A 56,116-nucleotide genomic window follows, 5' to 3' on the forward strand; every position below is an offset into this window, starting at 1 on the left:
CTCGTCAGGGACGTCAGCCGGGTGGTCGGACAGCACAACGAAGTCGGCAAGTTTCCCAGTTTCCAGCGTTCCCCGCCGGTCTTCGTCGCCTGCCGTCCAGGCGGCGTCGACCGTGTAAGCGCGCAGGGCGGTCTCGGCGTCGACGCGTTCCAAGGGGCCAATCGTCGCTCCGCCGGAGGTGCGTCGGGTCACCATCGACTGCATACCGAGCAGGGGCGCCCCGGATGCGACCGGCCGATCGGAACTGCCGGGAACCCGGACGCCGAGGTCAAGGAAGGACTTGTGGCGGTACACCCAAGGTTCGCGTTCGGTGCCGACGGCGTCGGCCATCGTGTCGCCCACCTCGTAGAGGAAGTGGGGCTGCGGAACCGGTGTGACGTTCAGGGACGCGAACCGCGCAAGCTGGTCGGGCCGCACTATGCCGGCGTGCTCGATCCGGTGCCTCGCGCCGGGTCGTGGGAGCAATTCCAGCGCGGCGGCAAAAGCATCCAGCGCCACGTCGACGGCCGAATCCCCGATTGCGTGGGCCGCGACATCCCATCCCGAACAGTGAGCATCCACAATCCGCCGAGTGAGCTCCTCAAGGGAGAGTTGGAAGCTGCCTGTGCCGTGGTCATGATCGCAGAACGGTTCGGTCACGGCAGCGGTGCGGCCGATGAGGGATCCGTCAATGAAAATCTTCATGGCACCGAGCCTGATGTGATCGTCACCGAATCCGGAAGCAATGCCGAGGTCCAGTCCGAAGGTGATTCCGTCTGACGGATGGGACTGCACCGGGTGCAGGGCGTCGCTGGCCGCCATCAACTGGACCCGGGTCAACAGGCGGCCGCGGCGTCGGGCCTCCACATAGGCAGCAAGTTCAACGGGAGTGCGGCCGATCCAGCCCGAGCCGATGCCCGCCTCCACGACGTGCGTCAGGCCTTCGGAGGCGTAGACCTCGCTCGCGGCGCCGATCGCCTTCGCCAGATCGTTCACCGGGTAGGGGACCACCAGTGCGGTGACCAGCTTCTGGGCCTGCTCCTCGAGCAGCCCCGTGGGTCCGTCTGAATCCTCAACGATCGTGCCACCTTCAGGAGTATTGGCTGATCCGTCCAGGACACCGGCTTGTTCAAGCACCCCGGTGTTGACGGTGCACATGTGGCCGGACCGGTGCTTGAGCCACACCGGGCGGCCGGGCGCTGCCCGGTCCAGGTCCTTGCGGTGGGGATGCCCGTCCATGACGGTGTCGTCATAACCCGATCCCACTACCCACGCACCCTCGGGAAGGTTGAGGGCAAAGCCGGAGACGGCGTCGTACAGTTCGTCCAAAGTCCGGCAGCCGGACAGGTCCAGCTCGGCCAGTGACTGCCCAAACCACGCCATGTGATTGTGTGAATCACCAAAGCCGGGAACGACGACGGCGCCGGCGCAGTCGAGCGTGCGCCGCGCCGGAAGTGCCAGGACGTCGTCATCGAACCCTACGATTCGCCCATGGAGCACTCCCATGGAGTGCGCTCTGGGAGCGGCATCCGCCATGGTGAAAATGCTGGCGTTGACAAGTTTCAGATCGAGCATGGTCTTTGAAGGATGTCTTTCGGATAGAAGGCGCGGCCGCGCGCAACGGCTCCTTCCATGGTGGCCTGCATCACGTCGTCAAACAATGGGTGAACACAGTGTGCTGCGCACCTACAATGGGCATATGCCCAACAATGCGGTTTCAGGTGGAGCCGGTGACCTTCAGAACCCGGTCTCCCGGCCTGTCATAGCGGACGTTGTAGCTGATTGCCTCGCCGATATAGACCGCATTGCTGACGAGTACCTGCAGGAAGTGCGGACGATTGACGGCTATGGCGGCGCAGCCGTTGTGGATCAGGATCTGCGGGAAACAGCTGTAGCGTCGATGGAACTGCTACTGCGCCTGATCGGTGACCTTCCCGTTCCCGAACGGCTGGCCGCGATGTCCGAAGCACTTGGACACCGCCGTGCACACCAGGGCGTGCCCCTCGAATCGCTCCTGCGCGCAGTGCGCATGGACTTCCGCGTGCTCTGGACCGTGATGTTGGAGAAGGTTCCGGAAGGATCCCTGCCGGAACTCACGAAGGACGCGGTGCGGGTTTGGGAAGCGGTGGAGTTCCACACCATCCGGGCGCATGCGGGCTACCTCAACGAGCTGGCCAGCATGGCGCAGGAAAAGGAGACGCAGCGGGCGTTCCTGTTGTCGCGGCTCGTCGGCTCGGACGGAAAGGACCCGCAGGTGCTGGGGCAGGCTGCCCGCGCACTCGGTGTGAAGCCGGAGAGCAGTTTCGTTGTTGCCGTTGCGGCTGTGGACGCTCAAAAGGCGTTCCGGGCCGAAGCGGTCCGCGCCGGCGTCGAGCAGTATCTGCACGAGCGCGACGGCGTGCTCATCCTCATTCTTGAGGACGTTCCCGCGCGGGCAGGACGGAAACCAGAGGGGACGCGTCCCTGGCTTGCCCTGCTCGACTGCTTCGTGGCGCCCCCGGCCCACTCATTGGCGGAGGTGCCGCTCATGCTCAGGATTGCGCTGGACTCGTTGCCGGTAGTGACTGCCGGCCGACCTGGCCGGCACACGGTGCGGGACACGTGGGGGCAGGTCGCCGCCACCCGGCTGGGGGAGTATGGAACCGTGTTGGCCAACACCGTGCTGGGGCCGCTTGCCGCGATTTCCTCCCATGAGAGGGACCGGCTCATCGAGACTGTCCAGGCGTACCTTCGCTCCGGGTCGGTGTCTGAAACGGCGGGCGAGCTGTACTGCCACCGGAATACGGTGCTCAACCGGATCGCCCGGTTCGAACAATTGACCGGCTTCGATCCGACCAATCCGCAGGACGCCGCTACCGTGCTCGCCGCTTTCCAGGTCCAGTTCCCGCCGGGAGCATAACGCGCTCAGGCCGTTGATGCTGGCCGCCGAAACCTTAGACCTGCTCGAGGAAGTCCTGCAGGATCCGCTGCCCGCTGCGCAGTGACTCCACGGGCACGCGCTCATCCACGCCGTGCACTCCGTCAGAGGTGCGGCCCTCCGGATCCGCGCCCTGCGGCGAGAACCCGTAGCAATCGATCCCCAGCGGCGCGAACGCCTTGGCATCGGTTCCACCGCCCATGCAACGGGGAACAACGACGGCGGCGGGATCGTGACGCAGCAGCGCCGCCTTCATCGCGTCGAACCAGTGCGAATCGACCGGCGCCTGGACCGGTGGCTGGTGGGACAGAAACGTCCGGGTCACCCGCCCGCCGAGCAGCCCGTCGATCACGGCGAGGGTCTCCTCTTCGGTGCCCGGCAGGCACCGGACGTCCAGGTCGGCGGACGCCGTCCCGGGGATGACGTTGACCTTGTAGCCGGCGTCGAGCACGGTGGGTGTGGCGGAGCAGCGGATGGTGGTGCGCGCCACGGTGCCGGCATCGCCCAGACGGTCCACCGCAGCTTCCACACCTGCGTCGGTGGTGAGGTCTGCGGGAAAGCCGAGAGCCGCCGTCGTCTGCTCCAGATACGCACGAACGGTGGGGGTAAGCACAATCGGCCAGGCATATTCGCTCACCCGGTGGAGCGCCCCGATGAGGTGGGTGACCGCGTTATCCGGGTTGGGACGTGAGCCGTGGCCGGACGTTCCGGTGGCCGTCAGCCGCATGTGGAGTGTGCCGCGTTCCGCTGCCGCCACGGGATATAGGCGCACCTCTGAACCGTCCTCTGCGGTGAGGAACTGTGCAACGCCGCCCGATTCCCCGATGGCGGCTTCGACGCCGTCAAACAGTTCCGGATGCTCGGCGGCAAGCCACAGTGCACCGTAGTCACCCTTGTCCTCCTCATCCGCAACGAAGGCAACGACGACGTCGCGGCGCGGCCTCACGCCGTCTTCCGCCCAGCGCAGCAGCGTGGAAAGGGTCATGGCCACCATGTCCTTCATGTCGCTGGCGCCGCGGCCCCAGACGTAGCCGTCCCGAATTTCCCCGGCGAACGGGTCCAGGCTCCACTGCGCCGGTTCAGCCGGAACAACGTCGAGGTGGGCGTGGATCAGCAGCGCTGGAAGTGTGCGGTCGAGCCCCGGCACTCGCACCACTGTCGACGCGCGTTCAGGCGTGGGGCCGAGGATAACGGGCTCATACCCCGCGGACGTGAGCAGGCCGGCTAGGTATTCGGCCGCTTCCCGCTCTCCCTCGCTCTTTCCCTCACCCCAATTGGTGGTGTCGAAACGGATCAATTCAGCGCACAGTTCAACGGGGTCCACGACACGAGTGTAAGTGATTTGCGACACACAAAACAGTTGCGTAACTTAACTACATGGCGTTCTTCCGCCGGCATCAACGAAAGAGACATGATGACCAGTAACCGCACTTCCACTCGCCCCGGGGCGCGCAGGATCCCGCTCTTCCGCAAAATCGGAGCCTTACTGACCACGGCTGCCATTGGGCTGGTGCCCGGTGGCCTGGCACTTTCAGGCGCCTCCGCCGCTGAAACAGAAGCAGAGTCCGGCACAACCCTCAAGCTGCCCCTCACCGGGGACATTGACTCGCTGAACCCTTTCATCGCCATCCTCGCGACCAGCACCAACATCCTTGGACTGCAGTACGAGGGCCTGGTGGGCTACAGCGCCGAGAACAACGAGGTCATCCCTGAGATGGCGGAATCCTGGGAGACCTCCGAGGACGGCATCACCTGGACCTACACCTTCGCGGAGGACCGCGTCTGGTCCGACGGTGAACCGCTGACCGCCAACGACGCCGCATGGACCTTCCAGGCGATCCAGGAGAACGACACCCTCAAGCAGGCCAATGGTTCACTGCTTGAAAACGTGGTCTCCGTCGAGGCAGTCGATGACTACACCCTGGTGCTGACCCTGAACGAGGCGCAGGCACCCAACCCGGGTTCCGTCCTTCCGGTTGTCCCGGAACACATCTGGTCCGAAGTCGAGGATCCAGCGACCTTCGAGAACTCATCCGACGCCGTGGGCAGCGGACCGTTCACCGTAGTGGACTACAACCCGACCTCCGGCGTGACGATGAAGGCGAACCCCAACTACTGGCAGGGCGAGGCCAAGATCGACGGCGTCACTTACGTTCCCTACCGTAACGGCGACGCCGCCGTGCAGGCGCTGCTCACCGGCGAGATCGACATGATCAATGGGCTGACCCCGGCGCAGTTCCAGGCACTGGAATCGGAAGAGAACATCACCACCAATTCCGGTGCGGGCCGCCGCTACCAGGCAATGAACATCAACTCCGGCACCAAGGACATTGATGGAAATGACATGGGTAACGGCAATCCGGCGTTGCAGGATGTGGAACTTCGTAAAGCCATTGTGATGGCCATCGATTCCAACACCCTGCTGGAACGGGTCCTTGAAGGACTGGGAACACCGGCAACCGGTGAAATCCCAGCCGTCTACCCGCTGTACCACTGGGATACGGAGGAACTTCCCTACGCCTTCAACCCTGAGGAAGCCAACCGGATCCTCGATGAAGCAGGCTACGAGATGGGCGACGACGGCGTGCGCCTTGACCTCGAAGGCAACCCGCTGGAGCTGCGCCTCATGGGCCGCAACTCGGACCCCACGCACCAGCAGATGGCCGACTTCATCATCCCGTGGCTCGCGGACATCGGTATCTCAGTTACCAGCGAGATGAAGGCACCCGCACAGGTCAACGACGATTCGGTGCTCGGAAATTACGACATGTACTTCACCGGTTGGGGCATCGGCCCGGACCCGGACTTCCAGATGTCCATCAACCAGTGCTCGTCCCGCCCGAATGCCGATGGCACCGGCGCAACGAGCGAATCCAACTGGTGCTCGCCGGAGTTCGACGAAATCTACGCAGCCCAGCACACCGAACTGGACCAAGAACGCCGAAGCGAACTTGTAGTCGAAGCACAGAAACTCATCTACGACGCCGCGGTGAACAACGTGCTCTACTACGCCGACGCCCTGGAAGCCTACCGCTCGGACCGCTTCGAGCCGTTCGTCACCCAGCCCGCTGAGGGCGGAGTAATCCTCGGACAGAACGGGCCGTGGGGAATCTACAGTGCAACCCCCGTCGCTTCGATCGAAGCTGAGGGCGCGGCCTCCACCACCAACCCCGCGGCGATCATCCTGCCGATTGCGGGTGTGCTGCTCATCGGCGGACTGCTGGCGTTCTTCCTGGTCAAGCGCAGGCGCGCCACCGCAGACGAGCGGGAGTAACACCTGTCATGTCGGATGCGTTGAGCACCCAGGATCTGGTCCCGGGGGACAACAGTACGGATGAGCCGCCACGGGCATCCTCATGGTGGAAGTACGTCGCCATGAAAGCCGGCGGGGCCTTGATCTCGCTGATCATGGTGGTACTGCTGGGCTTCTTCGCATTCCGCATCCTGCCCGGCGATCCCGTCCGCTCCCTCGCGGACGGGCGCCGGGTCAGTGTTGAGCAAATGGACATCCTGCGTGAGCAGCTTGGCTTGAATGACCCGCTCCTCGCACAGTTCTGGCGGTATCTGACGGAACTGTTCCAGGGGCAGTTGGGCTACTCCTATACCTACAACGAGCCGGTGGTGAATCTCATCGCCACCCGGATCGGTCCCACGGTGCTCCTGACGGGGACCGCCGCGATCATCTCCGTGGTTCTTGGCCTCTGGCTGGGACAGCGGGCTGCCTGGCGCCGGGGGAGTCTCTTCGACCGGACGCAGACCGGACTTGCGCTGGTCTTCTGGTCGGTGCCGACATTCTGGCTGGGACTGCTTCTCCTCCTGTTCTTCGGTGGAGGACTGCAGTGGTTCCCCACCGGAGGCCTGGTCACCGCAGGCACCACAGAAACCGGCCTGCCGCTGATCTGGGACATCATCCGGCACATGACCCTTCCGGTCATCACCATGGTGGCGGTGGTGTACGCCCAGTACCTGATGGTGATGCGGGCGTCGCTGCTGGAGGAAATGACCTCGGATTACCTGATGACGGCGCGTGCCAAGGGCCTGCGTGAGGACGAAGTCCGCACCAAACACGCAGTGCCCAACGCGCTCCTGCCCACAGTCACCCTGATCTTCCTCACTCTCGGCGGGCTGGTTGGCGGCGCAGTCACCGTGGAGACCGTGTTCTCCTGGCCCGGGCTCGGCTATCTCACCTTCCAGGCACTCTCAGCCCCTGACTTCCCGCTGCTGCAAGGAACCTTTGTGGTCTTTTCCTCGATCGTGATCCTGATGAATTTCTTCGCGGACCTGCTCTACCGCGTCCTTGACCCCAGGCTGCGTGCCGCATGAGCGCCCCCGCAGCCCAGGGCAAACGCATCAACGTCGCTGCCGCGCGCCGTCGTCAGCGTGCAGTGGAGGTCTGGAAGGAATTTGCTTCAAACCGTGCGGGCCTCACCGGACTGATCATCCTGGTCTTTGTGATTGCGCTGGCCGCCCTGATCCCGCTGTTTGCTCCGCCCAGCGTTCTCGATGTCACGCAGGTGACCTCACCGCAGAACGATCCCCCCAGCCTCGAGAATCCGCTGGGCACCGATCCGGCCGGGCGGTCAGTACTTGCCCTCCTGATCTGGGGAGCCCGGATCTCCCTGGTGGTGGGCTTCGCCGCAACACTTGTCTCCATGGTGATCGGCACGGTGGTGGGCATGGCCGCGGGTCACTTCACCGGAGTCACCCAAGCGGTCCTGATGCGCATCATCGACTTCTTCCTCGTGGTCCCGGGACTGGTGCTGGCGATCGTGCTCTCCAGCGTGATCGGCCCGGGCGTGGCGACCATCGTCGTCGCAATCGGCGTGACCTCGTGGGCCGGCACGGCCAGGCTGGTGCGTTCGCAGACACTCACAGTGGAGTCCCGCCCCTATATTGAACGGGCCTGGGCACTGGGTGCCGGCGACGGCCATGTCATCACCAAGCACGTGCTGCCCGCCGTCATGCCACTGGTGCTTGCCAACACCACGCTGACCGTAGGCTCGGCCATCATCGCCGAATCCACGCTGTCCTTCCTGGGTCTGGGCGATCCCAGCAGCATCTCCTGGGGCGCCATGCTCAAATCTGCCCTGGACACCGGAGCAGCCACCGGAGGGTACTGGTGGTACGTGATGCCGCCCGGCATTGCGATTGTTGTGGTGGTGCTCTGCTTCACCCTGGTGGGCCGCGCGCTCGAGTCCGTCATCAATCCCACCCTGCGAGGACGTTAATGCTGCGGCTTGAATTCCAGGATGTCAGGATCACCTACACCACGCAGACCGCAAGCGGCCGGGGTGAAATCGCAGCGGTCGACGGCGTCAGCCTGGTGGTGGAGCCAGGCTCCACTGTGGGCCTCGCCGGTGAATCCGGCTGCGGCAAATCCACCCTCGCGGTTTCCGTCCTTCGACTGCTGCCTGCCAACGCAAAGGTCGAGGGAAAGATCCTGCTCGGCGATGAGAGCGTTTCCGACCTGACCTGGGGACGGCTGCGGTCAGTGCGCTGGACGGAGGCCTCCATCGTGTTCCAGGGTGCCATGCACTCGTTGAACCCGGTGCGCAAGGTCCGCGACCAGATCGCCGAAGCGCTGATCATCCACGCGAAGGGAGCGGACGCGAAGTACAAGCAGGAATCCGCCCGGATTACGCGGGTCAATGAGCTCCTGGAGCAGGTCGGGCTGCCGCGGGCAAAGGGGCTGTCCTATCCGCATGAGCTTTCCGGCGGGCAGAAGCAACGCATCATGATTGCCATGGCGCTGGCCTGCGAGCCGGACCTGATCATTGCGGACGAGCCGACCACGGCCCTGGACGTCGTCGTACAGGCGCAGGTCCTTGATCTGCTCACCGCGCTGGTCCGCGACCGTGGCTTGTCGCTGATCATGATCAGCCATGACCTCTCGGTCCTGGCGGCCACCTGTGAGCGCATTGTTGTGATGCAGGACGGCAGGATCGTGGAGCAGGGCCCGTCGCTGGAGATTATGCGCATTCCCCAGCATCCGCACACCCAGGCGCTGGCTTCCGCGTTTCCCGTGATCGGCGATCTTTCTTCACGGCTGAAGCTCCCTACCTACACCGCCTCGAACGCCCCGCACGCGGAACCGGCCGAGCGCCAGGCTGCGGCCCATCAAGGCCGTCCTGCCTTGGAAGCCCGCAACCTGTCGGTGATGTTCAACAGGCGCGGTTCCGGTGCGGTCAAGGCAGTGGATTCGGTCAACCTGACGTGCAATACCGGTGAGATCGTGGCGCTGGTGGGGCAATCCGGTTCCGGCAAGACCACTCTGGCCAGGACACTGCTTGGCCTTCAGAAACCCACGGGCGGAGAAGTCCTCTTCGAAGGTACGCCGCTGTCCCATCAGCGCAAAGCCCTCAAGGCTTACCGCAGGGCGGTGCAGTTTGTACTCCAGGATCCAACGGCTGCCCTGAATCCCAAGCATTCGGTGTATGAGGCAGTCGCTGAAGGGCCACGATTGCACAAGCTCGACGGCGACGAGCGGGACATTGTTGCCGCGGCTTTGGCCAAAGCGGAGCTCAATCCGCCGGAGAAGTACTTCACGGCTATTCCGCAGGAGCTCTCCGGAGGCCAGCGCCAGCGGGTTGTGATTGCCGGCGCGCTCGCCCTTGACCCGGAGTTCCTGGTTGCGGACGAACCGGTAGCGAGCCTGGACGCCTCTGTCCGTGCCGGCGTCTTGGCCCTGCTGCTGAAGCTGAAGTGCGAGCTCGGTCTCGGAGCGCTCGTCATTACCCATGACCTGGGCCTCGCGTGGAACATTGCCGACCGTGTGGTGGTGATGTACCAGGGGCGCATCGTGGAGGAAGGGCCGGTGGAGGACGTGCTGCTCAATCCCCAGCACGAGTACACGCGGCGGTTGCTCAGCGTGGTCCCAACCCGTGAATCACCTGTCGCGACCAGCAGCGTCCCGCTGAAGGAACAGCCACTCGAGGACGAGGTTCAGGACGGCGTGCGTTGAGGGAGAACCCGTTGAGGGAGACTGGAGCCCACCCGGAGCTTGGACCGCTGAAGGCGGGGGACCGCGTGGGCCTGGTGGCGCCGTCGGGCCCTGCCCCCGCTGACCGGTTGGACCGGGCAGTGTCCCTGCTCAGCGGCTGGGGGCTGGAACCGGTGCTCGGAGACCATGTCCGGGACGCACATCCCCGCGCGCCGTATCTGTCGGGGGAAGACCGGCACCGTGCCGAAGACCTGCAGAACATGTGGTGCGACGATCACATCGACGCGGTCTTCTGCATCCGAGGCGGATACGGCTCAGTCCGGATCCTGGACCTCCTGGATGCCGGCAAACTGCGCGCAGCCAGGCTGAAACCACTCATTGGTTCCTCCGACGCAACGGCGCTGCACGAGTACTGGGCCGACAACCTCCAGCTCGCCACCTGGTTCACCCCGATGGTCGCCACAGACGCCCTGCTGAATGACCCGGTGGCACAGGCACAACTACAGGAAGCGCTGTTCACCCCGTACGCCGGACGCAGCTATATCGCGAGCACCGCCGAATCACTGGTGGAAGGCAAGGCAACCGGCAGACTCACCGGCGGGAACCTCAGTCTCCTGGCGATGACACTTGGAGCTAAACCCGTCCCGGATAACACCGGCCGGATCGCGTTGCTCGAAGATATCACCGAGGATATCTACCGCATGGACGCACTCCTGCATACACTGCTGCGTGCGAGCTGGTTCGAGGGTTTGACGGGGATCGCCCTCGGCTCGTGGCTCAAGTGCGGTGAGCTTCACGAGGTCAAGGCGCTTGTCAAGGAGCTGCTGGTGCCGCTCGGGATCCCGCTCGTGTGGGAGCTCGGCTTCGGTCATGGACCCGGTGCCCACAGCATTCCGCTCGGTGTCCATGCAACCCTTACCGCGGATGGGAATCCACACCTTGTCCTCACCTGAGATTGGCGCCGACTTTCAACGCATCCTCGAAACCGCCGTGCGCAGCCGGGTAACGCCGTCGGCCGTTCTCGCGTACAGCGTGCGGGGCACGCAGGCGGGCCCGGCCGCGCTCGGCGATGCGGTGGCGTACGACGACGACGGCGCGCCCCTGACCGCAGGCCAGCGGGTGCCCGCCACGACCGACACCGTCTATGACCTCGCCTCGGTCACCAAGATCTTCACCGCGGTGACCGCGTTGCGCCTGGTCGACGACGGCGTCCTGGCCCTCGACGAGCCGGTCCGACAAGTGCTTCCAGGCTTCACGGGGGAGGGCAAGGCGCTGGTCACCCTCCGCCGCCTGCTCACCCATACCTCGGGCCTCCCGGGGGTGTGGGACGGCTGGAAGCGAATGCCCTCCGCTGGCCGCGACGAGTTACTGGAGGACCTGCTGGCCACACCGCTGGCAGCGCCCGCGGGCACCGCCTTCAACTATTCCTGCGTGGGTTTCAACACCGTGCTGGCGCTCGCCGAAACGGCTGCCGGAACGTCGTGGGCGGACCTGGTGGACAGGCTCGTTCTTCAGCGGCTCCGCGCACTGGATGCGAGAACCGCGACACTGACCTACTCCCCGGACGCGGCCGCCTGCGCCGCGACCGAGTGCCAGCCGGAACTCGGCAGGGGAGCCGTGCGAGGCGTGGTCCATGACGAAAGCGCCTGCGCCCTCGGTGGGAGCGCCGGAAACGCCGGTCTCTTCGGCACTGCCGAGGGACTGCTCGCGTTCGGGGAAATACTGCGCACCGATACGGCGTCGCTGCTCTCAGATCCGCTGGCACAGGAATTCTGGTTGGACCAGCTCCCGGGGGTACTTGGGGACAACCTTGAGCAGGGTGGCCCCGGGTACGGCCATGGACTCGGGCTGAGGATTGGTCAGCTGGACTGGATGGGAAGTTCCGGCACCAACGCGCGCGCACATAACGGCTTCACCGGTACCTCGCTTCTGGTGGACCGCGACGCGTCAGTGACTGTGGTGCTGCTGACCAACCGGGTCCATCCCAGCCGGACTCTGTCCGAAATGGCTCCGCTGCGCTCCGCCGTCGCCGACGCCGTATATGCCGCGGCAGCAGTGGGGGCGCGCGGATGAGCGTCATATCCGACTACAGCGACGGCGTCCCGCACATCTCATTTCACCTCACCACCCTCAGCGGAGGGACGTTGGCCGAACGGGACGCAGGCACGGTTGTCTATGCGGCAAGCACCATCAAGCTCGCGGTACTCGTAGCTGCGTTGCGGGAGGTCGACGCCGGGAGGCTCTTCCTGGACCAGCCGGTCACCGTCCGGATCAGCTTCCGCAGCGCCGCGCCCGGTGCAGGTACCTTCACCTGCGAACCCGGCGAAATAGACGAGGGACTCCCAACCGTCGGCAGTGAGATGCCTCTGCGGGAGGTCCTCAGACGCATGATTACCGTGTCCTCCAATGAAGCCACCAATCTGGTTGTGGATCTGATCGGTTTGCCGTCAGTCAACAATGCGCTTGAGGTATGCGGGGCGGCTTCCTCGAAGATGGAACGGCTTTTCGGTGACCTTGCCGGACTCGACGGTGGTCTGACCCAGGAGACCACCGCGACGGACCTGGCCAACATGGTGTGCGCGATTGTCTCCGGGCGGGCAGCCGGACCGGAAAGTACCCGGCTGATGCTGGAGTTCCTCCGCGCCCAGGAGTACGGAATTCTCGGTCCGGTCCTCCCGGCCGGTACGGACTGGGGCAGCAAATCGGGCTGGGTGACGGGCATCCGCCATGATGTGGCGTTCGTCCTGCCGTACGGCTCAGACGAGGGCTACGTCCTCGCCGTTTGCACCCGCGCTTATGGGGAAGAGAGCGCGACGGCGGCAATCACCGCACTATCCACGATGGCCTGGGACCTGTGGGCAGCGAGATGACCGCAAGCCATCAACAGGCCCGAACCATCAGTTTTGACCTGGACGGAACACTGATTCAAGGCCCGTTTGCCGGAGTGCTGCGGGAGGCGTGTAGCACGATCGCCGGACCCTCCGCGGACGAGCTGTACCTGGATGTGCTGCGCCGCCACGAAGAGCTCCTGCTGGTGGACGAATATGCTGCATACGGCTGGTCCTCGATGGTTGCAGCCGTGGCGCGCACGCTTGGGTTCGAGAGGAACGAGCAGGCCATCACAGCGCGCATTGTCCAGCGGCTCGAGGAAGTGCCGGAACGTACCCGCCTGCTCCACCCCGGGACTGCCGCGGTGCTTGACAGTCTGCGGGCGGCGGGCTGGCGGGTGCTCATCCTCACCAACGGGCGCAGGGCTTTCCAGGAACCGGTCATTGCCGGTGCGGGTCTGCTGCCGGTGATCGATGGCATCGTCACGTCCGACGACGCCGGTTCGGCCAAGCCGGGAAGAGCAGTGTTCAAATTCGCCAGGGGCACAGCGGACCTGCACATCCATGTGGGTGACAGGTTGGACCATGATGTTGCAGGGTCCGCTCGAAGCGGAGCCCTGAGCATGTTGCTGCGGAAGGACGCACCGGTTTCAGGAGTGGTTCAACGGTTCGACGACGCTAAGCGCGGTGCTTTGCTTGAGTACCTCTGGGTTCAGCATGCGGCCGAACGGCGCATCGACCCTCCAGCGCAACGGGGCGACCTTCCGCCGGAGCTGGTGCCGGACGCCGTCGCTCCTGACCTGGAGGCGGCAGCCCAGCTGGTGGGCGCACTTGCTACTCAGCGGACCGCTGTTTCCTGACCGACGGGTGCCGCGGAGATCCCCAATCCGGGCGCGTCGGGTAATTCGATCACGTTCGCTTCATACCTGGCGCCGCCGGCAACCGGCGATGAGTCCACCCACAGACCACCGTCCAGATCCTGTGGGACTGTGCCAGCCGCCGTCGAGGGCTCTGAGCTTCCGGTCAGCGACGCGGCGAAACTCGCTGCTGCGCTGATGCCCACGGTGCTCTCGATCATGCAGCCAACCAGCATGCCAAGGCCCGCGCTCGAGGCAAGCCGGGCCAGCTGAGTGGCTACGAAGACTCCTCCGGATTTGGCCAGCTTGATGTTCACCAGGTCCGCAGCCTGCAGGTCGATGAGTTTATGGAGGTCATCGACGGTCCACACTGACTCATCCGCCATAATCGGAATGCCCACGCGGCGGGTGACATAGGCGAGATCCTCCAGGGAATCGGCGCGCACCGGCTGCTCGATCACTTCGACGCCGAGGTCCGCGTCTTCCAGGGCGGTGATGATCCGCACCGCGTCTTCGGCGGTGAAGGCCTGGTTGGCGTCCACCCTCAGGCGGACCTTTGGGCCGGCGGCCTCGCGCACCGCGCGCATCCGCGTTACCGGGTCGCCATTGGCATCCAGTTTGACCTTGATGCAGTCGAAACCTTCGGCGACATGTTGGTTGGTTGCACGGGACAACGTCGCAGGATCGCCCACGGAGAGCGTCATATCGGTGGTAATCCGGGCAGAGCGGCCGCCAAGGTAGCGGTAGAGCGGCATCCCTGCCCGCTGCGCTGCCAGATCATGGAGCGCACAGTCCACCGCCATCCTCGCGGCTCCGGATTCGGAAGAAAGGCTAAGGAGCCTCAAGGCCTCCGCGTGGTCAGCCGTGTTTGAATGCGCCACAAGATCCTGAAGCGGGCCGTGCACAGATCTCATCACACCGGCAGTGGTTGCTTTGGTGACTGCGCTGATGGGGGCCTCGCCCCAGCCCACGCGGCCGTCGTCGTCGGTGGCTTGAACCAGAACCGTTTCCAGTACCGTGGCGCGTCTGACGGCGGTGACAAAAGGCCTGACCAGCGGCACCGTGGTGGGCTGGGCGCGAAGAGTAACCGCGGGAGTCGATGGTCGCGTCACAGCGGGTCACCTTTCTACGTAGAAAGACTACGATACCTATCAGTAAGTTGTAGCTTAATGACGCGACCGGCAGTGCTTGACCCAGATTCGCTCAGAGAGCCGCGACAGCCACGCTGCCGCACAGGACAACGCCGCCCGAGAAAGGGTTTCATGAGCATCCAGTCGAAGATCCATTCCCACCTGCCGACACTGGCCCCCGCCGCGCGGAGGGTTGCGGAAGTGATGTTGGCTGATCCCACGGTGGTCCTGCGAAACACCATTTCCCAGCTCGCCGAAAAATGCAGCACCTCCGAGCCATCGGTGGTGCGGTTCTGCCGGGCTCTTGGGTATGCGGGCTATAGCGAACTCCGCCTGGTGATGGCAACCGAGCTGGGACGGGAGCAAGCCGCTGTGGCAGATCAGCGCCGCTTCGGTTCGGACATCAGCCCGGAGGATTCCCTGCAGGACACCGTCGCGAAGATTGCGTACGCGGAGACGCTTGGTATCGATGAAACCCTCTCCAGCATTGACTTCGACGTGCTGGGGGAGGTGGTGCAGACCATCGGCTCCGCACGGCACATCCTCGTCTACGGACTGGGCGCGGGCGCTATTGTCGCCGATGACCTTCAACACAAACTGTTCCGGATCAAACGCACGGCCCAGGCCTTCAACCAGCATCATGACGCCCTCATGGGTGCCGCGCTCATGGACCCCACCGATGTGGCGATCGCCTTCTCCCACAGTGGTCAGACCGGCGAGACCCTTGCGTTCATCGAGCGGGCCAAGGAAGCCGGGGCACCCACCATCGCGGTGACCAACGTCGAGTCCTCGCCGCTCGCAAAGACCGCGGACCTCTGCTTGTTTACGATGGTGCGCGAGACCGCTTTCCGTTCAGGCGCCATGGCGTCGAGGATCGCCCAGCTTGCCATGGTTGACTGCGTCTTCGCCGGTGTGGCCCAGAGCAGCTACGAGAAGACTGTCAGTGCTTTGGAAGTGACCAGCGCAGCCGTCAGCTACGGCACTCGCACCCGGTGAATTCCCCTTACGGAACCGCTTACAGCACCCGAACCTGACCGCCGTTCACGTCCCACCTTGCGTCGAGGCGCACGTTCGCGAGCATCCGGCGGTCGTGGGTCACCAGCAGCAGCGCTCCCGTGTAATCCTCAAGGGCTTCCTCGAGCTGTTCGATAGCGGGGAGGTCGAGGTGGTTGGTCGGTTCGTCCAGCACCAGGAGGTTCACTCCGCGCGCCTGGAGGAGTGCCAGCCCCGCCCGGGTGCGCTCACCGGGGGAGAGCATGTCCACCCGCGCCGAGGTCTGGTCCGCCTTGAGCCCGAACTTGGCCAGCAGGGTGCGCACTTCGGCTTGTGCCAGCTCCGGCACGGCCGCTTCGAAAGCCGCCGCGAGGGGGACGTTTTCGGCAAGCTGCCCGCGTGCCTGGTCGATCTCGCCGATGGCGACGCTGGCGCCCAGGGAGGCGGCGCCGTCGTCGGGCTGTTGATGCCCCAGCAACAGGCGCAGCAGCGTGGACTTGCCGGCACCGTTGGGCCCGGTGATGCCGATCCGCTCGCCGGCATTGACCTGCACGGACACCGGCCCCAGCCTGAAGTCGCCCTGCCGGGCAACGGCGGCATTGAGCGTCGCAACCACGGCGCTGGAGCGCGGAGCGGAGCCGATGCTGAACTGCAGCTGCCACTCCTTGCGCGGCTCCGGGACCTCGTCCAGCCGGGCAATCCGGGACTCCATCTGCCGCACCTTCTGGGCCTGCTTCTCGGAGGACTCCATGCTGGCACGGCGGCGCAGCTTGTCACTGTCCGGGCTCTTCTTCATCGCATTCCGGACACCCTGGGAGCTCCACTCACGCTGCGTCCGGGCGCGTGAAACAAGGTCCTGTTTCTTCTCGGCAAACTCCTCGTATGCTTCGCGGGCATGCCGTTTCGCCACGGCGCGCTCTTCGAGGAAGGCGTCGTACCCGCCGTCGTACACCGCCACCTGGTTCTGTGCCAGGTCCAGTTCCACCACGGTGGTGACGCAGCGCGCCAGGAACTCGCGGTCGTGGGAAACCAGTACCGCGCCGCCGCGGAGGCTGCGCATGAACGCCTCGAGGCGGGACAGGCCGTCCAGGTCCAGATCGTTGGTGGGTTCGTCCAGGAGGACGACGTCGAACCGGCTCAGCAACAGCGCGGCCAGGGCAACCCGGGCAAGCTGCCCGCCGGAGAGTCCGGTGACCGGCGAATCGGCGGCGACGCCGGGCGCGACGTCGGCGAGGACCGCCGGGAGCCTGTCCTGAAGATCCGCGGCTCCCGCAGCGAGCCAGTGCTCGAGCGCCTCGGCGTAGCGGTCGTCAGCACCCTTGGCGGTTGTGCCAAGCTCTTCAGCCGCGCGCTCCATCGCAACGGTAGCCGCGGTGGCTCCAGTTCGGCGGGATATGTACTGCGCCACCGTTTCTCCGGGGGTACGTTCATGCTCCTGCGGGAGCCAGCCGACGAAGGCGTCCTTCGGCGAGCACATCACCGTTCCGGCCAGCGGCTCATCGACGCCGGCAAGAAGTTTCAGCAGCGTGGACTTGCCGGCACCGTTCGCTCCCACGACGCCGACGACGTCGCCCGCCGTTACAGTCAGGTCCAGATTGGAGAACAGGGTGCGGTGGGCGTGGCCGCCGGAAAGCGCCTTGGCCACGAGGGTTGCAGTCATGAATTCAGTCTAGAAGTCAACATGCCACCCTTGACCGGCCGCTCCTACCGGGGATTAGGTAGATACAACGATGTGCATTCACCGGCGGAAGGTAGACCCCTTGCTCACCAACACCGACGACGGCGTCCACGGCCCGGCAGAGATTGCCCATTACCTGCCGCCGCATTTTCTCGAGTCTTCGCTGCGCAAGGACGTGCTCGCCGGGTTGAGAGCGACACCGAAGTCGCTGCCGCCGAAATGGTTCTACGACGACCGCGGCAGCGCACTGTTTGAACGCATCACAGAGCTTCCCGAGTACTATCCCACGCGTGCAGAGCGGGAAATCCTTGAGCGGTATGCGGAAGACATGGCCGCGGAATTGCCGGCGGACACGTTGATTGAGCTGGGCTCGGGGTCCTCCAGCAAGACACCGCTGCTGATCTCGGCACTCCTGGAGCAGGGCCGCCTCCAGCGTTACGTCAGCGTGGACGTGAGCGACGCCGCGCTGCTGGGCGCCGGGGACCACCTCTCGGAGACCTTTCCGCATCTTCAGTTGAGCCCGGTGGCTGCGGACTTCGAGCACCAGCTTCATGTCCTGCCGCGGGACGGACAGCGCATGGTCGCTTTCCTGGGCGGCACGATCGGGAACCTCGATCCGGAGCACCGCGCAGGATTCCTGAAGGACATCCACGAATTGCTGGGTCCCGGCGGCGGTTCGCTCCTGCTCGGGACGGATTTGGTCAAACCGGCCAACATCCTGGTGCCCGCCTACGACGACGACGCCGGCGTGACCGCCGACTTCAACCGGAACGTACTACGGGTGTTGAACCGTGAACTGGGTGCGGACTTCGACGTCGAAGCCTTCGAACACGTCGCCGCCTGGGTTCCGGAGAACAGGTGGATCGAAATGCGGCTGCGGGCCACCCGGCCCATGCTCGTCACCCTGCCCGGGGTTGACCTGGAGGTGAACTTCTCCGACGGGGAGGAGCTGCGCACCGAGATCTCGGCAAAATTCACCCGGGACGGCATCGCGGATGAGCTCGAAGCTGCAGGCTTCCGCATCGCGGGGCAGTGGTGTGACTCCGAGGACCGGTACGCCGTGACCCTCGCGGAAGCGATCTAGCCGTGCAGACACCGTTGACCGAAGAGGACGCAGAAGTCTACGTAGCCGCAGTCTGTTTCAAGACAGGTCCTCCGGGGAAGGTAGGGGTCGAGGTGGAGCGCACGGTCCACCTCGATTCGGACCCCGCAGCGCAGGTCTCTGTTGCACAGGTGCGCGAGGCCGTGCGACTCGCGGCCACGCAGCTCCCCGGCGGCGGGGTGATCACCTTTGAACCCGGCGGCCAGCTCGAAATCAGCTCAGCGTGCGCGGAAGACCTTCCCGGCGTTATCGAGGCCACCCGCCGGGATCTCGCGTTCACCGCCGGCCTGCTGGAGGACGCGGGCCTCCGGTTCGGCGACCTCGCCCTGGACCCGCTCCGCAGCCCCCAACGAACGCTCGATCATCCCCGCTACGCCGCGATGGAGCAGCAGTTCAACCGGGCCGGTTCTGCAGGTCGGACCATGATGTGTTCCACCGCCTCCCTTCAGGTCTCCCTCGATGCCGGCTCACCCGGAACCGGCCCGCTCAGCGCCTACCACCGCTGGCGCCACCTGCATTCCCTGGCACCTCTGCTCACGGCCATGTTCGCGAATTCACCGTTCGTGAACGGCCGCCCGAGCGGCTGGCGCAGCGCCCGCCAGGCCGCCTGGCTCGCCATCGACAGCAGCCGGACGGCAGCGGCTTTCTCCGACGGCGAGCTCTCAGAGAACCCCCGGCAGGACTGGGCACGGTACGCGCTCGACGCGAAGGTTCTCTGCATAAGGCCCGACGACGACGGCGGCACCTGGCTCACACCCCGGGACCTCACGATGCGGGACTGGCTGCGCGGCGCGGGTCCGCGGGTGGTGACGCGTGAGGATCTCGATTACCACCTCACCACCCTGTTCCCGCCGGTCCGCCCGCGCGGGTTCCTCGAATTGCGGGTGATTGACTCCCAGGCCGGGGGTGACTGGGAGGTGGTGGCCGCCGTCGTCGTCGCACTGATGGAGGATCCCCAAGCCGCTGCCCTGTCAGCGGAGGCGTGCCGCGATCTTCCCCCGCTGCGCACGGCCGCCTGCGAGGGGTTGTCCAACCCCGATCTCGCCCAGGCGGCACGGGCCTGCGCCGACGCGGTCTGGGACGCACTGCCCCGGCTCGGCGCAGATCCGGAAACGAGGGCGCGCGTAGCCACATTCATTGAGCGCTACACAGCCCGCGGTCTCAGCCCGGCCGATGCCTGCCTTGCCGAATGGCGGCGCACCGGGCACATCCCGACGTTCGCACAAGGCCTGGAAGGAGCCTCTCCATGACCACCACAGCTGAACCCCTGGGCAGCGGGAATTTGCGGGCGGAACTGGCCGATCGGCTGGAGCGCGCCCGGAACCGGACGCTCGCGCTGACCGATTACGACGACGGCGAGCTGGTGAAGCAGCATTCGCCCCTGATGTCGCCGCTGGTTTGGGACCTCGCGCACGTGGGCAGCCAGGAGGAGTTGTGGCTGGTGCGTGATGTCGGCGGCCGGCCGCCGCTACGCTGCGAGATCGACGAGATGTATGACGCCTTCCAGCATTCCCGGAGTACGCGTCCCAGCCTTCCGCTGCTCTCGCCCACCGAGTCGCGGCAGTACATCGCGGAAGTGCGGGACAAGGCGCTGGACATCTTGGACCGCACGCCGCTGGAGGGCAAGCCGCTGCTGGAAAACGGGTTCGCATTCGGAATGATCGTCCAGCACGAGCAGCAGCATGCCGAGACGATGCTTGCCACCCACCAGCTCCGCGACGGCGAACGCATCCTCCCGGAGACTCCGCTTTTGGATGTCGGCCCGAGGCAGCAGCTGCCCGCGGAGGTGCTGGTGCCTGCCGGACCGTTCACCATGGGCACCTCGATCGAACCCTGGGCGCTCGATAATGAACGACCCGCGCACGCTGTGGACCTGGCCGCATACTGGATCGATACCGCGCCCGTGACCAACGGTGAGTACCAGCAGTTCATGGAGGCCGGCGGGTACGACAACGCCGCATGGTGGCACCCGGACGGTTGGCAGCACCGGAACGAGACCGGCCTGCACGCGCCGAAGTACTGGCACCGAACGGATGGCAACTGGGCCCGGAAGCGGTTCGGCGCCGTCGAGCCCGTTCCGGCAGACGAGCCCGTGCAGCACGTGTGTTGGTACGAAGCGGACGCCTACGCCCGCTGGGCGGGCCGGCGCCTGCCCAGCGAAGCCGAGTGGGAGAAGGCCGCGCGCTACGACCCCGGCAGTGGGCGTTCCCGCCGGTACCCGTGGGGCGATGAGGATCCGGCTCCGGAGCACGCGAACCTCGGGGGAGCTGCGCTGCGCCCGGCTCCGGCCTGTTCCTATCCCGACGGCGCGTCGGCTCTCGGCGTCCGCCAGCTCATCGGCGACGTGTGGGAGTGGGTCTCCAGCGACTTCGAGCCGTACCCCGGCTTCAACGTCTTCCCCTATGAGGAGTACAGTCAGGTCTTCTTCGGCCCCGACTACAAGGTGCTGCGCGGCGGCTCCTGGGCCACCGACCCGGCGGCCGCCCGGGCGACCTTCCGCAACTGGGACTACCCCATCCGCCGGCAGATCTTCGCGGGGTTCCGGACCGCACGCGACGCCTCCCTGTCAGAGTCGGCGTAGCGTGTGCCGCCACCTGGCGTTCCTGGGGCCGCCGACGTCGCTCGCCGCCCTCCTTCTCGCCCCCGAGCATGGGCTGCTCAGGCAGTCCTGGGCGCCGCGGGAACAACGGTTCGGAACAGTCAACGCCGACGGATTCGGTGTTGGCTGGTATGCGGCGGGCGACCCACGTCCCGCCCGCTACCGCCGTGCGGTGCCGATGTGGGCGGACCCTTCCTTCGCCGACGTCGCCAGGGTCACGACGACGACGGCGGCACTCGCGGCGGTGCGGTCGGCCACCGTGGGAACAACCCAGGACGTATCAGCCTCCGCACCGTACACGGACGGTAAGTGGCTCTTCAGCCACAACGGGAGGATTCACGGCTGGCCGTCGGCCGTCGAGCCGCTCGTCGACGCCATTCCCGCCTCGCGGCTCCTGACGATGGAGGCACATGTTGATTCGGCGTTGGTCTGGGCACTGGTGCTCGAGGCGCTCGCTGCCGGTGAGAGTCCCGACACGGCGCTCGCCGGAACCGTTCGCAAAGTGCTGGCCCACGCCGAGGCGCGGGTGAACCTGCTTCTGACGGATGGGCACACCATCACGGCGACTGCCGCGGGGGACACGCTCTACTGGCGCTCGGGCCCGGACGGGGTACTTGTGGCCAGCGAACCGTCCGACGACGGCCCGGGATGGAACAGCGTGCCGGACAATTCCGTGCTTACGGCGACTGCGGACGGTGTTGACGTCCGGCCGCTGTGAATCAAGCCAAGGAGTTGCAGAACTGCGCCTTGCAGGGGCGCTCTTATGTGCGAGAGGTGTCCCGTTTATGGTCCCTTCACCGGTCTGCCCATACGGGACGGTCTCAGGCGGCACTGAGTCCATGGTGCCTGTGGCCTTCGGTGCTGTGCGGCGGCGTTTTCAGGACGCTTCATGGCGTTCCTTGGTTGAGTTCGGTCGCTTGCCTGTGGGCGGGTCATGAGTCGCGAAGGAGTTCGAGGATCGCGAGTACGCGCCGGTTGTACGTCGTGCCATGGGGGAGGTCGAGCTTGGTGAAGATCGAGTTGATGTGTTTCTCAACGGCGCTTTGGGTGACGAAGAGCTCTTGGCGCATGGAGGCGTTGGTGTGCCCCTGGGCCATGAGCGTCAGGACTTCACGTTCGCGTTCGGTGAGGCGTGAGATGGGTGAGTCTGCTGGTCCGGCAAGGAGCAGTTGGCGGATGACCTCTTGGTCGAACGCGGTTCCGCCGTCACCAACACGTTCGATCGCTTCGAGGAAAGCGGCAATGTCGGAGACACGATCCTTGAGCAAGTAGCCCACTCCGCCGGCGCCGGTGACTAGCTCTGTGGCGTGACGGCGCTCGACGTACTGGGAGAGAACCATCACGGCGACCTGTGGCCAGGTTGATCGGATCGTTAGCGCTGCGCGTATGCCCTCGTCGATGAAGTCGGGCGGCATCCGGACATCAACGATCACCAGCTGTGGTTGCCGCTCCGACACGGCTTCGATCAGTTCGCTGGCAGACCCGACCGCGTCGATGATTTCGTGGCCCTCGGCGACGAGGAGCTGGGCGATACCCTCGCGTAGCAGAGCGGAATCTTCGGCAATGGTTATGAGCACGATATGTCCACCCTGATAGTCGTTGGGCCACCGACGGGACTGTCGAGGTCGAACGTGCCGGAGAGTGCCGTGACGCGGGAGGTGATGCCGATGATTCCTTGCCCGGCTGGGTCCGCACCGCCCACGCCATCATCGCGTACCGTCATCGTCAGCCGTCCTCCTTGCCGGCGCACGGTGATGTCGATGCTGCGCGCTGCGGCATGTTTGACCACGTTCGTCACGGCCTCGCTGGCGACGAAATATGCGGCCGATTCGACGGATCTGGGGCATCGCTCTGTCAGGTCGAAGTCAAGCTCAATGGGCAGGTGCGTTCGCTCCCGGAGCGCTTCCAGGGCAGGGCCCAGCCCATCGCGGGCGAGCATTGCCGGATAGACGCGCCAGGACACGTCTCGGAGATCGTCGAGGATGTGCCGTGTCTCCGCAAGAGCACGCCGATAGAGGGTCGTTTGTTCTTCCAAGTCAGCCTGGCGTTCGGCTCGACCGAGCAAAATTGACAGTGCGACCACGCGCTGTTGTACGCCATCGTGAATGTCGCGCTCGATCCGACGTCGTTCGTCATCTATCGCGTCGACGACATCTGCCAGGGTCACGGTGAGCTGGGATACCCGGTTCTCGAGTACATCGTTCCCTGGTCTAGTGAACGCATTCCACAGCTTCGGTTCCAGCTGGGCGACAGCGATGACCCCCTGAACCGCGAGGAATAGAAGGGTCAAACCGGGCAGCACGAAGAACGCGAGGGTGCCATAGGTGACCTGACCGGCAGACGCATCGAAGAGCGGCACCGCATCGCCTGTCGTTGCCCCCACCGTGAGACTGACAGCCACAACGACGCCCGCCACAAGGAGTGCCAGGACCGTCCCTCCCAAAAGTCCAAGCAGCGATCGGATCGCGAGGTATCCGACGGCACCCCACTGTCGTGGTTCGCTGCGAAGTCGCCCGCCAATCAACACAGCGATCCGCCATTGCTCGAGGCGGACGATGAATTTCGTCGCGTCTCGCGAGAAGACCCCACCGAGAACCGCCAGTACATCAACGGGGATGAATGCCACCCCGAGCGTTACTCCCGCCAGCCTCGACGGGATCCGGTTGAACCTGCCGCGGCGCAGCACAGCCATCGGCAAGGACCGGTCTCGACTCATCTGGTCATCTTTTCACGCCGAACGCGGCGCGCCCGGAAGACGACAAAGAGAACAACCGCAGCGACGACCGAGACGATGACAACCTTTTGCAGCGTGTCGGCATACGGCTCGACGGCCGACCAGTTCTCGCCGAGGTAGAAGCCCGAGAGCACGAAGATCGAGTTCCAGATCAGGCTTCCGGCTGTGGTCAGAAGCGTGAAACGAACGACGTTCATCCGCTCGATGCCCGCGGGAATAGAGATCAGGCTTCGGAAGAGCGGAATCATCCGACCGAAGAACACCGCCTTGTAACCATGCCGATCGAACCACGCCTCAGCCTTATCGACATCGGACAACCTCATCAGCGGTACTCGAGCGATGATCCGACGCAGTCGGTCGCGGCCCAGCCACGCCCCAAGCCCGTACAGAGCGAGCGCACCCACGACCGATCCCAAGGTTGTCCACACGAGGACTTCAACCAGGGTGAAGCTGCCCCGACTCGCAGTGAATCCGGCCAACGGCAGAATTACCTCACTCGGGAGGGGAGGGAAGAGGTTCTCGAGCGCGATAGCCAGGCCGGCGCCGGGCCCCCCGAGCGTTTCCATGAGATCGACAGCCCAGCCGGCGATCCCAGTGAGTTCAGATGCAGAGTCAGTTGCAGCGGTTAGGTCCATACAAGCAACGTTAGAAGCGCGCTTCCACCACGTCAGTAGAGCAAACCACCCAGTGCGCGACGGTCCACCGCAGCATCCGCAGTGTGGAAATCCCCACCCCTCCGAACGCAGCGCTGCCACGCCGGTCCCTCACCCGGGCACGATCGAGCCCGCCGGAAACGATCTTTCTCGGCCCGTTGCGGATTCCTACAAGAGACCGAGCGTCGGATTACCGCAAGCGTCGAAGGAGCGGTTCGAGCCCGTCGATAGTGAGGCGTGCTGGTTTGTCAGCGTCGGGCGATTCGGCATCCTCCGTTTCGAGTTCACCTATCTCAACTTCGACGAGTTCACATTCGGCGAGAACATGTGCGCATTCTTCGAGCTGCGCGAGGGTCATTCCGTCCGCAACGGTGTAGTCGGTGGGCACTGTGCCTGGTTCGAGGAAGTCGCAATCGATGTGCACGTAGACCGGTCGGCCTGCGATGATCCGGCGTAGTTCGTCAGCCATGTGGGGTCCGACTGGAACGAGGCCGATTCGGGCGGTATCGATGAGTTCTTGCTCCGGCTGGTCAATGTCACGTGCACCGATAAGGATTGCGTTTCGCCCGGCAAGTCCACGGCCAAGTCCCGAGTCCCAGAGCCCGAGCGGTCCAGACAGTGCCAACCCGCCGAGGTACCCGGTTGTGGTGTTCTCAGGAGTATTGAGGTCGGCGTGCGCATCGAACCAGAGCATGACGGCATCAGGTCTGTGCTTTTTGCGATTATCGGCAAGGTGGCCTGAACTACCGCACATCGACTAAGCACCGTGATTGGACGGTAGCCGTCAGGAGCATGTCGTAGTGAGTTGCCATTTCGCGCAGCGCCGGGGTTGCCACCGCGAGCTCCTGGTCCCAACCCGTTGGCGACGTCGGCTGCGGCTCACCCGCGAGAGTGATTTCAGCGTCAAGACGGTGACTGAGGACGTCTGCGAGGAACGGGGCGGCAAGCATGGCACGGTCGTGACGGCCAGAATCGAAGGTTTCACACGGTCAGGGGTCATCGAAGCGTTTACGATTCGATTGAGCGATGAGATCGACAGGGATGCGATCCGAGCCATCACCCTCGTCCGAAGTGACCCCAGTGCGGGCAGAACGTAGTACGTGAGATGAAGATTTTCCCGAAGTCGAGCATCTTCATTCCACGCTCGGAACTTGGAATCTTGTTGTTCAACTGCACGTCGACGATGGCCGAGTTTGATGCCGCACGGAGCGCATTCGAGCCATCACCGGAGTGCGAGACACGGAGACAAACCTGCTCATAAACTCGCTCACCGGCCAATAGGTCAACGAGGCGCTCCACGACACCGCGGTCGCCGACGTCGACGTGCTGCGAACCGAGCTGGCCGGAGCCCTCGGACAGCACGGGCAGAGAGGGCCCGAAACCAATCGGGCCGTAATTTGGTTTCGATACGACACACGTTTGTGGTCACGTTAAGGCGCGCTGCGACAAGCCTGCCGCAATCGATCGTTCTTGGTGGAGTGGCGGTTCCGCGCTCCAGGCGGCTGCCGATAGCGGGCACCATAACCCGTTATCGGCAGCCGTTTATGGTGGTGCCACCTGTGAGGACCAGAAGGACTCAGTGCGAAGCCCGCATCCTCGAAAGAGAGTGGTGACGGACGAGGGTGGCAATTCCGACAAAGAGTGCGAGGACCGCCGCGGCTGCAGGAACGACAAGGGCGCGTTGATAGTCACCAAGCATCGCTGCGCCGTCGGTTCCCGCGACCAGCACGATCGTTGCTGCGGAGACCCCCAGCGCTGCGCCGAACTGAAAGCCCGTATAGACCACGCCACCGGCGACGCCGTGCGCCGCCTCATCGACACCCTCGACCGCAGCAGCGGTGAGAGGGCCGTAGATGAGGGCGAAGGCCAGGCCGAGGAGTAGCAGCGATGCCAGCAGATCAAAGAAGGTGGTCTCACCATCCAGACCCAGGGTCAGCGTGAATGCGACTGCGACCGCCAGGAGCCCGGCGAGCATCACAGGCACGTTGCCGAAGCGGTCTACGAGCCAGGGGGTCAGCCACGGCGCGATCACGACTTCCACGCCCATCGCCGCGAAGGCGAGGCCGGTTTCGAAGGGGCCCCATCCGAGAAGCTGTTGCAGGTACAAGGTGAGAAGGAATTGCCAGGAGAAGAACGCACCGATGAAGAGCAGGCCGACCAGCGACGTCCACGGCAACAATCCCTTGCCGAGCACACCCGGCGGGATGAGCGGGTCAGTTACTCGACGTTCGACCACGCCGAACAGGATGAACAGTGCCACACCCGCGATGAGGGCGCTGACGCCCAGGGCGTTACCCGGTTCCTCTCCGACAGTCACGATGCCGAAGACGAGAGTGACCATTGCGGCGGTGAGTGTGATTGCCCCGAAGAAGTCGAAACGGCCCGATGCGTCACGTGATCCTGCGGCTGGCTTGGGAATGGCGAGAAGCCCTGTGATCAGGAACACCGTTCCGATCACAGCCGGGGCGAAGAACACCCATCGCCACCCGACAGTTGTCAGAAGGCCGCCGACGACGACGCCAAGCAGGAAACCCGACGCGCCAATTGCGCCGTAGATAGCGAGAGCTTTGTTGCGGCGAGGGCCTTCCGCAAAGCTGGCGGTGAGTAGCCCAAACCCCGCGGGTGTCATGAATCCCGCTGTGGCTCCCGTGATGAAGCGCACGAGGATTAGCACCCACGACTCCTGCGCGAGTCCACCGAGCGCGGAAAAGATCACGAAGACGGCCAAGGCTATGAGGAATACGCGACGTCGGCCGAGTAGATCGGCCGCGCGGCCGCCGAGAATCATGAAGCCTGCGTAGGCCAGGACGTAGGCGCTGATGACCCAATGTGCGGACCCCTCAGCTAGCCCGATATCCGCCGCGATGCTCGGAACAGCGACGTTCAGCATGGCAATGTCGATGCCTTCGAGGAACAGCGCGCCAGTTACGACGGCAAGTACGCCCCACGCACTGGCAGGTGTCGCGGGAGCTGAACGCTCAGCTTGGATCTCGGTCACGAACGACTCCTTGGTAACGTATGCGGTTCTGAGTTACTTCTTGTAACCGATCCAAGTTTCAGTCATCATGAAGAGATGACACAAGTAGGCACTCTCACCTCACCCAGTCACGTTGAAGTAACCGAGTCGGCGTCCACTGAGTGTCGTGCCGGCCGCGACGCGTTCCAATGGGATTCGCGCGAGGACTGCGATGTCCGCCAGATTCTCGACCGGGTCGCAGACAAGTGGTCGTTGCTTGTCATTTCGCTTCTTGCAGAGAAGACCATGCGCTTCGGAGAGCTGGTGCGCGAGATTGACGGGGTGAGCAAGAAGATGCTGACAGTCACCCTCCGGAACCTTGAGCGTGATGGACTCATCCACCGCGAGATCTTCCCGGAGATTCCCCCGCGCGTCGAGTACCGACTGTCACCGCTTGGCAGGACGCTGCTCGGCACGATTCAGTCGCTCGTCGGTTGGGTCGAACAACATCAGGTACAGGTCGCTCAGGCCCGCGAGGCATTCGACGCAGGCAGCCGGCCGTAAACGACCGTTTCTGGCGCGATCGCGTATCGCCTCTGATTCGGGTAGCGCATGGAAAATGCTGTCCGCCTCCTTGCGCGCGTGCTCATCTGAGAACATGTCGGACCGAAGCGGCTGCTCAATCGCGCGTCACGCGAAGGAAAGATTCGAGTGTGGGAATCAGTGCAGAAGGTTTCGTCATCGGCGTCGCGTGATGCGCGCCGGGAATGGTCTCGTGTTCGGCTCCCGTGATAGACGCCAACTCCCGCGTCCCGCTCTGCATAAAGGGCGCACCTTTGCTTCCGACGAGCACGAGCGAGGGCGCACGGAGCGCCTTCCACCGGTCGGCTCTGAGAGGTTCACCATCTTGCAGCCCGACGCATAGACGAGTGTCATAAATCGTCGTCGGCGCCATCGCGACCATGGTCCGCCATGGCCCGATCATCGCCCGCATCGCCCAGATCATGAAGGGTGACGCACCGAGAGCAACACGGTGGAACTCGCGAACCGCGTCGGATGCACGACCATCTCGTACAAGCTCCTCGAGTCGTTCTGCGAGGTCTCTCGGCACGGCTGGACGCCGATCGTCCACTATCACCGGGGGCTCGTAGGTGATGAGACCGCCAACCTTCTCGGGCAGTGCGGCGGCCGCGTCCAATGCGAGGACCGCACCGGATGATGCGCCGAACAGCGCCGCATCACCCCCGTGCGCATCGATGAGCGCCTCGATGTCCTCGATCTCGCGAGCGACTGCCCAATCGCCGGTGTCCCCACTGTTCCCGCGGCCCCGCCGGTCGTAGTTCACGACGGTGTGAGTGGCGGAAAGCAGAGTACCCAGGCGGCGATTGTCTCGAAGCTCGGACAGCGCCTGCGCGACTAGTACGAGGACCGGCCCATCTCCGCAGCGTTCAAACGAAATATGCGTCCCGTCCGCGGACGTCACGCGGTGCACGGAGCGAGCAGAAGTATCGTTTTTCGTCATAACTGTGCCGTTCCTGTCGGGGTCTGTGTTGGTCTCAGCGACGCGTCATCGTGGATGCGTAGCCGCCGTCACCGGGGTAGACCCACGCCCCATCGAGCACGCGGTCATCGTTACTGAAAGTGCCGGTGAAGTAGGCCGGGCTGCCCTTGGCTCCAGCCCAGATCGTGAGAGTGTCGCCGTCCAGTTCGTATACGTAGTCGAGGGTGCTGCCCATCGAGTCGTAGAACCGGGAGACGACGTCCGCTTCGACGGGCTCACCGAAAGGGTGCAGTTGGCCGATGACTTCGATTCCCGTGATGGTCTGGCCGAACTGTTCCAGTTCGACGTGCTGCAGCAGGAAGAAGCGTCCTGGCATCCATTCGTACCGAATCACGCCCTCTGCTCCCCCCGACACCGTCCATTCGCCGACGAGTCGGTCAAGCACCGTGACCGCGCTGCTGGGCGTGGGCTGCTCACCGAGCCCGTAGGCGTCGATCTGCTCGGCCGTGGTGTTCTCCAGCGAGTTGTCATTCATCATGTGTCCTTTCGGTGGCGACCCGGCGCGGGTCACTTCACAGATACCTCGGAATCGAACCGCACAGATTGACATCCCTACGGAAAATCTTCGGAACCGATTCATGCGGACCCGGGTCGAGCGACGCAGACGAACGGAATGTCAAGGCCAGGCAACCGGCTCCGAGGTACCTGTGCAATGCGTTTTCCACGATCAGAGGAGCACACCGTGACCATGCACCACCCCGCACGTACCGTCGCCGACGGCGAGGGCGACGCCCGACGGCGGACGACGCGGTTCCTGTTGACCGCGGGTGCGATCGCCGGGCCGCTGTTCTACCTGTCCGCCATTGTGCAGATGGTGACCCGTCCCGGATTCGACCTTCGCGTACATCCGATCAGTCAACTCTCGACCGGGGATCTGGGCTGGATCCAGATGCTCACCTTCGCGATCACCGGACTCGGACTGGTGTGCCTGTCGATCGGTCACCGGCGGGTTGTCACCGGCGGTCTCGGTCGCGCCGCGATTCCTGTGCTCATCGCCACCGGTGGAATCGGTTTCATCGCCGCCGGCATCTTCACGCAGGACCCCGCATACGGATTCCCCATCGGGGTCGGAGACGGGCCCGCCACCGAAACCTCATGGCACGCTGTCGTTCATATGGCCGCTGCGATCGTCGCGTTCACGGCGCTGGCCGTAGCCGCCTTGATCGCCCTGGTGCGCGCGATCCGACGGCGTCGCCCACTCGCCGCGGTCGGCGACGGCGTCGTCGCCCTCGCACTGCTTGCCCCTGTCGTCCCCGACATTGCCAGCATCCAGGTCGCAATCACCGGGCTCTTCGCCTTCGGCTGGTGCACCATCACTGCCATCTCACTACTGAAGGCGCCTGCGGTCACTCGCTAGTCTGGACCCATCCAACCCAAGGAGAAGATGATCGTGAAATTCCTCATTCTCGGCTACACACCGAGCACGAGCTGGGATGCCACAACCGCAGATGCACCCACTGAGGATGCGCTTGCGGCATTCGCCGCGTACCAAGCGTTTGAAGCCGAGTTGCGCGCCAGCGGCGAGTTCGTCAGCACGGAAGGACTGGGACACCCGGCCGTCTCTACGACGGTGCGCAAGACCGAGGGGAACATCGTCATCACCGATGGTCCCTTCGCCGAGCTCAAGGAAGTACTTGCCTCATTCGCTGTCATCGAAGTGTCCGGATTGGAGCGCGCGAAGGACATCGTCGCACGAATGGTGGAGATGCTCGGCGAACCGATGGAGATCCGCCCCATCATGGGCGACGAGTTCGCGTGACCGGTCGCCCCGACGCGATCGAGCATCTGCTGCGCAGTGAAGCGCCGCAGGTGCTCGGCGCGCTGGTGCGCCGCTTCGGTCACTTCGACATCGCCGAAGAAGCAGTGCAGGACGCGTTGCTTGCCGCCAGCCAGCAATGGCGCACGGACACGCTCCCCGAGCACCCCCGATCATGGCTGATTCGGGTCGCTTACCGTCGGATGATCGACACGCTTCGAGCCGAGTCAGCCGACCGTCGGCGCGAAGAAGAGTACGTGACCGCCGAGTCGACCGTTCAGCCTCCCCGTTTGGGTTCCGCAGACCATGATGACAGCCTGAACCTCTTGCTGCTCTGTTGCCATCCCTCACTCTCCTCCGCGTCCCGCGTCGCCTTGACGCTGCGCGCCGTGGGCGGATTGACGACCGCGGAGATCGCCCATGCGTACGGTGTTACAGAACAGACCATGGCCGTGCGCATCAGTCGAGCGAAACAGCAGATCCGCAAGAGCGGTACGCGATTCGAGTTCGTCGATTCCGACGATCTCGCCGACCGCGTCTCGGCAGTCATGCGCGTGTTGTATCTGATCTTCAACGAGGGCTACACCGTGACCACGGGCGCGCAGCTCACGCGAACCGACCTGACCGCAGAGGCCATCCGTCTCGCACGGCTCCTCCACACCCTTCTACCCGACGACCCTGAGCCCGCAGGTCTTCTCGCTCTCATGCTGCTCATCGATTCGCGCCGCTCCACGCGAACCGCGGCGAACGGCGACCTCGTCCCCCTGGCCGAACAGGACCGTGCCCGGTGGGACCGAGCCATGATCCACGAGGGATCAGCACTGATTCGCACCGCGTGGTCTCTCGGAAACGTCGGAACATACCAGCTGCAGGCCGCTATCGCCGCCGTTCACGCATCCGCCCCCGCAGCCGAGGCAACTGACTGGAAGCAGATCGCAGCTCTCTATCTCGCGCTCGAACAGGTCGAGCCCAGCGGGCCTGTCATGCTCGCACGGGTCGTCGCCGTAGCTCACGCCTTCGGCCCGACTCGCGCCAACGCGCTGCTGAAACAGCTGGACCGCAAACACGAACTTCTCCAGCACCCACTGACCAGGCATCGAGCACACGCGATCCGTGCGCACCTCAGCGAAGCGGAGGGAGACGCACCAGCCGCCCGAGCAGACTTCCTCGCTGCAGCCCAGATGACACGGAACGAACCCGAATCCCGCTATCTGTCCAGGAAAGCGGATGGCGGCGTGAGACCTCCCCATCTTCGTGGAACCGACGAGAGAAGCGGCACCACTAACGGGACGTGACGAGATCCCTCGCGCGGGCGGTTCGGTCGGTACCGCGAACGGACGAAAGTAGTCTGCAGACGTGGAGCACCAGGTGATCGACCTCAGCGGCGGGATCCGCACCGCCGTCTACGGGGTGAGCCTCCCGCGTCTGCCATGGTACTGCTGCACGCCCGCGGTGACCGCGCCGACGACTGGACCGCTACAAAGCGATCAACTCCACACATGGTGCCGGTCAGGATGGGGTTTGACCGGTGAGGGTTGGTCTCACGGGACGCAGGATAGCCAGCATAAGCAAATATGTTCCCTTCTTCACCCGTCACAATCCGCTACCTCGGGACACTTACTCGGTGGAGGTGTGTAGTGAAATCACGCGAGACACAAGTATTAATGGCGACTGACGAAGAATTGGTGAAAAGACTGGATCGAGGGGACCAGGCAGCATTTGCTGAACTTCTCGACAGGCACTCCGGCACCGTGTATCGGTACGCCTGGGGACTGGCCGAGGCACGCGACGAGGTACCCGAGATCGTGCAAGAGACCAAACGATCCGCCCGGCTATCGGAAGACACCGCCACTCTGTGGTGCTACCGCGGTAGGATATTGGTATGAAACTCAGCGTCAGTCTGCCGGATGAGGACGTGGCAATCCTCGACGAGTTCGCCCGCTCAACGGGCCTTCCATCGAGATCGGCCGCGTTACATCACGCCGTCGGAATGCTGCGCCTTCCCGAGCTGGAGCGGGACTATGAGGCCGCGTGGGATGACTGGGAAGCATCAGGCGATCACGCGACGTGGGATGCGACCGCGGCTGACGGGGTCGCCGATGCTGCGCGGTGAGATCCGGCTGGCCGACCTGGACCCCGTCCGCGGAAGCGAAGCCAGCAAGCGACGCCCCGTTGTAATTGTTAGCAACGATCGTGCAAACTCGGTCGCTGCACGGCTCGGCCGCGGGGTGATCACAATCGTACCGATCACCAGCAACATCGACCGGATTTTTCCCTTTCAGGCGCTGTTGTCGGCAGTCGCGACCGGGTTGCGGCAGGATTCGAAGGCTCAGGCCGAGCAGGTCCGCTCGATCGCGGTCGAGCGGCTGGGTGCCGCTCTTGGGCAGGTTCCAGTCGGCGTCATGGCACAGCTCGACGATGCTCTGCGACTGCACTTACAGCTGTAGCGCGGAAGCCGTCCCGGTGAAGGATCCTCTAACGGGCAAGCTAGTGGCGGAGGCGGAAGGCTTACAACTTGGCCCACGTCAGTGTCGGTCAGGGATCAATTACCGAACTTTTCCGTCATGGCGGCGAAGAACGTCCTTGAAGATGCTATTGCGCGGTGATTGCAGCCGCAACGAGTTCGACTGCGACGTCCGGAGTCACTGACGCGTCAAGCCTTATTTCATCGACGAAGTCGAGCGTCTGCCACCCGTGATACCACTCAGCCATGTCATCTGGAGAGAACTCTGTACGCTCCGGTCGCTCGGCGTGCCGTCTTACCGTCTCCTCGAACTCCAGGTCCCACGCGAAGAAGTGAGCGTTGGATGCGCGCCGGCTGAGGCGTTCCAGCATGCGCTGGTATCGGCCCGCACTGAGTATCCCCTCGACCACCACAGCGAGGCCGCGATCCAGGCCCCAAGCCGCGATCACCTCGATCAACTCAGAATTGACGGCGCCGGCCAAATCGCGTTCTCTCAACATGTCGCGCCGAACCCGGTCTTGAGCTACAACGAGGCATGCTCCACGGTCGAATCGCCGCTGCAGCATTCTCGCCACGGTCGATTTCCCCGAGCCCGAGTTTCCGCGCAGAACAACCAGCGTTCCCATTGCACCCACCGTGTCAGTATGCCCGATCACCAGGTGCCAACTCCAAGCAGACCCCCCGTAAGCCAATCGGCGATCGGGACGACGGGCACAAGTGTCATGAGGATCCCTATGGGAGGATCTTGGAATGCCAACAGTGGAACTACTAACCGCGCGGCTGGTCCTGACTCAACCCCGACCTGAAGACGCGGACGGCGTCCTGGAGGTGCTCAGCGATCCCCGGGCCGTAGAACACAACCCGTCGGATCGGGTAGATAACCTTGAGTTGGCGGACGCCTTGGTTGCCCGCTGGAGTCAGCACTGAGAGGATCACGGCTTCGGCTACTGGTGCGCCTTTGAGCTCGGCTCGAGCGAGCTAGCTGGCATCTGTGGCATTAAACGCATGACCGTTCACGAGCAACCTGTGCTGAACTTGCTGTACCGGCTTCGGCCGGAACTCTGGGGTCGGGGCTATGCCACAGAAGCGGCCACGGCTGTCCTGGCCTGGGCGCGCGAGCAGGAACCCGGGCAAACGGTCCTGGCGCGCGTTCGACCCAAGAACGTCGCGAGTCAGCGTGTCGCCACGAAGCTCGGCCTTCACAGAGAAGCGGAACTCGATGACATGGGCGATGACGGCTTGGACTGGGCGTTCACGAACCGTTGATCAGAGCCTGTCCCACACGGACCCCACTGTTCGTAGTGCTCGTGCAGAGAGACGCCTACTGACTACTGGCCCCGGCTTGCTGAACTTGAAACGAGCCGGAGGGAACTCGTACGCACCGTTCTGGCTATCGAGCACGCTCCATTACTGTTCGTCACCGTCCTGAATATGGTCGTAGGATGCCGAAGTTAGAGCAACGGCCACAATGTGCTTGCAAAACAACTGGCTATCGCTTGTACAGGTGCATGACCATGAGAGGCCGTGCTCACCGACCCAGAGGTCGACGCGTCGGCTTTGGGTTGCGCTTTGGCCACCGCCGACTCGGGCTTGAATCCGATCCACATCGGCAGCAAGCACCTGCACCGCGCCGTCCTCAGCCAACTCACGCCCCAATCGGATGTTCGATGGGGTTGCAAGGTCTTCGACGGCTTTGGAACTGGCCAATTCAACGAGTGAACCCATGAGCCATTTTCTCATAGCAGGGTCTAGCCAGACCTGTGCAGACCGGGATGCCTAGCGATTGGTCCGCTGGAGTTGCGTGAGCACCTCAACGAGCCGGTCGATCTCCGCCTCAGTATTGAAGCAGTGCACCGAGGCCCGGACGGCTGTCGGTTCGTCCTCCAAGGTGGCGGAGAGGACGGCGTCGGGCGTTGACGGCGGAAGCTGGACCATCGACACATTGATGCGCTCGAGTGCAAGGTGCTGCTGGACCTGAGCGGGTGTCTTATTCCGTACAGAGAACGTCATGATGCCGTGCTCGGGCTCGGTGTGGAGTTCGACGCCCGGAAGTTCCGCCAGTCGGGCGTACATGATGCCGGCGAGCTTCAGGATCCGGTCCTGGATGACTTCAACGCCGAGCTCCAACGCATAGTCTACGGCCCGTCCCAGCCCGAGCCTGCCAGCCATACTCGCTTCCCGGCTTTCGAGCGGTCTTGCTTCTAAACCCGGCAGGTCCAGATTCACGTAGGCGAACGCCGTTCCTCGCGGCCCCCGGAGGAACTTCCGTCCGGTACCGACGAGGATGTCGCATTTCAGCTCAGCCACGTTCAATGGCATCTGCCCGACCGACTGGCAGGCGTCCAGCACCAAGGACACGCCCGCGTCCCGGCACAACGAACCGAACTCAGCGGCGGGGTTCACCGGTCCACCGGGCATCGGCACATGCGTCAGCGCTACCAGGCCGACGTCGCCCGTGGCCAGCTCCTGCTGGAGGTGAGCGACGCTCGGCCTGCCGCCGTCGTCGTCCTCCAGGACCGTCAACTGCAGGTTGCGTTGCCGCGCGAGCCGGCGCAGGGCGAGAACGTTGCCGGCATACTCCGTCCGCGCCAGCAGAACGCGGGGAGCGGTCAGCGAAAGCGCGGATATAGCCGCGGCCCACGCGTTGGATCCGCTCTCCGTCAAGGCAATGTCCCCAGGGTTTGCCCCGATCAGCTGGGCGAGAGAGACGCGCACCCGGTCAAGGTTCGGCGCGGCCGCCGCCGCTGCCTCGTAACCGCCGATTTCCTCTTCCCGCCGAAGATGCCCGACGACGGCATCCGTCACCTGCCGAGGCATCAGCGAGCTGCCGGCGTTGTTGAAGTGGGTGACCTTCCCTGCGCCGCCGGTATCCGCGCGCAGTTGGGTGACATTGAGTGGCATGGAACCATCGTGTCATTCGACGGCGGTGGGTTGGAACGACATGGCATCATCGAAACATGAGTCCGAAGAGCCGAACACGAAAGCCCAAGTCCGCGGCCAAGGACAAGCGTCGCCCGAGCGGTCCTCCTGCCAACCCGTTCGCCGAGCTGTACCGCAGCATGGCACCGCGAGTCGCTGAGTATGTTGACCACACGTCGTCGCGGTGGAACGAGGAGTTGCTCTCTGACCTGTACTCGGCCATGCACGAATCGACGAACCTCGGTCCCGGAATCAACACCCGCATGTTCAGCGACTGGGTCCGCTACGTTGAACGACAGCGTGAAAGGCCCGCTGCGGCGATGCTGTGGGCCATGGCTCAGGTTGCCGACGCACCGGCGGATGCGGAGGCAGCCGCGGCCGCGCAGCGTCTGGAGGACGCCGGCGTCGAAGCTCCCGCATGGCTTGCACCGCTGCGCAAGCTCGAAGCCACCGCGGCCTGGAAGCTGACGGACGTTTTCGGCGATTTCGTCGAGTTGATCATTGAGTTCCGTACGGGGCGGCGCAAACACGGGATCTGGATCAGCATCGACACCAACCATATGGGTGGCTACGCCACGGACCTGAGAGTCGATGACAGTGCGCGGGGACTGGTAAAGAGCGCTGAGAGCTTCCTGACCGAATTGGGCACGCCGGTGCGCGTCGAGTCGCTGGCGCTGAGCGAGGCGCGGCGCCTGGGAATTGCAGCCATCGAGACAACTGACATCACGAGCGACCCCGATATAGGTCCAGATTATGAGTCGCGGAGAGCGTTCATCCTAAGCCGGCTGCTCGCGATCCCGGGAGGCGACGTCGTCGAACTCGACCATTACCGCACGCTGAGCGAAGCCGAGGAAGCCGCCGAGACTGAAAGGATCGAAGCGGAGGACGAACGCCTCATTGCCCAGTTCATGACTTACGTCCAACAAAATCCTGCGCATCCGGAGTCCCTGGACGTCGAGGAACCATTCTCCCGGCTCGCTGATCTTGCGCTGATGTACGGAAGAAATTACGACGACGGCCGTCTGACCCGGGTGAGTCCCGACAAGATCAGAAACTTCGCAGGGTGGTTCCTTCCCCGAAAGTTTCTGCTCGACGACGCCGACAAGGAAGCGCTCCCGCACTTCCTCGACGCCTGGATCAGCTGGTGTGCCATCCAGCAGGGACTGCCGGAATCCGCCGTCGAGGACGTGGTCTATCTTGCGGGCGCAACGCTTAAGAGTGTGGACGAAGCGATCGAAAGCGGCGAGGACCTTTCTTCACCCGGTGCGGCCTTCCTCGAGGGCGTGGATATCGAAACCCTCGACGATGCGAACGAGGTCATCGCACGTCGGCAGCTCGCCATGCCCTACTACGGCACCCGGATCGGCAGCGAGGACTATCCGAGGCTCAACCCGAACCGACCGGACGAATTGCGGTTGCTGGTGCTCGGCGAGCTGCCGGACCTGCACGGCGTGGGTAAGAAGGAATATCCGCGAAATGCCGAACCGGATGGCACACCTGTCTGGCATGGGGCCTTGCGTGAGTTGGTGGTTTCACAGCTCTGGCATGAGGATCCGCCCCAGGTGTGGGAGGCGGCCCAGCGGCTGCAGGCCCAAGGGTTGGACCGGCCGGCGATCCTTGATCTTCTACAGGCTGCGCTCGCCGGTCACGTTGACGCGGCAAAACTTCGGCCGTTGACCGATGGGACCAGCACCGATGCGGTTCAGCTAACGGGATACATCGCGACCCTCAACGCCGTCAGCGCCGGAAACCGCAAGGGTGGCCACCTTAGGCCGGTGTAGAGCCGTCTCAGCCGAACTGAAGTTCGCCGTCCTTGTAGACCTGCCCGATCATGGTGCGAAGCTGCGGCAGCTGACCGGCTGATTCCAGCAGCCCATCGAGCACGACGGCGTCTGCGAGGTAACCCGGCGCCAGTCTGCCCACCGAGTTCTCCGGCGCAATCAGCTCGCCGGCAACGGACGTGGTGGCGGCCAGTACCTGCTCCAGGTTCATGCCCGCATCGGCCATCAGGGCAAGTTCCTCAAGATTCTCTCCGTGGACACCCACTCCGGAGTCGGTTCCCATGGCAATCTTCACGCCGGCCTCGACGGCGCGTGCCACGGAACGGCTATGGTCCTCAGCCACTCGCTTTGCCTTCTCGATCACCTGCGGGGGAAGTCCACTGGTGCCGGATTCGCCCTTGCGGATGACCGCACGGGGCGCCGCGAGGGTGGGCACCAGATAGGCGTTGGTGTCCAGGAAGAGTTGGATCGCCTCGTCGGTGAGGTAGATGCCGTGCTCAATGCTCCGTACGCCTGCCCGTAGAGCGTTGACGATTCCGGCTGTTCCCTGTGCATGCGCCATCACATACTTGCCCTGCAGCTCAGCTTCTTCGACGATGACTGCGATCTCAGCCGCAGTGAACTGCGAGTGCCGCGGGTCAGTGGAAGGGGAGAGGACACCGCCCGTGGAGCAGATCTTGATCTGGTCAGCACCCGCCCGCAGCAGCTGGCGGGTGACCTTACGGACTTCCTCGACGCCGTCGGCAATTCCACTGGGCCGTCCGGGATGCGGTCCCAAGGCTGGGGAATCGATCCCCGACGGTAGCCAGAAATCACCGTGCCCGCCGGTCTGCGACATGATGCTGATCGCAAGCCGAAGCCGTGGTCCCCTGATCAGCCCGCGCTCGATGGCCTCCCTGGCACCGAGGTCTGCCCCACCGGCGTCGCGCGCCGTGGTGATGCCGGCGCGCAGGGTGGCTTCCAGGTTGCGTACGGATTCGTAGAACTGCAGCGAAAACGGTTCGGCCACGGCTTGGATGGAGCCCGGATTGGAGGTGGTTGCGTGAATGTGCAGGTCGATCAGCCCCGGAAGCACGGTTCGCCCTGAACAGTCCACCACTGTTGCGCCGGCATAGTCCGGTGAACTCCCCGCGCCCGCACCCACCGCCTCGATGGCGTTACCGCGGAAGACGACTTCGGTGGGCCCGGGAAGGAACCGTTCGCCGTCGAACACATGGCCGTTCCGGAATACGGTAAGGGTTGAAGTCATTCACCCCACAGTAATCACGGGGCGCATTCCACGCACCCACCGGTTGATACGCTCACTCGCATGGAAGCTGGTTCCAAACGGAACGTGACGTCATCGACCTGAACGTTCTTCTTGCGCTCGCCGGTGCTACGGTCCTGATCGGTCTGGGCGCCCTGCTGCGGCACCGCTTCATTCCTGCCCCGGAGTTCTGGTCGGGGTTGGAGAAGTTGACCTACTTCGTCCTGCTGCCGTCCCTCCTGGTGACCGGCCTGGCCGGCGCGGACTTCGCGGCCATCGATCCCGGGCCGGTTGTCCTGGTGCTCGCGGCCTCCTGCACCTTCTCGATACTCCTCGCCTACGCTGCCCGACGCCCCGCCACCGGCCGCGACGGGCCAGCCTTCACCTCCGTGTTCCAGGGCACCGTCCGCTTCAACACCTACATAGGGGTGACGACGGCGGCAGCCCTCTTCGGATCGGACGGCATCGCCATGGCGGCCCTCGCCAACGCCGTCCTGGTACCGCTGGGCAACCTCGCCTCGACCATCGCGCTCGCCCACTACGGGCACCACAGGCTGCGGGGCACCGCCGTCGTGCAGGCTGTGTTCCTCAACCCGCTCATCCTGGCGTGCGCAATCGGTCTCGCTGCGAATCTCCTCGGCTCAGCGCGCATTCTTGAAGGTCTCCTGAATTCGCCGGTCCCGGCCGGTGTGGTGCAGTTCCTCGCGGCCGTGCTCGGCCTATTGGGTGGAGCGGCGCTTCCAGCCGGGTTGTTCTGCGTTGGTGCCGGGCTCCGCGGACAGCCACTTGACCGCCGGTCGCTTCGCCCGGTCATCACGGCCATACTGCTGCGGTTCTTTCCAGTGCCGGCGGCGACCCTGCTGCTGTGTCTCCTGCTCGGATTCACCGGGCCGGCCGCCGTCGTCTGCGTGGTTTATCAGGCACTGCCTACCGCGACCAGCTCGTACGTTTTCGCGCGGCGGTTAGGCGGCGACTCCGCTCTGATGGCGCAGATCACCGCTGCGCAGACGGTCCTCTCGGCCGTGGTGCTGCCGGCGTGGATCCTCATCGCGCTGACGGTGCTGATGTAACGGGTGCTTCAGCCCTCGTTCCACGGGTTGAATACGTCCACTGGCAGATCATCGAAATCGGTTGTATTTCGGGTGACCACGATCAAGTCATGACACAGGGCGGTAGCGGCCAGCAACGTATCCGTCATGGGCCTGGGCCGGTCTGCGCTCAGCTGTCCCCAGAGGACTGCGATGTCTTTGTCGACGCTAAGGATGTTCTCGGCATACTGGTCCGCAAGGTTACGCACCCACTGCTTCAGAAGTAGCCGACTTGGGTCTTCGCCGAGCTTGGAGATGCCTTTGTGAAGTTCACCGATGGTCAGGACAGATAAGTAGATATTGTGGTCCGAGATTGATCGCAGATAGCTTTCGACTGCCGGGTCCGGCTGCGGCTTGCGACCTTCCGAAACTACATTGGTGTCGAGAAGGAAACCGCGGCTCACAGCGAAATCTCACGCCCATGGTCCTGACTGCGCTCCAGGTCCAGGTCGATGTCAATACTGCTGTTGAGCAGGTAATCGACGAGCGTTGGTCTTGAACTGCGGAGCCGGTCGTATTCTGCTTTACCGATCACCACGGCAACACTGCGCCCGTGGCGCGTGATGGATTGCGGTCCTTCGGTCACAGCATGCGCAATCAGTTCGCTGAACCTGGCCTTCGCGTCCTGGGTCTGCCAGTTTCTCATTTCGGCCTCCTCTGATCTGACTAGATTGAGTATAGCCTGACTATAAATGTGTGGTCCATCTCGCCAGAAGGCTTTAGGATCGAAACCATGGGCACTTCCGAAGGCACCGAGCTGGTCACACTCACTGACATCGAGGCGGCGGCTGAGCGAATCAGCGACCTCGTCCTGCGAACGCCGCTCATCCAGCTCCCGCATCCACAGCACCCGGACGAAATCCTGCACTGCAAGGCCGAGTCACTCCAGCCCACCAGCGCCTTCAAGCTGCGCGGCGCGTACAATACCATCGCCCAGGTGCTCGATCAGGCACGCGAGAGCGGGATCGTGGCGCAATCGTCAGGCAACCACGCCCGGGCGGTGGCGTGGCTGGCGCACCGGCTTGGACTGCACGCCGTCATCGTCATGCCCGACGCCGCACCCCTACCCAAGATCGACGCCGTCCGTGCGCTTGGCGCCGACGTTGAAATAGTTCCCTCCGCACTCCGCGACATCCGCGCACACGAACTCGCCGAGCAGCACGGCTACGTCCACGTTCCGCCCTATGATGATCTGCGCATCATTGCCGGACAGGGAACCGTGGGCCTCGAAATCATGCAGCAGTTGCCGGATGTAGACACGGTTCTGGTTCCCGTGTCCGGCGGCGGGCTGATCTCCGGCGTTGCCACAGCGGTGAAGGCCCTGAAGCCCGAAACGCGGGTGATCGCCGTCGAGCCCGAACTCGCCGCGGACGCCGCTCAGAGTTTCCGCGAAGGCCGCCGCATCACCTGGGAGCAGGAACTCACGTACCGTACGGTCGCGGACGGGCTGCGCACGCCCGCCCTCGGCGTGCATCCGTGGGAGCACTTCAAGCGCTACGTCGACGACGTCGTCACCGTCACCGAAGACCAGATCCTCGCCGCGATGCGCCACCTCAGCCTCGCCGGACGGCTGGTGGTCGAACCGTCCGGCGCGGTGGCGACGGCGGCGTGGATGCACAATATAGTTCCCTCGACAGGCACCGTTGCCGCCGTCGTCTCCGGTGGTTCAGTGGACCCGGCCCTCCTGGCGAAGGTGCTTCGCCAGGAGGTATAGCTCCTACGCCGCGACCCTGCCCAGGAACTTGCCGATCCGTGTTCGCAGGGCCGCTATCTGGCGGGTCACGACGACGGCGGGCTCCGGGTTGATCTCATTGGCCGGCGGTTCCCTCCGGACGTTCGCCGAGCAGATGAAGTCCGCGCAGATGAGCGTTCCGACCGTGTTGCCGTTGCGCCCCGACTTGCCGCCGCGCCGCGCGACCCAGAGCAGCACGTCTTCCTTCGAAAAGACGTCCCGGCACATCTCGCACAGCACGGTCCGGTTCTTCTTCGCACCACCCTCGGGTGCGCGGAGCAGTAAGCCGGTCAAGCCGTGCTCGGTCGGGACGATCACGTACGCGCGCAGCGGCATCTTCCCATCCCGCCACCCGAGGAAGTCAAGGTTCTCCCAGTCAAGGCTGTCGAAATTCGGTGGGAGGTTGAGCTTGGCAACCTCGGAGCGGGTCGCGTTGATGAACGACGAACGGATTTGGCGGTCACTGACTTTTTCCATGGGGGTGGTGCCTTTGCAGGTGGAGGAGTGTTCGGGGGGCATCGAAGTGCCGGCTCAACACGTGCATCAGCGTCCGGAACGGAGCGTTCAGGAAGTCTGGAAAGGGTGTGTTTACCAAGTCCGGAAACGGAGCGTCCCGGAAAATGAGGGCAGGGGAGTGCCCGGTGTGAGAGCCGGCTAAGCGGTTTCCTCACAGCAGGCCACGGCGGCCACCTCGCTCACCATGGCAGCGTTGACCGGTGCGGTCGACAGCATGTCCATACCCCTAAATCAATAGTTCCTGCGTGCATCTTCGCAGGAAACTGCGCCGAACAGCAAGGTGCTCACATAGGAATAAGGTGCGACCCTATGAGCCCACTGCTTTCGATCAGGCCGATTGAACCGCTCGCGACCCCCACGACGACGTCGAAAGCAGCATCAGTGGTGAAGTCGTGGCGAAATCCGTTCAGTCCAAGAAAGACGACCATGAGGGCCCATGCGGTTCTCTTGTTGCCATCGATCAGCGCATGGTGCTCACGCGTCTTCTAAGCGCTTCAACAACTCGGCATCGTGTGTACTTACAAATTGAAGAGAGGCGTTCACCATGTTGCGCCTGGCATGACGTTCGACTATGAGTTGGGCGCCCTGAAGAAGCAATGCGCTCTTCGACGTGTGGTTTTTCCGAACATCCATGGCCATACCACAATGGTACCGACAGGGAAGGGCGCGCGTTAGCCGCCCGTCTGCGCCTCAGCTGATCCACCCGAAACGCGGCCGCTCGACTTCTGCAACCGGTCAATGTGCTCAGACGCCTGCGCCTTCGTGATGTCAGCCGGGATCTCTTCGCCGGCTTCGCGCGCAAGGGTGTCCAGGTAGCTGCGCTGAGCATCGGTCATCGGTTCATCTCCGGTGACCCATTTCTCAGGGTCGCGGGTGAAGCCGTCCTGGGGCTCCGGCGTAGGGCTTCCCAGCGTTTCATCGTTCATGATCTGCTCCTTCGATAGTCGGTGTGCTAGATGGCTTCGGGCGGGAGAGCCTCGTGGTGGGCCCTGCCACGCGTGCGCCGGTCTTCCTTCATTTCGGCTTCGAAGAGGTGGCGTTTACCCTCAACGAGTTGATCCCGGGCACGCTTTTCCAGCGCCTTGAATTCGGCGTAATAGTGATCGTCGTAATCCTCGACTATCTGGAATGTCCAGCGCCCCTCGATCACGTTCCGGCCGATAATGTCCCGCTGAACCTCATCCGCCAGCTCCACGTGCCCGGCCTCGCGCAGCAGGTCCGCGGCTTCACCGAGGGCGAGGTCCGCCTTGCCGGTCAATCGGTGAAACCCGTACAGGTAACCCCGCGCATGCTCTGCAACTTCAAGGGCTTCCGAGAGCTTCCCCAGCGCCTCCACCGTCTTGTCCGATGCAGCGGCGGGCCGCTGGTGCGCGCTGTCCGGACCGCCCGATTCCGAGATAGTCATACTACTTACCATATACAGCGAGCATGCAGCATGTGGAGTGCGCCGGATGTGGAGTACGACGACGGCCCTTCCGACAGAACGCAACGCCGAGCTGTGCTGGGCCCGCTTGTCCGATCGATTAAGCCTGCACTGCAGGCAACGCATGGCGGATTCTGGGGGTCGTTGCAATACCTGCAGTGCAGGCATAATCTCGACACAGTCCCACCCTTGGGCCGGGTCCTTGACCCAGTGTCGTGGATCGTCACACGGAAAAGAGAGGAACCGACGAAGGAACCGCCTTACGACGACGTCTGAGCGAGCCGGTCAAGCACCCAGTCCCAGCGAATTACCTCCTGCTCCAGCCGTACGGCGGGTCCATGGACGTCGTCGCAGAGCGACCGGTACACCGATGTCTCGGCACTGTTCAGCCGCAGCAGTTCTGCCCGCACCGGAGATGACTCACTTACCCAGCGATCGCGGTGCGCGAGCAGTGTCGCGTCATCCATCAGGACGCTCGACACGTGCGGATGTACGGCACGCAATTGATCGAGGATCCGGTATCCGTGGGTGTCCAGGTCACCCCAGTACAGGACCTCACACTCGTGAAGCCACGCAGCTTCACGGATTGATGAGAAGCCATAGCCGGCTCCGAAGAGTGCCATTGTCCCGGGCCGGTGCGGCAGCGCGAGGAAGTTCACCAGATTCTCGGTCACGATGACGGTGCGGACCGGCAGACGCAGCGTTTTGAAGGCGGCGGCGGTCATCGTGATGTCCCTTGCGCTGCCCAGAGTGGGTGTGTTTTCGTCGAGCAGTCTGAAGCGAACAAGCTCCGGAGGGTGCATAAACCCATGACGCTGGGCAAAACGCGCTGCCGGAGTGCGCAGCGAAGCCGCTCCAAGGGACCCAAACTGGTCAGGACCGGACGACGGCTGCTCCAGCGTAATCGCCTTCCCAGCGTCGGCGTCGGCGTCAGCGTTGGCCTCGGTCTCGACCTCTACATCCGGCTGCCGGACATCTTCCTGCCTGGAGAGCTCGGAAGGTCGGGCATGCTCGCTGAGCACGCTCACCATCTCGTCGACCGTCTGGCGGTGGCGTTCAACGAACTTTGTGTGCACGCCCGGCAGGCTCAGTTGCCGAACGAAGAGGCCAGAAGCGGGATTCTCGAACAGCCACAGCGCAACCCGTCCGGCCGTGACTGCGGCGTCTTCAAGGCGTAGTAGTTCAAGTGGGCGCTTAACAGCCCACCGACGCAGCGCCGGCTCTACGACCCCGAGCTGTACGGTCAGTGCCAAGACCCGCGCCGCCTGTTTGGACTTGCCTGTGAAGGCGATTTCGTCCTCAACCCGTTCAAACACCGCGGCCGCCGGCACGCTGTTCGCTCCAATGGTCTTTCGACCTAGTTCGATCGTCTCTAGGGAGAAGTCACCTACTGCACCGAACAACTCCGCTGCCCATGCCTGCGCGGCCGGATACTGGTCGCGTAATTGGGCGGCTGTCGGCTTCTTCAAGGTACGACGGCGCGGGTAGGCGCCTGCAGGCTCCAACAATTCACGTAGCAGTAAACCCCGGTCCCAGGCAGTTGCCGACAGCCTGCGAAGGTCCGCGAGGCCGGTCCATTGAGAGTTACCCGGCACGCAAATCTCGCTCATCCCGGTACTCCTGGATGGTCATGTTGCGAAGTTGAGAGTCATCGCCGTTGGTATTCGCCACAAAGCCGACATGTGAGACGAAAGGTTCGATGACGTGGATCTTCTGAAGCGGAGTTACGATCAGCAGTTGCAGCTTCATGCGTTGGAAAAGCTCCAGGCCATAGCGCGCGGACTCGTCCGAACCCCGACCGAAGGCCTCATCAATTACCACAAACCGGAAGCTCCGACCGGAAGCTTTGCCTGCCCTGGTGACGGATCCCAATCCAAACTGAAACGCTAGCGCAGCCGCAAGAATCGTGTAGGCGAGCTTCTCTTTCTGTCCGCCGGATTTCCCGCCTGAATCGGTGAAGTGCTCATGCTCCTCCCCGGTTTCGGTCCATTTCTCCGATGCGGAGAAGGTGAACCAGTTTCGAACATCAGTGACTTTTGCCGTCCACTTCTCGTCGAGGGAGGTGTAACCCTCGCGTCCGCGGAACCGCTCGATCAAGCGCTCCACCTGTAGATATTTCTGCTCGGAGTACTGATCCTGATCGCTCAGGCTGCCCTCTGAACACGCGCGCAGGTCGATGCCGAACTGCCGGACATCGAGATCCGTGGTGGGTTGTTGTTCAAGCTGAATGTGCCGGCCCGGGTTGTATGGAATCCCGGCCAGCGAAAGGTTGATCTCATTGATGCGATTGACAATGTCCTGGCGGCGGCTGTCCAGGAAGGCGTTGAACGCCACCACTTCATGGATGGTGTTCTGGTTCAGCGACTCTTTGAAGTGTGACTCGAACCGCGGGAGGTCGTTGGTCACCAACTCTTCGAGCATCCGGTTGAAGTCGCCGGCGGATTCGAGCGCGGCATCTATCTCGACGGTCTCATTTGGATACTTGTTCCGGAAGTCCGCCATTCTGCGCACGGCGGATTCGGCCGCTGTAGCGATCCGCTTGGTCAGCGCGTCAATGCTGCCGGTGAGTTTGTTCCGGACAGTCGTTTCGACGCTGGCTGTGTTCTTGTAGGTCAGTGCAGTAGTCCCGAGTGCATCAGCGGTGAGCTTCCCGACGGCGGCCAGCACCTCGGCGTCGTCGGTTAACCGAGTGTCAGCGAGCACGGCACGACAATCCTCGATCGCCTCCGCGATGTCCCGGGCGGCGTTGTCGTTTGCGCCGACGCGCTGCTGCAGCTTGCCTGATTTTTCCTCAAGCCGATTCAGCTCAGCGGAGATTTCGGATTCCCGCCGGGTCAGCTGCTGCAGGATGTCGCTGGCCGATTCGAGGCTGGATTTCTCCTGTTTGAGATCCTCGATGGAGCGTGCGGTAGCCTGCCAGTTGATCTCGCCGAAGTCGGCGACTGAATCGATTGTGCCCAGGCGCTGGTTATGCCGTCCAAGTGCACCGAGGGACTCAGCGACCTTGTCCAGCCTGAACTTTACGCTGCTCCGTAGACCCTGAATCTCGTCCTTCTCGGCGCGGAAGCGGGCGATCTTGTCGTGGTTGTCCCAACCGAGCACATAGTTGCGCCGGTCGGTCAGGTCCTTGCGATCATCCTTCTCATGCCGGCCGCGGCCGCCCCTGAGCTGGCCGCTCATCGTGAGAGCACGTGGCCGGCGTCGAAAGTCCTCAAGCGACTCGCAGCAGAAGTAATCGAAGCGGCTGCTCAGTTCATCGAGCAGGAATTCACGGAAGGCGGTGCCCTGCTTCACCGCGATTTTCGCGGCCAGCGTTCCGGGTTCAGCAGCACGCGCGGCATATGAGCCGCCGACGCGGCGGTAGACCAGCCGCCCGCGCAGGTTATTACCGTCCACCCAGCTGCTTACCGCAGCATAATGCTCCTCCGGAACGAGGAGCGACAATGCGAAACCGCGCAGCGTTCGCTCCGCTGCGCCCTCCCATGCGCTTTCACCGTCGCGCACCCGAAGCAGCTCGCCGGCGTACGGGAGGGCGCCGTCGGAGATCCCTGTGCCCTCGCACAGACGACCGCGGAGATCCAGTTGGTTCGAAGGCAGCAGGTTTGAGCGCGACTGCAGGCTGAGAAGCTCAGCATCGATCCCGGTCAGCCGCTGACCGAGTTCCCTGCCCTCGATGGTGAGCTGGGTCAACGAGTCCTGCAGTTGCGCGTTGCTTGAGCGAAGATCCGATTCGACCTCGGCAAGGCGGACACGGTTACGATCAAAGAGCACCCGGTCTTCGGGTACTTGCAGGCCGAGGTCGGAGGCTGCTGCCGCATAGTTTTCAAAGCGCGCCCGCTGCTTCGTCAGCTCCCCGCCCAAACGGGAGACCTCAGCATCGATTGCCGCCAGCCGACCGCCGCCGTTGGACCGGATGTCCTCCTGTATGGCCGAGAGCTGGTGCCGCATCGAGGAGATCTCCGCGCTCAACGCGGTGCTGTCCTCCCGCAGCCGAAGCCCAACCTGCTTCAGCTCCTCCTGATGCTCAACGCTCAGCTGTAGCTTCCGGTCGGTGAACCATGGGTGCAGCTGGTCACGCTGTGCCCGCGCAAACCCCTCCTCGCGGCTTAGTTTCGTGTGCAGAGCAGAGCCCGCCCGGATCGGTTCGAGGAGAGCGATCTGGTCCTTGGCGCGCAGAACGGCGTCGTGTGCCTTCCGAAGGTCGTCGAAGTGGTGGATCAGGTTATCGATCCGGGCGTCGACGTCGTCGTCCTCCAGCATGTTGGTGCGCACAAAGGAGGTGATGTTCTCCACCTGCTTCATTGACACCGTGCGATGAAACAGCTCCATGGCCTGGTTGCCGCTGATACCGAACTGCCGCTTGAAGGCGGCCGCGTAGGGGTCGAAGGAATCGTGCACCACGGCTCCGGCCGTTCGGAGCTTCTTCTTGAGCTTCGCCGGCTCCTGGCCGAAGTTCGCGAAATCCTGAGCGATGGTTTGATCAGTCTCCGCCAGGGAATAGAAGCGGTTCGGCTGCCCGGCTTCCTGGGTTGCCCACAGAGTGATCGCCAGGCTCACTGATTTGTTCAGCTGAGCGTTGAAGAAGACTCCCAGCACCACAGTAAGTGTGCCTGTCGTGCGCAGGGCAACGGGCTTTGAATATTCGCCCGCGGTGCTGCGCGTGCTCTTGTGGAAGCCGCGCACGTACGACATCAAGGTGCGTTCCTTTTTCTGCGCACCGGCGGCCTTGTTGTAATCGATGCGGTTGGCGGGCAGCAAAAGGGTTGTGATCGCGTCAACCACGGTTGATTTACCGGATCCGATGTCGCCGGTGAGCAGGCTGTTCGCTCCGTCGAGGCGGAAGGTCCGGACACCCTCGTGGAACGTTCCCCAGTTCAGCAACTCGAGGCGTTGCAGCCGGAAGCCTGGGGGAGTGCCGCCGTCGTCGGTTGGTTCGTCAAGGCTGAAGAGGCTGTCCTGCAGGTCAGTCGTCATGAGCCGCACCTTCCCGAGATTCCAGCACGTTCGTTCCGGCAAGGGATGCCCGGTAGTCGGCAAGCCGCGCGTCGAACTCCTCAAGCCACTGCGCGTCCACGAATGCCTTGAGGATCCTTGCAACCTCATAGGTTCCGGGCTGGCCGCGCATCTTCCGTAGGAAACCCAGCTCAATAACCTTCTTGATATCGGTGCTCAGCCGGTCGAGGACACGGGCCTCGTTGCTTGACTCCGGTAGGAACACCGAGACCATGTCCGCGATGTCCTGTTCGGTCATGATCAGGCGGACTTCGCTGCTGTTGGTGTCGAACTCCAGCATCCGGCCGCGCAGCAGAGCCAGCAGCAGACTAACGTTGAAAGTCAGCTGACGGCGCGGGATCAGCCGCGGAAGCGCGCCGTCAGGGTCTTCTCTCGACCGGAGGAACGCATAGCCCTCCGCCTCGTCCAGAATGAGGTCCAGCCCGAGCACAGCGACATAATCACGCACATGGGAGGTCAGCTCCACCAGTGACTGCCAGGTCTTCTCGTCCGCTTCTGCGTACACAACACCCTTGAAGAGCCGGGTGACGACGCCGGGCAACTCCTCGGGCGTTTGGCTGTCTGTTTCGATGCTCATGCGGGCCTTACGAAGATGATCTGGTCAATGGTGGCTTCACGAATACTTCCATCCGGAAGGGCCCAAGACAGTTGTTGAGAAGATCCGGCGTCGATCGTTGCCCAGGCTGATTCGGTTGCCAGCTGATAGTACGCCACGATTTCGGCCAGCCCCTGCGACAGCGGATAGGCGTCGGTGATCTCCATCAGGCTAGCCTGGTCTGTGTCCGACAGCACGGCATCGATCTGAGAGATGAGGCGGTCCTTGTCCACATGGAACTGATTGAACAGGGAAGCGGCGTCGAGGTCGGCGTCGTCCGCGGTCACGATCGCGTCGTCCAGCAGAACCCGACGGCTCGGTTCGTAGAGCGGGCGCTCGAAGGGAAGGGCGACGTCCACGCTGGGTGCTGCGATGTCGATGAACGTGCCCGACGGCGGTTTGCCGCGCGTTTCCAGCGCTCCGGATTCGATACCGCGGATCAGCTGCATGATGCGCTTGTTCTCGAGAAATACCTTGTCGTCCAGGAGTCGGCGCATCTGCTGGGAGAGCTGACGGACGGTCATCTGGGTCTGCTCGACGGCGGGTAGCCAGTCCTGGTGCAGATTGGCCACAGCGTGCACGTTGTCCAGCTGCGAGAGAGCTTCGATCTGGGTGGCGCGCTCGAGCAGATCCCGCAATTCGGTGCGCAGCTGCGGCGACATGAGGTAGTCCCAGAATCCCTGGAACGTTCGGCCCTGCAGGGAACTGCTGATGTCCTGCTGGTTCGCGAAGATGGACTCCAGGAGGTCGCCCTGGCTACCGTCCCACGTTGCTATTTGCTCGCGCACCTGACGATCGAGTTTACGGAAGTTCTGCTCTACCTCCCGGAAGTCTGCGAGCAGGTCCCGCGCGAGTGCCGTCAGTTGCTGAAAGTGGTCCAATGCCTCCGGTGCGCTCATCACTGAGATTTTGCCGCCGCGGATACGCTCCATCTCGGTGTCGATCTCATCCCGCTGGCGTTGCAGTTCCGCAAGGCGTTCGTCCGGGTCAGTTTCGGATTGCTGGACGAGCTGCTTGAGGACTGCGAAGATGCTGGTCAGCCGCGACTGGGTGGCGACGAAATCTCTGCCCCGCAGGCTCTCCACCCATCGGACAACGTTCTCGGCGGCGGCCGTCAGATCGTACCGCGGTTCGTCCTGATTGGTGACGTAGTACTTCCGGAGCCATGCTCTTTCCGGTGCTGCCCAATCATCCAGATACTCCGGGGCGGGCCGTGGAAAGCTCTCCTCGCCGAGGGATTCCCTGAGTCCGAACAGTACGTCGTCCAGGATGTCCACGAGTTGCTGGCGCCCTAGGTTGCGCTGATTCGGTCCCGTAAACGCTGTCATGAAGAAGGCAATGGCCAGCGGGGCGTTTTGGGCACGAAGAAGGGACCATGCTGGGTGATTGTCACGCAGCGAAGCAATCGCGTGAAAGTCCATCCGATCCTAAACGTCGGTGAGCTGTGAGCTTGTGCGGGTTCTGATCTATGGTAGGACACGGCCTGCGGAACGGACGCCCTGCAGGGCTATTCGCCGGCCCGGTTAGCCCGCGCCCACGGGTCGTAGTCGACTTCGAGCGGTTCCTGCGCCGGCCGCTCAGCCTCAGGCACGTGCTGCAGATTTATCCGGACCCGATACCAGAGCGAACTCGACCCACGCATGCCGTCCACGAGAACGTCGGCCGGAGCCAGCGACCCGACCACCTCCGGATGCCGGCCCTTCCACCGCTCAAGTCCCTCGAGTGCTTCGGGCTTCGTCTTTGCACGGGCAATCTCAATGAGCGGCATGGTCGACTGCCGCCTTCCTGAACCGACTCCGGAACGCGGTGGTTTCTCGGCCGGCCCAAGCTCGTCAGCGAGTGCGAGCAGGGCGTCCAGTTGGCCGGCGTCGTCGTCAATCCCGGCGTGTGGGTCGCCAAGGCGCGCGAACCGCTCAAGCACTGTCGGCACAGTGAACTGCTCCGGGCGCGCTTGGGGAACCTCATTCCAGCCAAGGGGCGTGGAGACCCGGGCGTCCGCCAGCGGGCGGATCGAGTAGGCCGATGCCACCGTCCGGTCCTTTGCGTTCTGGTTGAAGTCCACGAAGACGCTTTCTCCGCGCTCCTCCTTCCACCAGCGTGCGGTGGCGAGCCCGGGTGCCCGGCCCTCCACCTCGCGTGCGAACGTCTCGGCGGCAAGGCGCACCTGCCGGTAGTCCCAGCGGGGCTCGATGCGCACGAGAATGTGCATGCCGCGCGACCCCGAGGTTTTCGGCCAGCCGACGAGGCCGACGTCGTCGAGCACCTCACGCGCGATCATCGCGACGTCGACAATCTGCGCCCAGGCAACGCCCGGCATGGGATCGAGGTCGATGCGAAGCTCGTCGGGATGGTCGAGGTCACCGGCGCGAACCGGGTGCGGGTTGAGGTCGAGGCAGCCGAGGTTCACCACCCAGGCCAGGGCCGCGGCGTCGTTCACGACCACCTCTTCCGCCGAGTTACCCGAGGCATAGTGCAGCGTTGCGGTCTCGATCCACTCCGGCCGTTTCTCGGGAGCCCGCTTCTGGAAGAACGCCTCCTCTTCGATCCCCTTCACGAACCGCTTCAGGACCATCGGCCTGTCGCCGACACCGCGCAGCGCACCGTCGGCGACCGCAAGGTAGTAGCGAACCAGGTCCAACTTGGTGAGGCCGGACTTTGGAAACACGATCTTGGCGGGGTTGCTGACGCGCACCTCACGCCCTTCAATCTCGAGGAGTTCGGCGCTGTTCTTCGCGGGAGTCACACCATCACCAAAGCACAAGGGCGTGCCGGGCGGAACCCCACGACCGCTTGACCAGACCCATCGAGGGGGCGGAAATAACGTGTTCCGGGCCGTGTCATGTCTCAGGACCTTGTAGACAGTTGATGTCTCAGGTCTTCGTGGACAGTTGATGTCTCAGAGCTTTGTAACAGTTGCTGTTGGTGGGGGTGTTGTTTGGCTGTGAGATGCCTGTCTTTACCGGGTTGCGCTTACGTTTCCGGACGGCGGCGGCTGGGTCGGCGTTGATGCCGGCGGGTTTGCCGTTGCCGACGTAGCGGGTTCCTTTCATCGGTCTGGGATGGCTGATGATCTCGACGCCTCGGGCATCGAAGAATACAATTTCGAGATTCGTATAGATGATGTGCACGGTTGTTCCGATGTGCTCCTTACCCATCCGGAAGCGAGTGCTGTTGACGGTTACGTTCCCCGTGAGGTTCACCGTGCGACAGATGCTTTTTTCCTCAGAGATCGCAGCCGGCACGGGTGGGGTTGGTGCCGGCGCGAGAGGTGTGGCCTCCCAGGCCTCCTGCGGGGTCATGCCTGGAGGAAGTGCCTGGTGGACCCGTTCGGTGTTGTAGTAACGATCGAAGGCATCGACCTGCGCTTGAAGATCGACCATGGTTTCCGCCGGTGGTTGCCGGTGAAGATACTTATGCAGGGTCTGATGGAAGCGTTCGTTCTTGCCCTGGGTGGTCGGCTTGCCGGGTTTACCGGTGATCGGGTCCACCCCGAGGGCTTTGAGGAAATCGACCAGGGCACCGCGTACGCCGCGCCGGGTCGGATTCAGTGCAGCACCGTTATCGGAGAGGAATTTCTGCGGTACGCCGTGACGTTCGATCGCGATCGTCACGACCGCGATCGCGGCTTCACTGGTCTCTCCGGGAGCGACCAGTGAGGCCACGGCCAGACGCGAATGATCGTCTTCGAGTTGGAAGATTCCCACTTTCTTACCGCAGGCCAGAACCCATTCCGTGCAGTCGATCTGCCAGCATGCGTTCGGCTGTGGGTAGGTGAACCGCTTGTAGGAGCTGCGCGGTCGTTTCCGCGGTTGCGGGACCACAACACCTGCTTGTGTGAAGATGCGTGCCACAGTCGCCCGGGAGGGAGGCTCAAAGCCTTGCCTGGTGAGCTTAGCGATCACCGACAACGGCCCGTGATCAAACCCCTTCTCGAGAAGATGTGCCCGGGTCGTCAGTAGCAGCTCGATCATCGCCGACGGAGTCGCACCGGGTGTGCTCAGCGGGATAGGTGGTTTCTTCTCCAACGCCTTGATCGGACCAACCTTCGCCGCCGCTGCGCGGACCTGGTAGAACCAACCCCGCGATACGTTGTGCCTCCTGCAGAACGCCGTCACCGCCCCGCGTGGAGCATCATCGGGCCACGTCGCGACAGCATGACGGATCTTGATATCGGGCTGAGAATTGCTCATTCAATAGAGCGAACCCCGAACAAGTGTCCACGAAGCTCTGAGACATAGTGTCTACACAGACCCGAGACATAACTGTTCAATAAGAGGTGAGACTCCACAACGTGTTCCGGGCCGCGAAGGCGTTATTATTGGCCACTCGATTCAGGCTGCGCGCTGAGGCTCCGGCGTTACGCTTAGCCGCATGGGAATCTCCAGCACCAAGCTAACGACGACGACGGACCTCCGCGCGATTCAGCGCCGGACCGTCCGCGTGCTGATTCTCGGGCAGGTGCTGGGCGGGATCGGCATCGGGTCGACGCTCTCGATCGGCGCGGTGCTCGCAGCGAATATCGCCGGTTCGGAAGCACTTTCCGGTGCTGCCGCGACGCTCAGCACACTCGGCGCCGCGGCTAGTGCCATCCCGCTTGCCCGATTGGCGCAGCGGCTGGGGCGTCGCCCGGCGCTGGCTACCGGCGTCGTACTCTCGGCCTCCGGCTCCCTGGTGACCATCGGCGCGGCCGCCCTGTCCTCGTTTCCGCTGCTGCTGCTCGGGTTCGCGCTGCTCGGTGTCGGCACCGCCGTAAACCTGCAGTCGCGGTTCGCGGCCACGGATATCGCGAGCCCGGAGCACCGTGGACGCGACCTGTCGCTGGTTGTCTGGTTCACCACCATTGGGGCGGTGCTGGGTCCGAACCTGTTCGGTCCTGGCGAGGAGATCGCGGAGGCCTTCAACATGCCGCCGCTGACCGGTTCGTTTGTCATCGCCGTCGGCGCGCAGATCGCTGCCGCTGCGGTGTATCTGGTGGGGTTGCGGCCGGATCCCTACCTGCTTAGCCGCGATGCGCCGTCGGACGCGAGGAACGACGCCGCCCCGGGCCGGGTCCGCGGCAGGGGAGCGTTGACCTTCGCGATCGGTTCCATCGCGGCGAGCCACGCCGTGATGGTGTCGGTCATGGCGATGACGCCGGTCCATCTGGTCAACCACGGCGTCACGCTGACGATCGTCGGCCTCACCATCAGCCTCCACATCGCGGGGATGTTCGCGTTGTCGCCGGTGTTCGGTTGGATGAGCGACAGGTTGGGACGCGTGGGTACCATCCTGATCGGGCAGGCACTCTTCGCTGTTTCGCTAACCGTTGTGGCCTTCGGCGAAGAGGATCCGGTGCTGGTGACGGTGGGGCTGATTTTCCTTGGGCTCGGTTGGAGCGCGTCCACGGTATCCGGTTCGGCGTTCGTTGCGGATCTTGCCACCGGCGCGGCCCGGGCTCGAATCCAGGGCCGCACCGACCTCATCATGAATCTCGCCGGCGCAGTCGGCGGGGCGGCCGCAGGTTTTGTCTTGGCATGGGTTGGCTACTCGGGCCTGGCGTGGGCGGCAGGGGTGCTGGTGCTCCTGATCGTGGCGGGCGCGACGACGATGCGCACCGCCCGCCCGCTGCCCGCCTGACCCCTCCCGCCTGGCCCTTCCGCCTGGCCCCGGCGTTGAGTGCTCAGATAATGCCTCTTTGCAGTGCGCTTTCGGCGATTATCTAAGCACTCAGCGGAAGTTCAGGCCATGTCGGCGTAGCGCTTGGCCTGCGCGAGTGCGTCCCGCAACTGGCCGGCGTCGTAATCGGGGCCGTAGCCGGGGGTGTCGCGCTGGAAACGCCAGCCTTCGGCGAGTGGTCCGGCGTCGACAACATCGAACCCGAACTCGTCGATCAGCGCCGTGACGAGGCGCTTGGCGTCGTCGTCGTCCCCGGCGATCGGCAGGGCACGGCGGTTTGGTGTGCCGGCGGGTGTCGGGCGGCTGGTCAGCTCGCTGGCGTAGATGTTGTTGAACGCCTTGACGATGTGCGCGCCCGGAAGCTGCCGTTGGAGGAGTTCGCTGGTGGTCGTCGATTCGTCGTCGAGCTCGGCGATCTGCCCGTCACGCTGCGGGTAGTAGTTGTTGGTGTCGATGACGATCTTGCCGTCCAGCGGAGCGGCCGGCACGTCGCCGATGGCGTAAAGGGGGACAGTCACAACGACGACGTCGCCCGCTTCCGCCGCTTCCGTCACGGTGCCGGCACGGGCGTGGTCGCCGAGTTCGATGATCAACTCCCGCAGAGTCTCGGGGCCGCGGGAATTGCTCATGACAACGTCGTAGCCGCTGCGGACCGCGAGACGCGCCAGTTGGGAGCCGATGTTGCCGCTGCCGATGAAGCCGATGGTTTTCACGTTGGTATCCATGCGCAGTACAACCGGTTGGCTTCGGAGGTATTCCTGCACCAATGTGTTGGCTGTGTCACTGACTCTTCGAGCGGCGGTGTGCCTTATGCTTCGGGTACTTTGTCTCTATCGCATCGGGGAAATCGTGGCCAAGCCAAAACAGTCTGAATCGCCGGTCGTCACCGGGTTGATACTGCTCATCCTGGGAGGTGTCATCACCTTCTTCGCGGTGCGCGGAGCTTCTGACAGCCTCGTCCCGGACAATACAGCCATATGGATTGGTATAGGTGCGGTTTG

The 56,116-nt window shown here is 63.8% G+C and carries 55 protein-coding genes and 1 pseudogene (2 of these 56 only partly in view); 27 read left to right on the forward strand and 29 right to left on the reverse strand.

Annotated features, from left to right (window positions below):
• Window positions 1–1,554 carry the 5' portion of an amidohydrolase gene (locus tag ACX80C_RS14015; protein ID WP_459327067.1) on the reverse strand. The gene continues 141 nt to the left of window position 1, outside the view, so only the first 1,554 of its 1,695 coding nucleotides appear in the window; its start codon is at window positions 1,552–1,554; its stop codon lies beyond the left edge, outside the window.
• A 124-nt stretch (window positions 1,555–1,678) separates the two neighbouring features.
• Between ACX80C_RS14015 and ACX80C_RS14020 the strand changes: the two genes are divergently transcribed.
• Entirely contained in the window at window positions 1,679–2,878 is a 1,200-nt protein-coding gene (locus tag ACX80C_RS14020; RefSeq protein WP_459327068.1) for a PucR family transcriptional regulator, read from the forward strand.
• Window positions 2,879–2,912: 34 nt separating this feature from the next.
• Here ACX80C_RS14020 and ACX80C_RS14025 read toward each other — a convergent pair whose 3' ends face one another.
• Window positions 2,913–4,220: a M20/M25/M40 family metallo-hydrolase gene (locus ACX80C_RS14025; RefSeq protein ID WP_459327069.1), complete on the reverse strand. Its 1,308-nt coding sequence runs from the start codon at window positions 4,218–4,220 to the stop codon at window positions 2,913–2,915.
• An 87-nt stretch (window positions 4,221–4,307) separates the two neighbouring features.
• Between ACX80C_RS14025 and ACX80C_RS14030 the strand changes: the two genes are divergently transcribed.
• The 8 genes from ACX80C_RS14030 to ACX80C_RS14065 are packed head-to-tail and all read left to right on the forward strand — an operon-like array spanning window position 4,308 to window position 13,524.
• On the forward strand, window positions 4,308–6,170 hold the full coding sequence (locus ACX80C_RS14030; protein WP_459327070.1) for an ABC transporter substrate-binding protein: 1,863 nt from the start codon (window positions 4,308–4,310) through the stop codon (window positions 6,168–6,170).
• An 8-nt stretch (window positions 6,171–6,178) separates the two neighbouring features.
• Complete coding sequence (locus ACX80C_RS14035; RefSeq protein ID WP_459327071.1) at window positions 6,179–7,219, forward strand: ABC transporter permease; 1,041 nt, start codon at window positions 6,179–6,181, stop codon at window positions 7,217–7,219.
• On the forward strand, window positions 7,216–8,124 hold the full coding sequence (locus ACX80C_RS14040) for an ABC transporter permease (protein WP_459327072.1): 909 nt from the start codon (window positions 7,216–7,218) through the stop codon (window positions 8,122–8,124). The genes ACX80C_RS14035 and ACX80C_RS14040 overlap by 4 nt, the downstream gene beginning before the upstream one ends.
• Window positions 8,124–9,857 carry a dipeptide ABC transporter ATP-binding protein gene (locus ACX80C_RS14045; RefSeq protein WP_459327073.1) on the forward strand — a complete coding sequence of 578 codons (1,734 nt, stop codon included), beginning with the start codon at window positions 8,124–8,126 and terminating at the stop codon, window positions 9,855–9,857. Before ACX80C_RS14040 ends, ACX80C_RS14045 begins: the two co-directional genes overlap by 1 nt.
• Window positions 9,858–9,868: 11 nt before the next feature.
• On the forward strand, window positions 9,869–10,789 hold the full coding sequence (locus tag ACX80C_RS14050; RefSeq protein WP_459327074.1) for a S66 peptidase family protein: 921 nt from the start codon (window positions 9,869–9,871) through the stop codon (window positions 10,787–10,789).
• Window positions 10,761–11,909, forward strand: coding sequence for a serine hydrolase domain-containing protein (locus tag ACX80C_RS14055; protein WP_459327075.1), 1,149 nt, complete (start codon window positions 10,761–10,763; stop codon window positions 11,907–11,909). The genes ACX80C_RS14050 and ACX80C_RS14055 overlap by 29 nt, the downstream gene beginning before the upstream one ends.
• Entirely contained in the window at window positions 11,906–12,706 is an 801-nt protein-coding gene (locus ACX80C_RS14060; RefSeq protein ID WP_459327076.1) for a serine hydrolase, read from the forward strand. The genes ACX80C_RS14055 and ACX80C_RS14060 overlap by 4 nt, the downstream gene beginning before the upstream one ends.
• A complete protein-coding gene (locus ACX80C_RS14065; RefSeq protein ID WP_459327077.1) occupies window positions 12,703–13,524 on the forward strand; it encodes an HAD family hydrolase in 822 nt (273 codons plus the stop codon). Before ACX80C_RS14060 ends, ACX80C_RS14065 begins: the two co-directional genes overlap by 4 nt.
• On the opposite strand, the gene ACX80C_RS14070 is transcribed toward ACX80C_RS14065, so the two are convergent.
• Window positions 13,503–14,633 carry a mandelate racemase/muconate lactonizing enzyme family protein gene (locus tag ACX80C_RS14070; RefSeq protein ID WP_459327078.1) on the reverse strand — a complete coding sequence of 377 codons (1,131 nt, stop codon included), beginning with the start codon at window positions 14,631–14,633 and terminating at the stop codon, window positions 13,503–13,505. The genes ACX80C_RS14065 and ACX80C_RS14070 overlap by 22 nt on opposite strands.
• 150 nt (window positions 14,634–14,783) lie before the next feature.
• Between ACX80C_RS14070 and ACX80C_RS14075 the strand changes: the two genes are divergently transcribed.
• Complete coding sequence (locus ACX80C_RS14075) at window positions 14,784–15,647, forward strand: MurR/RpiR family transcriptional regulator (RefSeq protein WP_459327079.1); 864 nt, start codon at window positions 14,784–14,786, stop codon at window positions 15,645–15,647.
• A 19-nt stretch (window positions 15,648–15,666) separates the two neighbouring features.
• On the opposite strand, the gene ACX80C_RS14080 is transcribed toward ACX80C_RS14075, so the two are convergent.
• Window positions 15,667–17,304, reverse strand: a complete 1,638-nt coding sequence (locus ACX80C_RS14080; RefSeq protein ID WP_459327080.1) for an ABC-F family ATP-binding cassette domain-containing protein — start codon at window positions 17,302–17,304, stop codon at window positions 15,667–15,669.
• 100 nt (window positions 17,305–17,404) lie between these two features.
• On the opposite strand from ACX80C_RS14080, the gene egtD reads away from it, so the two are divergent.
• Genes egtD through egtC form a run of 4 tightly spaced genes read left to right on the forward strand, consistent with a single transcriptional unit; the run spans window position 17,405 to window position 21,741 of the window.
• Window positions 17,405–18,406: an L-histidine N(alpha)-methyltransferase gene (gene egtD, locus ACX80C_RS14085; RefSeq protein WP_459327081.1), complete on the forward strand. Its 1,002-nt coding sequence runs from the start codon at window positions 17,405–17,407 to the stop codon at window positions 18,404–18,406.
• 2 nt (window positions 18,407–18,408) lie between these two features.
• Window positions 18,409–19,674: an ergothioneine biosynthesis glutamate--cysteine ligase EgtA gene (gene egtA, locus ACX80C_RS14090; RefSeq protein ID WP_459327082.1), complete on the forward strand. Its 1,266-nt coding sequence runs from the start codon at window positions 18,409–18,411 to the stop codon at window positions 19,672–19,674.
• Complete coding sequence (gene egtB / locus ACX80C_RS14095; protein WP_459327083.1) at window positions 19,671–21,005, forward strand: ergothioneine biosynthesis protein EgtB; 1,335 nt, start codon at window positions 19,671–19,673, stop codon at window positions 21,003–21,005. Before egtA ends, egtB begins: the two co-directional genes overlap by 4 nt.
• Window position 21,006: 1 nt before the next feature.
• On the forward strand, window positions 21,007–21,741 hold the full coding sequence (gene egtC / locus ACX80C_RS14100; protein WP_459327084.1) for an ergothioneine biosynthesis protein EgtC: 735 nt from the start codon (window positions 21,007–21,009) through the stop codon (window positions 21,739–21,741).
• A 214-nt stretch (window positions 21,742–21,955) separates the two neighbouring features.
• Here the strand turns inward: egtC and ACX80C_RS14105 are convergent, their stop codons facing one another.
• From ACX80C_RS14105 to ACX80C_RS14135, 7 genes are all read right to left on the reverse strand, one after another.
• The gene (locus ACX80C_RS14105) at window positions 21,956–22,600 is read right to left on the reverse strand and encodes a response regulator transcription factor (RefSeq protein WP_459327085.1); all 645 of its coding nucleotides are present in this window, start codon (window positions 22,598–22,600) and stop codon (window positions 21,956–21,958) included.
• Window positions 22,591–23,739: a sensor histidine kinase gene (locus tag ACX80C_RS14110; RefSeq protein ID WP_459327086.1), complete on the reverse strand. Its 1,149-nt coding sequence runs from the start codon at window positions 23,737–23,739 to the stop codon at window positions 22,591–22,593. Before ACX80C_RS14110 ends, ACX80C_RS14105 begins: the two co-directional genes overlap by 10 nt.
• The gene (locus ACX80C_RS14115; protein ID WP_459327087.1) at window positions 23,736–24,392 is read right to left on the reverse strand and encodes a DedA family protein; all 657 of its coding nucleotides are present in this window, start codon (window positions 24,390–24,392) and stop codon (window positions 23,736–23,738) included. The genes ACX80C_RS14110 and ACX80C_RS14115 overlap by 4 nt, the downstream gene beginning before the upstream one ends.
• A gap of 208 nt (window positions 24,393–24,600) precedes the next feature.
• Window positions 24,601–25,164: an arginase family protein gene (locus ACX80C_RS14120; RefSeq protein WP_459327088.1), complete on the reverse strand. Its 564-nt coding sequence runs from the start codon at window positions 25,162–25,164 to the stop codon at window positions 24,601–24,603.
• Window positions 25,154–25,360 carry a hypothetical protein gene (locus ACX80C_RS14125; RefSeq protein WP_459327089.1) on the reverse strand — a complete coding sequence of 69 codons (207 nt, stop codon included), beginning with the start codon at window positions 25,358–25,360 and terminating at the stop codon, window positions 25,154–25,156. The genes ACX80C_RS14120 and ACX80C_RS14125 overlap by 11 nt, the downstream gene beginning before the upstream one ends.
• A 106-nt stretch (window positions 25,361–25,466) precedes the next feature.
• Window positions 25,467–25,772: a hypothetical protein gene (locus ACX80C_RS14130; RefSeq protein WP_459327090.1), complete on the reverse strand. Its 306-nt coding sequence runs from the start codon at window positions 25,770–25,772 to the stop codon at window positions 25,467–25,469.
• Window positions 25,773–25,986: 214 nt separating this feature from the next.
• Window positions 25,987–27,408, reverse strand: a complete 1,422-nt coding sequence (locus ACX80C_RS14135; RefSeq protein WP_459327091.1) for an MFS transporter — start codon at window positions 27,406–27,408, stop codon at window positions 25,987–25,989.
• 75 nt (window positions 27,409–27,483) lie between these two features.
• Here ACX80C_RS14135 and ACX80C_RS14140 point away from each other — a divergent pair, with 75 nt between their 5' ends.
• Window positions 27,484–27,930, forward strand: a complete 447-nt coding sequence (locus tag ACX80C_RS14140) for a winged helix-turn-helix transcriptional regulator (protein WP_459327092.1) — start codon at window positions 27,484–27,486, stop codon at window positions 27,928–27,930.
• Between the two features lie 115 nt (window positions 27,931–28,045).
• Here ACX80C_RS14140 and ACX80C_RS14145 read toward each other — a convergent pair whose 3' ends face one another.
• A complete protein-coding gene (locus ACX80C_RS14145; RefSeq protein ID WP_459327093.1) occupies window positions 28,046–28,888 on the reverse strand; it encodes an alpha/beta fold hydrolase in 843 nt (280 codons plus the stop codon).
• A gap of 34 nt (window positions 28,889–28,922) precedes the next feature.
• Complete coding sequence (locus tag ACX80C_RS14150) at window positions 28,923–29,405, reverse strand: hypothetical protein (RefSeq protein WP_459327094.1); 483 nt, start codon at window positions 29,403–29,405, stop codon at window positions 28,923–28,925.
• 210 nt (window positions 29,406–29,615) lie between these two features.
• On the opposite strand from ACX80C_RS14150, the gene ACX80C_RS14155 reads away from it, so the two are divergent.
• The 5 genes from ACX80C_RS14155 to ACX80C_RS14175 all read left to right on the forward strand — a co-directional run bounded on the left by ACX80C_RS14155 (window position 29,616) and on the right by ACX80C_RS14175 (window position 33,130).
• Complete coding sequence (locus tag ACX80C_RS14155) at window positions 29,616–30,284, forward strand: DUF998 domain-containing protein (protein ID WP_459327126.1); 669 nt, start codon at window positions 29,616–29,618, stop codon at window positions 30,282–30,284.
• Between the two features lie 33 nt (window positions 30,285–30,317).
• On the forward strand, window positions 30,318–30,686 hold the full coding sequence (locus ACX80C_RS14160; protein ID WP_459327095.1) for a YciI family protein: 369 nt from the start codon (window positions 30,318–30,320) through the stop codon (window positions 30,684–30,686).
• Complete coding sequence (locus ACX80C_RS14165) at window positions 30,683–31,978, forward strand: RNA polymerase sigma factor (protein WP_459327096.1); 1,296 nt, start codon at window positions 30,683–30,685, stop codon at window positions 31,976–31,978. Before ACX80C_RS14160 ends, ACX80C_RS14165 begins: the two co-directional genes overlap by 4 nt.
• Before the next feature lie 587 nt (window positions 31,979–32,565).
• Window positions 32,566–32,796: a ribbon-helix-helix domain-containing protein gene (locus ACX80C_RS14170; RefSeq protein ID WP_167991428.1), complete on the forward strand. Its 231-nt coding sequence runs from the start codon at window positions 32,566–32,568 to the stop codon at window positions 32,794–32,796.
• Window positions 32,783–33,130 (forward strand): type II toxin-antitoxin system PemK/MazF family toxin, encoded by a 348-nt coding sequence (locus tag ACX80C_RS14175; protein ID WP_459327097.1) that lies wholly within the window; start codon window positions 32,783–32,785, stop codon window positions 33,128–33,130. The genes ACX80C_RS14170 and ACX80C_RS14175 overlap by 14 nt, the downstream gene beginning before the upstream one ends.
• Before the next feature lie 145 nt (window positions 33,131–33,275).
• On the opposite strand, the gene ACX80C_RS14180 is transcribed toward ACX80C_RS14175, so the two are convergent.
• Window positions 33,276–33,773 (reverse strand): AAA family ATPase, encoded by a 498-nt coding sequence (locus ACX80C_RS14180; protein ID WP_459327098.1) that lies wholly within the window; start codon window positions 33,771–33,773, stop codon window positions 33,276–33,278.
• A gap of 124 nt (window positions 33,774–33,897) precedes the next feature.
• On the opposite strand from ACX80C_RS14180, the gene ACX80C_RS14185 reads away from it, so the two are divergent.
• Together ACX80C_RS14185 and ACX80C_RS14190 are read left to right on the forward strand one after the other, a co-directional pair.
• Window positions 33,898–34,074 carry a GNAT family N-acetyltransferase gene (locus ACX80C_RS14185; protein ID WP_459327099.1) on the forward strand — a complete coding sequence of 59 codons (177 nt, stop codon included), beginning with the start codon at window positions 33,898–33,900 and terminating at the stop codon, window positions 34,072–34,074.
• A gap of 15 nt (window positions 34,075–34,089) precedes the next feature.
• Window positions 34,090–34,413: pseudogene (locus tag ACX80C_RS14190) on the forward strand (GNAT family N-acetyltransferase); the annotation flags it as partial.
• A gap of 141 nt (window positions 34,414–34,554) precedes the next feature.
• Here the strand turns inward: ACX80C_RS14190 and ACX80C_RS14195 are convergent.
• Both ACX80C_RS14195 and ACX80C_RS14200 read right to left on the reverse strand, forming a co-directional pair.
• Window positions 34,555–34,872 (reverse strand): SWIM zinc finger family protein, encoded by a 318-nt coding sequence (locus ACX80C_RS14195; protein ID WP_459327100.1) that lies wholly within the window; start codon window positions 34,870–34,872, stop codon window positions 34,555–34,557.
• A gap of 51 nt (window positions 34,873–34,923) precedes the next feature.
• A complete protein-coding gene (locus ACX80C_RS14200; RefSeq protein ID WP_459327101.1) occupies window positions 34,924–36,048 on the reverse strand; it encodes an aminotransferase class V-fold PLP-dependent enzyme in 1,125 nt (374 codons plus the stop codon).
• Between the two features lie 56 nt (window positions 36,049–36,104).
• Here ACX80C_RS14200 and ACX80C_RS14205 point away from each other — a divergent pair, with 56 nt between their 5' ends.
• Window positions 36,105–37,847: a hypothetical protein gene (locus ACX80C_RS14205; RefSeq protein ID WP_459327102.1), complete on the forward strand. Its 1,743-nt coding sequence runs from the start codon at window positions 36,105–36,107 to the stop codon at window positions 37,845–37,847.
• Window positions 37,848–37,854: 7 nt separating this feature from the next.
• Here ACX80C_RS14205 and ACX80C_RS14210 read toward each other — a convergent pair whose 3' ends face one another.
• Window positions 37,855–39,096: a metal-dependent hydrolase family protein gene (locus tag ACX80C_RS14210; RefSeq protein ID WP_459327103.1), complete on the reverse strand. Its 1,242-nt coding sequence runs from the start codon at window positions 39,094–39,096 to the stop codon at window positions 37,855–37,857.
• Window positions 39,097–39,302: 206 nt separating this feature from the next.
• Here ACX80C_RS14210 and ACX80C_RS14215 point away from each other — a divergent pair, with 206 nt between their 5' ends.
• On the forward strand, window positions 39,303–40,163 hold the full coding sequence (locus ACX80C_RS14215; protein ID WP_459327104.1) for an AEC family transporter: 861 nt from the start codon (window positions 39,303–39,305) through the stop codon (window positions 40,161–40,163).
• An 8-nt stretch (window positions 40,164–40,171) separates the two neighbouring features.
• Here the strand turns inward: ACX80C_RS14215 and ACX80C_RS14220 are convergent, their stop codons facing one another.
• Window positions 40,172–40,585, reverse strand: coding sequence for a PIN domain-containing protein (locus tag ACX80C_RS14220; RefSeq protein ID WP_459327105.1), 414 nt, complete (start codon window positions 40,583–40,585; stop codon window positions 40,172–40,174).
• Window positions 40,582–40,827, reverse strand: a complete 246-nt coding sequence (locus ACX80C_RS14225) for a type II toxin-antitoxin system Phd/YefM family antitoxin (RefSeq protein ID WP_459327106.1) — start codon at window positions 40,825–40,827, stop codon at window positions 40,582–40,584. Before ACX80C_RS14225 ends, ACX80C_RS14220 begins: the two co-directional genes overlap by 4 nt.
• Before the next feature lie 87 nt (window positions 40,828–40,914).
• Between ACX80C_RS14225 and ACX80C_RS14230 the strand changes: the two genes are divergently transcribed.
• Window positions 40,915–41,895: a threonine ammonia-lyase gene (locus ACX80C_RS14230; protein WP_459327107.1), complete on the forward strand. Its 981-nt coding sequence runs from the start codon at window positions 40,915–40,917 to the stop codon at window positions 41,893–41,895.
• 3 nt (window positions 41,896–41,898) lie between these two features.
• Here the strand turns inward: ACX80C_RS14230 and ACX80C_RS14235 are convergent, their stop codons facing one another.
• From ACX80C_RS14235 to ACX80C_RS14275, 9 genes are all read right to left on the reverse strand, one after another.
• Window positions 41,899–42,390 carry an FBP domain-containing protein gene (locus ACX80C_RS14235; protein WP_459327108.1) on the reverse strand — a complete coding sequence of 164 codons (492 nt, stop codon included), beginning with the start codon at window positions 42,388–42,390 and terminating at the stop codon, window positions 41,899–41,901.
• Between the two features lie 710 nt (window positions 42,391–43,100).
• Window positions 43,101–43,355, reverse strand: coding sequence for a DUF3072 domain-containing protein (locus ACX80C_RS14240; protein ID WP_459327109.1), 255 nt, complete (start codon window positions 43,353–43,355; stop codon window positions 43,101–43,103).
• Window positions 43,356–43,381: 26 nt separating this feature from the next.
• A complete protein-coding gene (locus ACX80C_RS14245) occupies window positions 43,382–43,834 on the reverse strand; it encodes a hypothetical protein (RefSeq protein WP_459327110.1) in 453 nt (150 codons plus the stop codon).
• Between the two features lie 278 nt (window positions 43,835–44,112).
• Window positions 44,113–45,462 (reverse strand): Wadjet anti-phage system protein JetD domain-containing protein, encoded by a 1,350-nt coding sequence (locus ACX80C_RS14250; protein ID WP_459327111.1) that lies wholly within the window; start codon window positions 45,460–45,462, stop codon window positions 44,113–44,115.
• Complete coding sequence (locus ACX80C_RS14255; RefSeq protein ID WP_459327112.1) at window positions 45,437–48,826, reverse strand: ATP-binding protein; 3,390 nt, start codon at window positions 48,824–48,826, stop codon at window positions 45,437–45,439. Before ACX80C_RS14255 ends, ACX80C_RS14250 begins: the two co-directional genes overlap by 26 nt.
• Window positions 48,816–49,442, reverse strand: coding sequence for a DUF4194 domain-containing protein (locus tag ACX80C_RS14260; protein ID WP_459327113.1), 627 nt, complete (start codon window positions 49,440–49,442; stop codon window positions 48,816–48,818). The genes ACX80C_RS14255 and ACX80C_RS14260 overlap by 11 nt, the downstream gene beginning before the upstream one ends.
• Complete coding sequence (locus tag ACX80C_RS14265; RefSeq protein ID WP_459327114.1) at window positions 49,439–50,881, reverse strand: DUF3375 domain-containing protein; 1,443 nt, start codon at window positions 50,879–50,881, stop codon at window positions 49,439–49,441. The genes ACX80C_RS14260 and ACX80C_RS14265 overlap by 4 nt, the downstream gene beginning before the upstream one ends.
• 86 nt (window positions 50,882–50,967) lie before the next feature.
• On the reverse strand, window positions 50,968–52,203 hold the full coding sequence (ligD, locus tag ACX80C_RS14270; RefSeq protein ID WP_459327115.1) for a non-homologous end-joining DNA ligase: 1,236 nt from the start codon (window positions 52,201–52,203) through the stop codon (window positions 50,968–50,970).
• Window positions 52,204–52,330: 127 nt separating this feature from the next.
• Window positions 52,331–53,650 carry an integrase core domain-containing protein gene (locus tag ACX80C_RS14275; RefSeq protein ID WP_459327116.1) on the reverse strand — a complete coding sequence of 440 codons (1,320 nt, stop codon included), beginning with the start codon at window positions 53,648–53,650 and terminating at the stop codon, window positions 52,331–52,333.
• A 181-nt stretch (window positions 53,651–53,831) separates the two neighbouring features.
• Between ACX80C_RS14275 and ACX80C_RS14280 the strand changes: the two genes are divergently transcribed.
• Window positions 53,832–55,076, forward strand: a complete 1,245-nt coding sequence (locus tag ACX80C_RS14280; protein ID WP_459327117.1) for an MFS transporter — start codon at window positions 53,832–53,834, stop codon at window positions 55,074–55,076.
• Window positions 55,077–55,177: 101 nt separating this feature from the next.
• Here the strand turns inward: ACX80C_RS14280 and ACX80C_RS14285 are convergent, their stop codons facing one another.
• Window positions 55,178–55,927, reverse strand: a complete 750-nt coding sequence (locus ACX80C_RS14285) for an NADPH-dependent F420 reductase (protein WP_459327127.1) — start codon at window positions 55,925–55,927, stop codon at window positions 55,178–55,180.
• Between the two features lie 37 nt (window positions 55,928–55,964).
• Between ACX80C_RS14285 and ACX80C_RS14290 the strand changes: the two genes are divergently transcribed.
• Window positions 55,965–56,116, forward strand: partial view of a hypothetical protein gene (locus tag ACX80C_RS14290; RefSeq protein WP_459327118.1) — the 5' portion only. 142 nt of this gene lie beyond the right edge of the window; only the first 152 of its 294 coding nucleotides appear in the window; it begins with the start codon at window positions 55,965–55,967; its stop codon lies off the right edge, out of view.

The organism is Arthrobacter tecti (assembly GCF_054511355.1).

What these genes read in the sequence shown, in the direction of transcription:
- ACX80C_RS14020 (WP_459327068.1), top strand. Translation starts at nt 1,679, where the DNA reads ATGCCCAACAATGCGGTTTCAGGTGGAGCCGGTGACCTTCAGAACCCG.
- ACX80C_RS14030 (WP_459327070.1), top strand. Translation starts at nt 4,308, where the DNA reads ATGATGACCAGTAACCGCACTTCCACTCGCCCCGGGGCGCGCAGGATC.
- ACX80C_RS14035 (WP_459327071.1), top strand. Translation starts at nt 6,179, where the DNA reads ATGTCGGATGCGTTGAGCACCCAGGATCTGGTCCCGGGGGACAACAGT.
- ACX80C_RS14040 (WP_459327072.1), top strand. Translation starts at nt 7,216, where the DNA reads ATGAGCGCCCCCGCAGCCCAGGGCAAACGCATCAACGTCGCTGCCGCG.
- ACX80C_RS14045 (WP_459327073.1), top strand. Translation starts at nt 8,124, where the DNA reads ATGCTGCGGCTTGAATTCCAGGATGTCAGGATCACCTACACCACGCAG.
- ACX80C_RS14055 (WP_459327075.1), top strand. Translation starts at nt 10,761, where the DNA reads ATGGGAATCCACACCTTGTCCTCACCTGAGATTGGCGCCGACTTTCAA.
- ACX80C_RS14060 (WP_459327076.1), top strand. Translation starts at nt 11,906, where the DNA reads ATGAGCGTCATATCCGACTACAGCGACGGCGTCCCGCACATCTCATTT.
- ACX80C_RS14065 (WP_459327077.1), top strand. Translation starts at nt 12,703, where the DNA reads ATGACCGCAAGCCATCAACAGGCCCGAACCATCAGTTTTGACCTGGAC.
- ACX80C_RS14075 (WP_459327079.1), top strand. Translation starts at nt 14,784, where the DNA reads ATGAGCATCCAGTCGAAGATCCATTCCCACCTGCCGACACTGGCCCCC.
- ACX80C_RS14080 (WP_459327080.1), bottom strand. Translation starts at nt 17,304, where the DNA reads ATGACTGCAACCCTCGTGGCCAAGGCGCTTTCCGGCGGCCACGCCCAC.
- egtB (WP_459327083.1), top strand. Translation starts at nt 19,671, where the DNA reads ATGACCACCACAGCTGAACCCCTGGGCAGCGGGAATTTGCGGGCGGAA.
- ACX80C_RS14110 (WP_459327086.1), bottom strand. Translation starts at nt 23,739, where the DNA reads ATGAGTCGAGACCGGTCCTTGCCGATGGCTGTGCTGCGCCGCGGCAGG.
- ACX80C_RS14115 (WP_459327087.1), bottom strand. Translation starts at nt 24,392, where the DNA reads ATGGACCTAACCGCTGCAACTGACTCTGCATCTGAACTCACTGGGATC.
- ACX80C_RS14120 (WP_459327088.1), bottom strand. Translation starts at nt 25,164, where the DNA reads ATGTGCGGTAGTTCAGGCCACCTTGCCGATAATCGCAAAAAGCACAGA.
- ACX80C_RS14125 (WP_459327089.1), bottom strand. Translation starts at nt 25,360, where the DNA reads ATGCTTGCCGCCCCGTTCCTCGCAGACGTCCTCAGTCACCGTCTTGAC.
- ACX80C_RS14140 (WP_459327092.1), top strand. Translation starts at nt 27,484, where the DNA reads ATGACACAAGTAGGCACTCTCACCTCACCCAGTCACGTTGAAGTAACC.
- ACX80C_RS14145 (WP_459327093.1), bottom strand. Translation starts at nt 28,888, where the DNA reads ATGACGAAAAACGATACTTCTGCTCGCTCCGTGCACCGCGTGACGTCC.
- ACX80C_RS14150 (WP_459327094.1), bottom strand. Translation starts at nt 29,405, where the DNA reads ATGATGAATGACAACTCGCTGGAGAACACCACGGCCGAGCAGATCGAC.
- ACX80C_RS14155 (WP_459327126.1), top strand. Translation starts at nt 29,616, where the DNA reads ATGCACCACCCCGCACGTACCGTCGCCGACGGCGAGGGCGACGCCCGA.
- ACX80C_RS14170 (WP_167991428.1), top strand. Translation starts at nt 32,566, where the DNA reads ATGAAACTCAGCGTCAGTCTGCCGGATGAGGACGTGGCAATCCTCGAC.
- ACX80C_RS14175 (WP_459327097.1), top strand. Translation starts at nt 32,783, where the DNA reads ATGCTGCGCGGTGAGATCCGGCTGGCCGACCTGGACCCCGTCCGCGGA.
- ACX80C_RS14180 (WP_459327098.1), bottom strand. Translation starts at nt 33,773, where the DNA reads ATGGGAACGCTGGTTGTTCTGCGCGGAAACTCGGGCTCGGGGAAATCG.
- ACX80C_RS14185 (WP_459327099.1), top strand. Translation starts at nt 33,898, where the DNA reads ATGCCAACAGTGGAACTACTAACCGCGCGGCTGGTCCTGACTCAACCC.
- ACX80C_RS14195 (WP_459327100.1), bottom strand. Translation starts at nt 34,872, where the DNA reads ATGGGTTCACTCGTTGAATTGGCCAGTTCCAAAGCCGTCGAAGACCTT.
- ACX80C_RS14200 (WP_459327101.1), bottom strand. Translation starts at nt 36,048, where the DNA reads ATGCCACTCAATGTCACCCAACTGCGCGCGGATACCGGCGGCGCAGGG.
- ACX80C_RS14205 (WP_459327102.1), top strand. Translation starts at nt 36,105, where the DNA reads ATGAGTCCGAAGAGCCGAACACGAAAGCCCAAGTCCGCGGCCAAGGAC.
- ACX80C_RS14210 (WP_459327103.1), bottom strand. Translation starts at nt 39,096, where the DNA reads ATGACTTCAACCCTTACCGTATTCCGGAACGGCCATGTGTTCGACGGC.
- ACX80C_RS14225 (WP_459327106.1), bottom strand. Translation starts at nt 40,827, where the DNA reads ATGAGAAACTGGCAGACCCAGGACGCGAAGGCCAGGTTCAGCGAACTG.
- ACX80C_RS14230 (WP_459327107.1), top strand. Translation starts at nt 40,915, where the DNA reads ATGGGCACTTCCGAAGGCACCGAGCTGGTCACACTCACTGACATCGAG.
- ACX80C_RS14235 (WP_459327108.1), bottom strand. Translation starts at nt 42,390, where the DNA reads ATGGAAAAAGTCAGTGACCGCCAAATCCGTTCGTCGTTCATCAACGCG.
- ACX80C_RS14240 (WP_459327109.1), bottom strand. Translation starts at nt 43,355, where the DNA reads ATGAACGATGAAACGCTGGGAAGCCCTACGCCGGAGCCCCAGGACGGC.
- ACX80C_RS14245 (WP_459327110.1), bottom strand. Translation starts at nt 43,834, where the DNA reads ATGACTATCTCGGAATCGGGCGGTCCGGACAGCGCGCACCAGCGGCCC.
- ACX80C_RS14250 (WP_459327111.1), bottom strand. Translation starts at nt 45,462, where the DNA reads ATGAGCGAGATTTGCGTGCCGGGTAACTCTCAATGGACCGGCCTCGCG.
- ACX80C_RS14255 (WP_459327112.1), bottom strand. Translation starts at nt 48,826, where the DNA reads ATGACGACTGACCTGCAGGACAGCCTCTTCAGCCTTGACGAACCAACC.
- ACX80C_RS14260 (WP_459327113.1), bottom strand. Translation starts at nt 49,442, where the DNA reads ATGAGCATCGAAACAGACAGCCAAACGCCCGAGGAGTTGCCCGGCGTC.
- ACX80C_RS14265 (WP_459327114.1), bottom strand. Translation starts at nt 50,881, where the DNA reads ATGGACTTTCACGCGATTGCTTCGCTGCGTGACAATCACCCAGCATGG.
- ACX80C_RS14275 (WP_459327116.1), bottom strand. Translation starts at nt 53,650, where the DNA reads ATGAGCAATTCTCAGCCCGATATCAAGATCCGTCATGCTGTCGCGACG.
- ACX80C_RS14280 (WP_459327117.1), top strand. Translation starts at nt 53,832, where the DNA reads ATGGGAATCTCCAGCACCAAGCTAACGACGACGACGGACCTCCGCGCG.